Origin of the sequence: Kitasatospora sp. NPDC058190 (genome assembly GCF_042883685.1) — a bacterium.
In the GTDB taxonomy this organism is placed as follows: Bacteria; Actinomycetota; Actinomycetes; order Streptomycetales; family Streptomycetaceae; genus Kitasatospora.
The window spans coordinates 56,527-109,410 of record NZ_JBHVVI010000019.1 but is presented as its reverse complement, the minus strand read 5'-3'; the positions used below and the strand labels follow the sequence as shown (position 1 = coordinate 109,410).

Annotated in this window: 49 protein-coding genes (1 of these 49 only partly in view); 22 read left to right on the top strand and 27 right to left on the bottom strand. The window is 73.5% G+C overall.

Annotated elements, in window-relative coordinates; genetic code table 11:
* The first annotated feature begins 160 nt into the window (after positions 1-160).
* Positions 161-427, top strand: coding sequence for a hypothetical protein (locus ACFVWU_RS12230; RefSeq protein ID WP_387618615.1), 267 nt, complete (start codon positions 161-163; stop codon positions 425-427).
* A 234-nt stretch (positions 428-661) separates the two neighbouring features.
* Here ACFVWU_RS12230 and hemB read toward each other — a convergent pair whose 3' ends face one another.
* The 7 genes from hemB to ACFVWU_RS12195 all read right to left on the bottom strand — a co-directional run bounded on the left by hemB (position 662) and on the right by ACFVWU_RS12195 (position 8,009).
* Complete coding sequence (gene hemB / locus ACFVWU_RS12225) at positions 662-1,639, bottom strand: porphobilinogen synthase (protein ID WP_387618613.1); 978 nt, start codon at positions 1,637-1,639, stop codon at positions 662-664.
* Positions 1,640-1,712: 73 nt separating this feature from the next.
* Positions 1,713-3,359, bottom strand: a complete 1,647-nt coding sequence (locus tag ACFVWU_RS12220) for a uroporphyrinogen-III synthase (protein WP_380608421.1) — start codon at positions 3,357-3,359, stop codon at positions 1,713-1,715.
* Entirely contained in the window at positions 3,356-4,378 is a 1,023-nt protein-coding gene (hemC, locus tag ACFVWU_RS12215) for a hydroxymethylbilane synthase (RefSeq protein ID WP_387618610.1), read from the bottom strand. The genes ACFVWU_RS12220 and hemC overlap by 4 nt, the downstream gene beginning before the upstream one ends.
* 41 nt (positions 4,379-4,419) lie before the next feature.
* Positions 4,420-5,760: a glutamyl-tRNA reductase gene (locus tag ACFVWU_RS12210; protein WP_387618607.1), complete on the bottom strand. Its 1,341-nt coding sequence runs from the start codon at positions 5,758-5,760 to the stop codon at positions 4,420-4,422.
* A gap of 25 nt (positions 5,761-5,785) precedes the next feature.
* Complete coding sequence (locus tag ACFVWU_RS12205) at positions 5,786-6,688, bottom strand: redox-sensing transcriptional repressor Rex (protein WP_387618605.1); 903 nt, start codon at positions 6,686-6,688, stop codon at positions 5,786-5,788.
* Positions 6,689-6,789: 101 nt separating this feature from the next.
* Entirely contained in the window at positions 6,790-7,536 is a 747-nt protein-coding gene (locus ACFVWU_RS12200; RefSeq protein WP_387618602.1) for an exonuclease domain-containing protein, read from the bottom strand.
* Positions 7,537-7,733: 197 nt separating this feature from the next.
* Complete coding sequence (locus tag ACFVWU_RS12195) at positions 7,734-8,009, bottom strand: glutaredoxin family protein (RefSeq protein ID WP_387618599.1); 276 nt, start codon at positions 8,007-8,009, stop codon at positions 7,734-7,736.
* 127 nt (positions 8,010-8,136) lie between these two features.
* Here ACFVWU_RS12195 and ACFVWU_RS12190 point away from each other — a divergent pair, with 127 nt between their 5' ends.
* The 3 genes from ACFVWU_RS12190 to ACFVWU_RS12180 all read left to right on the top strand — a co-directional run bounded on the left by ACFVWU_RS12190 (position 8,137) and on the right by ACFVWU_RS12180 (position 12,113).
* Complete coding sequence (locus tag ACFVWU_RS12190; RefSeq protein ID WP_387618596.1) at positions 8,137-9,153, top strand: HAD family hydrolase; 1,017 nt, start codon at positions 8,137-8,139, stop codon at positions 9,151-9,153.
* Positions 9,154-9,719: 566 nt separating this feature from the next.
* Positions 9,720-10,523, top strand: a complete 804-nt coding sequence (locus tag ACFVWU_RS12185; RefSeq protein ID WP_387618629.1) for an ECF subfamily RNA polymerase sigma factor, BldN family — start codon at positions 9,720-9,722, stop codon at positions 10,521-10,523.
* 270 nt (positions 10,524-10,793) lie between these two features.
* On the top strand, positions 10,794-12,113 hold the full coding sequence (locus tag ACFVWU_RS12180) for a DUF5667 domain-containing protein (protein WP_387618592.1): 1,320 nt from the start codon (positions 10,794-10,796) through the stop codon (positions 12,111-12,113).
* 56 nt (positions 12,114-12,169) lie between these two features.
* Here ACFVWU_RS12180 and ACFVWU_RS12175 read toward each other — a convergent pair whose 3' ends face one another.
* From ACFVWU_RS12175 to proC, 7 genes are all read right to left on the bottom strand, one after another.
* A complete protein-coding gene (locus tag ACFVWU_RS12175) occupies positions 12,170-13,177 on the bottom strand; it encodes a lysophospholipid acyltransferase family protein (RefSeq protein WP_387618589.1) in 1,008 nt (335 codons plus the stop codon).
* Positions 13,178-13,184: 7 nt separating this feature from the next.
* Entirely contained in the window at positions 13,185-14,294 is a 1,110-nt protein-coding gene (locus ACFVWU_RS12170) for an NAD-dependent epimerase/dehydratase family protein (RefSeq protein WP_387618627.1), read from the bottom strand.
* Positions 14,295-14,444: 150 nt separating this feature from the next.
* A complete protein-coding gene (locus tag ACFVWU_RS12165) occupies positions 14,445-14,543 on the bottom strand; it encodes a 30S ribosomal protein bS22 (protein ID WP_003948845.1) in 99 nt (32 codons plus the stop codon).
* A gap of 191 nt (positions 14,544-14,734) precedes the next feature.
* Positions 14,735-14,944: a helix-turn-helix domain-containing protein gene (locus ACFVWU_RS12160; protein WP_148644250.1), complete on the bottom strand. Its 210-nt coding sequence runs from the start codon at positions 14,942-14,944 to the stop codon at positions 14,735-14,737.
* A 224-nt stretch (positions 14,945-15,168) separates the two neighbouring features.
* Positions 15,169-16,365, bottom strand: coding sequence for an acetoin utilization protein AcuC (locus tag ACFVWU_RS12155; RefSeq protein ID WP_387618586.1), 1,197 nt, complete (start codon positions 16,363-16,365; stop codon positions 15,169-15,171).
* 61 nt (positions 16,366-16,426) lie between these two features.
* On the bottom strand, positions 16,427-17,629 hold the full coding sequence (locus ACFVWU_RS12150; protein WP_387618583.1) for an MFS transporter: 1,203 nt from the start codon (positions 17,627-17,629) through the stop codon (positions 16,427-16,429).
* Positions 17,630-17,735: 106 nt separating this feature from the next.
* A complete protein-coding gene (gene proC / locus ACFVWU_RS12145; RefSeq protein ID WP_387618580.1) occupies positions 17,736-18,563 on the bottom strand; it encodes a pyrroline-5-carboxylate reductase in 828 nt (275 codons plus the stop codon).
* Between the two features lie 156 nt (positions 18,564-18,719).
* Between proC and ACFVWU_RS12140 the strand changes: the two genes are divergently transcribed.
* Together ACFVWU_RS12140 and ACFVWU_RS12135 are read left to right on the top strand one after the other, a co-directional pair.
* Positions 18,720-19,169, top strand: a complete 450-nt coding sequence (locus ACFVWU_RS12140) for a hypothetical protein (RefSeq protein ID WP_387618577.1) — start codon at positions 18,720-18,722, stop codon at positions 19,167-19,169.
* A 122-nt stretch (positions 19,170-19,291) separates the two neighbouring features.
* Positions 19,292-20,668: a hypothetical protein gene (locus tag ACFVWU_RS12135; RefSeq protein ID WP_387618575.1), complete on the top strand. Its 1,377-nt coding sequence runs from the start codon at positions 19,292-19,294 to the stop codon at positions 20,666-20,668.
* Between the two features lie 6 nt (positions 20,669-20,674).
* Here the strand turns inward: ACFVWU_RS12135 and ACFVWU_RS12130 are convergent, their stop codons facing one another.
* The 11 genes from ACFVWU_RS12130 to ACFVWU_RS12080 all read right to left on the bottom strand — a co-directional run bounded on the left by ACFVWU_RS12130 (position 20,675) and on the right by ACFVWU_RS12080 (position 32,835).
* Entirely contained in the window at positions 20,675-21,205 is a 531-nt protein-coding gene (locus tag ACFVWU_RS12130) for a hypothetical protein (RefSeq protein WP_387618572.1), read from the bottom strand.
* 82 nt (positions 21,206-21,287) lie between these two features.
* Complete coding sequence (ilvD, locus tag ACFVWU_RS12125; RefSeq protein WP_387618569.1) at positions 21,288-23,132, bottom strand: dihydroxy-acid dehydratase; 1,845 nt, start codon at positions 23,130-23,132, stop codon at positions 21,288-21,290.
* A 144-nt stretch (positions 23,133-23,276) separates the two neighbouring features.
* Entirely contained in the window at positions 23,277-24,065 is a 789-nt protein-coding gene (locus tag ACFVWU_RS12120; RefSeq protein WP_387618566.1) for a class I SAM-dependent methyltransferase, read from the bottom strand.
* A 44-nt stretch (positions 24,066-24,109) separates the two neighbouring features.
* A complete protein-coding gene (locus ACFVWU_RS12115; RefSeq protein WP_387618624.1) occupies positions 24,110-24,913 on the bottom strand; it encodes a sugar phosphate isomerase/epimerase family protein in 804 nt (267 codons plus the stop codon).
* Between the two features lie 612 nt (positions 24,914-25,525).
* The gene (locus ACFVWU_RS12110) at positions 25,526-26,488 is read right to left on the bottom strand and encodes a Ppx/GppA family phosphatase (RefSeq protein ID WP_387618564.1); all 963 of its coding nucleotides are present in this window, start codon (positions 26,486-26,488) and stop codon (positions 25,526-25,528) included.
* Positions 26,489-26,612: 124 nt separating this feature from the next.
* The gene (locus ACFVWU_RS12105) at positions 26,613-27,467 is read right to left on the bottom strand and encodes a glycerophosphodiester phosphodiesterase (protein ID WP_387618561.1); all 855 of its coding nucleotides are present in this window, start codon (positions 27,465-27,467) and stop codon (positions 26,613-26,615) included.
* 31 nt (positions 27,468-27,498) lie between these two features.
* A complete protein-coding gene (locus ACFVWU_RS12100) occupies positions 27,499-28,791 on the bottom strand; it encodes an SUKH-4 family immunity protein (protein WP_387618558.1) in 1,293 nt (430 codons plus the stop codon).
* A gap of 43 nt (positions 28,792-28,834) precedes the next feature.
* On the bottom strand, positions 28,835-29,245 hold the full coding sequence (locus tag ACFVWU_RS12095; RefSeq protein ID WP_387618555.1) for a type II toxin-antitoxin system VapC family toxin: 411 nt from the start codon (positions 29,243-29,245) through the stop codon (positions 28,835-28,837).
* Positions 29,242-29,472: an antitoxin gene (locus tag ACFVWU_RS12090; RefSeq protein WP_387618552.1), complete on the bottom strand. Its 231-nt coding sequence runs from the start codon at positions 29,470-29,472 to the stop codon at positions 29,242-29,244. The genes ACFVWU_RS12095 and ACFVWU_RS12090 overlap by 4 nt, the downstream gene beginning before the upstream one ends.
* 53 nt (positions 29,473-29,525) lie before the next feature.
* A complete protein-coding gene (locus ACFVWU_RS12085) occupies positions 29,526-32,351 on the bottom strand; it encodes a toxin glutamine deamidase domain-containing protein (RefSeq protein ID WP_387618549.1) in 2,826 nt (941 codons plus the stop codon).
* Between the two features lie 28 nt (positions 32,352-32,379).
* Positions 32,380-32,835 carry a hypothetical protein gene (locus tag ACFVWU_RS12080; protein WP_387618546.1) on the bottom strand — a complete coding sequence of 152 codons (456 nt, stop codon included), beginning with the start codon at positions 32,833-32,835 and terminating at the stop codon, positions 32,380-32,382.
* A gap of 259 nt (positions 32,836-33,094) precedes the next feature.
* Between ACFVWU_RS12080 and ACFVWU_RS12075 the strand changes: the two genes are divergently transcribed.
* Entirely contained in the window at positions 33,095-33,916 is an 822-nt protein-coding gene (locus ACFVWU_RS12075; protein ID WP_387618621.1) for a hypothetical protein, read from the top strand.
* 51 nt (positions 33,917-33,967) lie between these two features.
* Here the strand turns inward: ACFVWU_RS12075 and ACFVWU_RS12070 are convergent, their stop codons facing one another.
* The gene (locus ACFVWU_RS12070; protein WP_387618543.1) at positions 33,968-35,137 is read right to left on the bottom strand and encodes an NADH-quinone oxidoreductase subunit D; all 1,170 of its coding nucleotides are present in this window, start codon (positions 35,135-35,137) and stop codon (positions 33,968-33,970) included.
* Positions 35,134-36,150: an SAM-dependent methyltransferase gene (locus tag ACFVWU_RS12065; protein WP_387618541.1), complete on the bottom strand. Its 1,017-nt coding sequence runs from the start codon at positions 36,148-36,150 to the stop codon at positions 35,134-35,136. The genes ACFVWU_RS12070 and ACFVWU_RS12065 overlap by 4 nt, the downstream gene beginning before the upstream one ends.
* Before the next feature lie 129 nt (positions 36,151-36,279).
* Between ACFVWU_RS12065 and ACFVWU_RS12060 the strand changes: the two genes are divergently transcribed.
* From ACFVWU_RS12060 to ACFVWU_RS11990, 15 genes are all read left to right on the top strand, one after another.
* The gene (locus ACFVWU_RS12060) at positions 36,280-37,506 is read left to right on the top strand and encodes a sensor histidine kinase (protein WP_387618538.1); all 1,227 of its coding nucleotides are present in this window, start codon (positions 36,280-36,282) and stop codon (positions 37,504-37,506) included.
* Positions 37,507-37,531: 25 nt separating this feature from the next.
* Positions 37,532-38,221, top strand: coding sequence for a response regulator (locus tag ACFVWU_RS12055; RefSeq protein WP_387618536.1), 690 nt, complete (start codon positions 37,532-37,534; stop codon positions 38,219-38,221).
* 90 nt (positions 38,222-38,311) lie between these two features.
* The gene (locus ACFVWU_RS12050; RefSeq protein WP_387618533.1) at positions 38,312-39,256 is read left to right on the top strand and encodes a Rossmann-like and DUF2520 domain-containing protein; all 945 of its coding nucleotides are present in this window, start codon (positions 38,312-38,314) and stop codon (positions 39,254-39,256) included.
* Positions 39,257-39,387: 131 nt separating this feature from the next.
* On the top strand, positions 39,388-40,293 hold the full coding sequence (panC, locus tag ACFVWU_RS12045; protein WP_387618531.1) for a pantoate--beta-alanine ligase: 906 nt from the start codon (positions 39,388-39,390) through the stop codon (positions 40,291-40,293).
* 57 nt (positions 40,294-40,350) lie between these two features.
* Positions 40,351-40,797, top strand: a complete 447-nt coding sequence (gene panD / locus ACFVWU_RS12040) for an aspartate 1-decarboxylase (protein ID WP_387618528.1) — start codon at positions 40,351-40,353, stop codon at positions 40,795-40,797.
* Between the two features lie 15 nt (positions 40,798-40,812).
* Positions 40,813-42,486, top strand: a complete 1,674-nt coding sequence (locus ACFVWU_RS12035; RefSeq protein ID WP_387618526.1) for an L-aspartate oxidase — start codon at positions 40,813-40,815, stop codon at positions 42,484-42,486.
* Positions 42,487-42,490: 4 nt separating this feature from the next.
* On the top strand, positions 42,491-43,462 hold the full coding sequence (nadC, locus tag ACFVWU_RS12030; RefSeq protein WP_380608452.1) for a carboxylating nicotinate-nucleotide diphosphorylase: 972 nt from the start codon (positions 42,491-42,493) through the stop codon (positions 43,460-43,462).
* Positions 43,463-43,520: 58 nt separating this feature from the next.
* Complete coding sequence (locus ACFVWU_RS12025; RefSeq protein ID WP_387618523.1) at positions 43,521-44,309, top strand: type III pantothenate kinase; 789 nt, start codon at positions 43,521-43,523, stop codon at positions 44,307-44,309.
* A 188-nt stretch (positions 44,310-44,497) separates the two neighbouring features.
* Positions 44,498-45,238 (top strand): hypothetical protein, encoded by a 741-nt coding sequence (locus ACFVWU_RS12020; protein WP_387618521.1) that lies wholly within the window; start codon positions 44,498-44,500, stop codon positions 45,236-45,238.
* 92 nt (positions 45,239-45,330) lie between these two features.
* Complete coding sequence (gene lysX, locus ACFVWU_RS12015) at positions 45,331-46,887, top strand: bifunctional lysylphosphatidylglycerol synthetase/lysine--tRNA ligase LysX (protein WP_387618520.1); 1,557 nt, start codon at positions 45,331-45,333, stop codon at positions 46,885-46,887.
* 321 nt (positions 46,888-47,208) lie between these two features.
* Positions 47,209-47,673 (top strand): BlaI/MecI/CopY family transcriptional regulator, encoded by a 465-nt coding sequence (locus tag ACFVWU_RS12010; RefSeq protein WP_387618517.1) that lies wholly within the window; start codon positions 47,209-47,211, stop codon positions 47,671-47,673.
* A gap of 9 nt (positions 47,674-47,682) precedes the next feature.
* Positions 47,683-48,219, top strand: coding sequence for an amino-acid N-acetyltransferase (locus tag ACFVWU_RS12005; protein ID WP_387618514.1), 537 nt, complete (start codon positions 47,683-47,685; stop codon positions 48,217-48,219).
* 91 nt (positions 48,220-48,310) lie between these two features.
* Positions 48,311-48,661 (top strand): Lsr2 family protein, encoded by a 351-nt coding sequence (locus tag ACFVWU_RS12000; RefSeq protein WP_380608459.1) that lies wholly within the window; start codon positions 48,311-48,313, stop codon positions 48,659-48,661.
* 652 nt (positions 48,662-49,313) lie between these two features.
* A complete protein-coding gene (locus tag ACFVWU_RS11995) occupies positions 49,314-51,833 on the top strand; it encodes an ATP-dependent Clp protease ATP-binding subunit (RefSeq protein ID WP_387618510.1) in 2,520 nt (839 codons plus the stop codon).
* A gap of 342 nt (positions 51,834-52,175) precedes the next feature.
* Positions 52,176-52,884 carry the beginning of an immune inhibitor A domain-containing protein gene (locus ACFVWU_RS11990; RefSeq protein WP_387618508.1) on the top strand. The gene runs 1,646 nt beyond the window's last position, so 709 of the gene's 2,355 nt are visible here — the first part of the coding sequence; the start codon lies at positions 52,176-52,178; its stop codon lies off the right edge, out of view.

Genomic DNA, 52,884 nt, shown 5'->3' with positions numbered 1-52,884 from the left:
GGGACGTGTAACCCGACGGGGCCGTCGGCGGGGCGGGGTGAGCGCCCGTCCGGCCCGGTGCGTGGGGCGCCGGGCCGGACGGGCGGGATGTGATCACGAGTCAGAGCACGAGTCAGAGGCAGAGCGCCCGCGGGGGCGCTCCCACAGAGAGGGCAGATCCATGAAGAGCAAGCTGGCCAAGGCCGCCCTGACCGCCACCGCCGCGCTGGCGCTCGCCGGTGCCGCCACCCCGGCGTTCGCCCACGTCGGCCTCGAGGGCGGCGAGGGCATCGTCGCCTCCGCCGACCAGCCGTTCGTGGCCGGCGGCGGCTGGGGCATCGCCCACACCTCCGACGTCATCGCCGGCGGCAAGGGCGGCGGCGCGGCCACCGCCACCGACCTGGTCGGCGGCGTCGAGGGCTTCGCGCACATCAACGGCTGGAAGTAGTACGCCGGAAGGCCGGGCCGCGCCCCGGGGGAGCGGCCCGGCCTTCCGTGTGCTGTACAGCGCCCCGAGCCGAAGGGGCGCGCCGGTGCCGAAAGGGAGAAGCGACCAGCGAGGCACGAGCGCCGGAGCGCCGACCGTCGGCACCGGGCCAGAGCGCCCCGGAGGCGAGTGGGCGAATATCAGTGCGCCGACCGTCGGCACCGGGCCAGAGCGCCCCGGAGGCGAGCGGGCGAGTCACAGCATCGCGGCGGCCTCGACCGCCCAGTAGGTGAGGATCTGCTCGGCGCCGGCCCGGCGGATCGAGGTGAGCGTCTCCAGGATGGTGCGCTCCCGCTCGATCCAGCCGTTGGCGGCGGCGGCCTCGACCATCGAGTACTCGCCGGAGATCTGGTACGCGGCCACCGGCACCGGCGAGACGTCGGCGACCTGCCGCAGGACGTCCAGGTACAGCATGGCCGGCTTGACCATCACCAGGTCCGCACCCTCGGCGAGGTCCAGCTCCAGCTCGCGCAGGGCCTCGCGGGCGTTGGCCGGGTCCTGCTGGTAGGTCTTGCGGTCGCCCTTGAGCGAGGAGTTGACGGCCTCGCGGAACGGGCCGTACAGCGCGGAGGCGTACTTGGCGGTGTAGGCGAGGACGCTGACGTCCTGGTGGCCGGCCTCGTCCAACGCCCTTCGGATGACGGCGATCTGACCGTCCATCATGCCGGACGGGCCGACCATGTGGACACCGGCCTCGGCCTGGACCACGGCCATCTCGGCGTAGCGCGCCAGGGTCGCGTCGTTGTCCACGCTGCCGTCCTCGGCCAGCACGCCGCAGTGGCCGTGGTCGGTGAACTCGTCCAGGCAGAGGTCCGACATGACCACCAGCTGGTCGCCGACCTCCGCGACCACGTCGCGGATGGCCTGCTGCAGGATCCCGTCCGGATTGGTCCCCTCGGAACCGACGGCGTCCTTCACCTCGGGCAGGCCGAACAGCATGATGCCGCCCACGCCGGCCTCGGCGGCCTCCACCGCGGCCTTCCGCAGGGAGTCCCGGGTGTGCTGGACCACGCCGGGCATCGAGGTGATCGGCTTCGGCTCGGTGATGCCTTCGCTGACGAAGGCGGGCAGGATCAGCTCCGCCGGGTGCAGCCGGGTCTCGGCGACCAGGCGGCGCATCGCCGGGCTCTGGCGCAGCCGGCGGGGGCGAACGTACGGGAATTCAGCGGACACGGCTTCTCTCTCCGAACGGTTGTGCCGTGCCGGGGGCGGTGAACCGCCGCCCCCGGCACACTGATGGGGACCCTCAGCGGGCCTTGCGGCGCGAGCCCGGACGGCGCTCGCTGGGCCGGTAGACCGGCTCGCCCGCGGCCGTCGCGGTATCGCGACGCTTGGCCCCGAAGTCTGCCAGCGCCTGGGCCAGCGCCCCCGCCGACGGCGCCGGAGCCATCACGTCGACCCGCAGGCCGTGCTCCTCGGCGGTCTTGGCGGTGGCCGGGCCGATGCAGGCGATGACCGTGACGTTGTGCGGCTTGCCGGCGATGCCGACCAGGTTCCGGACGGTCGAGGACGAGGTGAACAGCACCGCGTCGAAGCCGCCGCCCTTGATCGCCTCACGGGTCTCGGCCGGCGGCGGCGAGGCGCGCACCGTCCGGTACGCCGTCACGTCGTCGACCTCCCAGCCGAGCTCGACCAGGCCGGCCACCAGGGTCTCGGTGGCGATGTCGGCGCGCGGCAGCAGCACCCGGTCGATCGGGTCGAAGACCGGGTCGTACGGCGGCCAGTCCTCCAGCAGCCCGGCCGCGGACTGCTCGCCGGAGGGCACCAGGTCCGGCTTCACGCCGAAGTCCACCAGGGCCTGCGCGGTGGTCTCGCCGACCGCCGCGACCTTGATGCCGGCGAACGCGCGGGCGTCCAGGCCGTACTCCTCGAACTTCTCCCGGACCGCGCGGACGGCGTTCACCGAGGTGAAGGCGATCCACTCGTAGCGGCCGGTGACCAGGCCCTTGATGGCCCGCTCCATCTGCTGCGGGGTGCGCGGCGGCTCGACCGCGATGGTCGGCACCTCCTGCGGCACCGCGCCGTACGAGCGCAGCTGCTCGGACAGGCCGTGGGCCTGCTCCTTGGTGCGCGGCACGAGGACGTTCCAGCCGAACAGCGGCTTGGTCTCGAACCACGAGTGCGAGGCCCGGTGGGCGACCTGCTCGCCCACCACGGCTATCACCGAGGTCGCCGGGTCCACCGGGGCGGAGACCGGCGAGGGCAGCACCCGGGCGGCCTTCAGGTCGGCCGCGATGGCGGACAGCGTGGAGGTGAAGGTGCGCTGGCGGGTGGTGGTGCCGGAGAGGGTGGCGCTCAGCGCCGAATCCGGCTTGCGGCCGTTGGAGACCAGCGCGTTGGCGGTGGCCGGCAGCTGGCCCAGGGTGGTGCGGACCACCAGGGTGGTCTCCGGCGCGCCCAGGTCGACCGGGCCGCCGGACAGCAGCTGGGCGCCGTCCACGAAGCGGACGTCGGCGCCGGCCGCGCCGCGCAGCGGGACGCCCGCGTAGGCCGGGACGCCGACCGACTGGGCGACGCCCGGGATCACCTCGAAGGGGATCCCGTCGCCCGCGCAGCTGAGCATCTCCTCGGCGGCGCAGCCGTCCAGGCCCGGGTCGCCGTCGACGGTACGGACCACGTGCTTGCCGGAGCGGACGGCCTCGGCGACCAGCTTGGCCAGGTCGAAGTCGGTGCCCTCGGCGGCCGGGGTGTGCACCTGCACACCGGCCGGACAGTGGGTGCGCACGGCCGCTGCGGTCAGCGGGTCGGCCACCAGGATGTCGGCCGAGGACAGCACCTCGACCGCGCGCAGGGTCAGCAGACCCGGGTCCCCGGGGCCCGCGCCCAGGAAGGTGCACCGTCCGGTCGGCTGGCCGGCCGGGAACAGGGCGTCGGTGGCGGCGGTGGGGCTCATCGGGCTCGCTCCCCCATCAGGGCGGCCGCGCCCCCGTCGAGCAGCCGGGCGGCCAGGGCGTGGCCGAGGGCCCGCGCCTGCTGCTCGGCGGTCTCGTCGAGGACGATCGGACCGTTGGCGGACATCTTCAGCAGGGCGGTGCCGTCGGGGTTGCCGACCACACCGTCCAGCCGCAGTTCGTTCTCCTGGCCCCAGGTGGCCAGCGCGGCCACCGGGGCCGAGCAGCCGGCCTCCAGGGTGGCCAGCAGGGCGCGCTCGGCGGCCACGGCGACCCTGGTGGGGGCGTGGTCCAGCAGGGCGAGCGCGGCGGCCAGCGAGCCACCGTCGGGAAGCACGGCGGCGGCGGTGCACTCGATCGCGAGCGCGCCCTGGCCGGGGGCCGGGATCATCAGCTCGGGGTCGAGGTGCTGGGAGATCTCGGCGCTGCGGCCGAGCCGGTTGAGGCCGGCCGTGGCCAGCACGACCGCGTCCAGCTCACCGCCGGTCACGTAGCCGATCCGGGTGTCCACGTTGCCGCGGATCGCGACGGTCTCCAGCTGGGCGCCGCGGGCGATCGCCCAGGCGTTCAGCTGGGCCATCCGGCGCGGCGAGCCGGTGCCGATCCGGGCCGGGCGGCCGGCGCCGGCGAGCTTCTCCACCAGCTCGTCCAGGTTCAGGCCCTCGGCCGCGACCAGGGCGTCCCGGACGTCCTCGCGCTCGGGGACGGCGGCCAGCACCAGGCCTTCGGGGGAGGCGGTGGGCAGGTCCTTGAGCGAGTGCACGGCGAAGTCGATCCGGCCCTCCAGCAGCGCGTCCCGCAGCGCGGAGACGAACACACCGGTGCCGCCGATCTGCGCGAGCGCCTCCCGGGAGGTGTCGCCGTAGGTGGTGATCTCGACCAGCTCGACGGGGCGCCCGGTGAGCCTGGTCACCTCGCGGGCGACCATGCCCGACTGGGCCATGGCGAGCGCGCTGCGCCGGGTGCCGAGCCGCAGGGCGGGGGCTCCCGGGGCCTGCTCGGTGAGCGGTTGACCATTCATGACGTGATCGTCCCGGTGGTACTCGTGGGATGGCTGACGGTTCATCTGGCGCCCCCGCCCGAGGGCTGGGGCCGGCCGCCGACGGGCGTGCCCGACACGGCGTGCACGGCCGCCGGGTCGAGGTCGAACAGCTCGCGAAGGGCGTCCGCGTAGGAGGCGCCGCCGGGCTCGGCGGCCAGCTGCTTCACCCGGACGGTCGGGGCGTGCAGCAGCTTGTCGACGACGCGACGGACGGTCTGGGTGATCTCGGCGCGGGAGCGCTCGTCCAGGTCGGGCAGCCGGGAGTCCAGCCGGCCCAGCTCGGCGGCGACCACGTCGGAGGCCATCGCCCGCAGCGCGACCACGGTCGGCGCGATCCGGGCGGCCCGCTGGGCGGCGCCGAAGGCGGTCACCTCGTCGGCGACGATCCGGGTGACCTGGTCGACGTCGCCGGCGCCGGGGCTGGCGGCGTGCGCGTGGGAGAGGCTCTCCAGGTCGACCAGCAGGGCGCCGTCCAGCTCGTGCACCGCGTGGTCGACGTCGCGCGGCATGGCGAGGTCGAGCAGGGCGAGCGGCTCCGGCGAGCTGCGGAGGGCGACGGCGGCGGCCACGTCCTCGGCCTTGATCACCACGCCGGCCGCTCCGGTGCAGGAGATCACCAGGTCGACGTCGGCCAGCGCCTGCGGCACCTTGGCGAGGTCGAGGGTGCGGGCCACGTCCGGGCCGAGGATCTCGACCAGGCGCTCGGCGCGGGCCGGGGTCCGGTTGGCGATCAGCAGGTCGGTGACGCCGGAGCGGACCAGGGTGGCGGCGGCCAGCGAGCTCATCGAGCCGGCGCCGACCACCAGCGCGCGCTTGCCGGCGATCTCGCCCGCGCCCGCCGCGACCTGCTCCAGGCCGAAGGTGACCAGCGACTGGCCGGCCTTGTCGATGCCGGTCTCGCTGTGCGCCCGCTTGCCGACCCGCAGGGCCTGCTGGAACAGCTCGTTCAGGCCGCGTCCGGCGGTGTGCTCGTCCTGGGCCTTGGCCAGCGCGTCGCGCAGCTGGCCGAGGATCTGGCCCTCGCCGACCACCATCGAGTCCAGGCCGCAGGCCACCGAGAACAGGTGGTGGACGGCGCGGTCCTCGTAGTGGACGTACAGGTGGGAGGTCAGCTCCTCCAGGTCCACCCCGCTGTGGTGGGCCAGCAGCAGCGACAGCTCGGCGACGCCGGCGTGGAACTTGTCCACGTCCGCGTACAGCTCGATCCGGTTGCAGGTGTTGAGCAGCGCGGCCTCGGCGACGGTCGAGGTGGCGGCCGCGTCGTGCAGCAGCCGGGTCGGGACCTCACCGGTCAGCGCGGCGCGCTCCAGCACGCCGACCGGTGCCGTCCGGTGGCTCAGTCCGACGACGAGAAGACTCATGCCCGCCCCCCACAGCTCTCGGTGTTCATGCGGGCATCACCGCAGACAGCTCGCCCTCGCCGCCCTTGGCGGACTTGCCCTTGGCCGACTGCTCGGCCTGGTCCTTGGCCGCCGGCTCGCCGGCGCGGCCCTTGCCGTTGCCGCCGCCGGCCGCGCGGCGCAGCTTGGCGGCCGCCGCCCGGACCGGACCGGGGGCGCGGTCCAGCACCGACTCGGTGCGGTCCGGCTCCTCGCCGGCCTTGCGCTGCTCGTGGAAGGCGAGGATCTGCAGCTCGATGGAGAGGTCCACCTTGCGCACGTCCACGCCGTCCGGGACGGTCAGCACGGTCGGGGCGAAGTTGAGGATGCTGGTGACGCCGGCCTCGACCAGCCGGTCGCAGACCTGCTGGGCGGCGCCGGGCGGGGTGGTGATCACGCCGATGGAGACGTGCTGGCTCTCGACGATCGACTCCAGCTCGTCCATGTGGCGCACCGGAAGTCCGGCCGCGGTGGAACCGACCACGTTGGGGTCGGCGTCCAACAGGGCGGCGACCCGGAATCCGCGGGAGGCGAAGCCGCCGTAGTTGGCGAGGGCGTGCCCGAGGTTCCCGATGCCGACGATGACGACCGGCCAGTCCTGGGTCAGGCCGAGCTCGCGGGAGATCTGGTAGACGAGGTACTCGACGTCGTAGCCGACGCCGCGGGTGCCGTAGGAGCCGAGGTAGGAGAAGTCCTTGCGCAGCTTGGCCGAGTTCACGCCGGCCGCGGCGGCCAGCTCCTCGGAGGAGACGGTCGGCACCGAGCGCTCGGAGAGCGCGGTGAGGGCCCGCAGGTAGAGGGGCAGGCGGGCGACGGTCGCCTCCGGGATGCCCCGGGCACGCGAGGGTCGGCGCGCGGCGCCCTGGTCGGGCGTCTGCGAACTGCTCTGTGGTGATCGGCCGATTGCCACGGTGCTCCTGTGGGTGAAGCTGGGCTTTGACAGCCAGGCTATGCGTTTGTGAACGTGTGCACAAAGATGGTGTCCGTTTTGTCCACGCACAGTGACACGCATCACGCCGTCGAGCTCATAGCACCGGCCTTGGTCAGGACCACTTCCGGGGCCTGGGAACCGGGCAGCCAGGGGCCGTACGACGTCTCCCGGCGCAGCAGCGGGACGGCCGTCCCGGACGGGCGGGAGCGCGCCCGGCCCAGCCGAGGCCAGGGCACCCGGGCGGCCTCGCGCAGCGGACCGGCCCAGTCGTCCGGCGGGCAGGACGGGGCGCCCAGGCAGTGCAGCAACAGCTCGGCGGTCACCCGGGCGTCGCCCAGCGCGGTGTGCGCCGGGTACCAGCCGAGGCCGGCCGCCTCCACGCAGGCCGCCAGGCCGTGGCCGCGGGCCTGCGGCAGGTGTTCACGGGCCAGCCGCATGGTGCACAGCAGCGGGACGGGCGGCAGCGGCACCCCGATCCGGGCGAACTCGCGGTCCAGGAAGGCGTGGTCGCAGCTGACGTGATGGCCGACCAGCACCCGGCCGGCCAGCAGCTCCAGCAGCCTCGGGGCGATCTCCCTGAAGCGCGGGGCGCCCTCGACGTCGGCCTGGCGTATCCGGTGCACATGGGTCGGGCCGACCGGGCCCAGCGGGTCCAGCAGGGTGGCGAACTCGCCCTCGGGGCGGAGCCGCTCGTCCAGCAGCACCACCGCGATCTCGACCACCCGGTGCCGCCACGGGCTGCGGCCGGTCGCCTCCACGTCCACCACGGCGAAGCCCCGGTCGCCCTGCGGGGCTTCGGGCATCCCAGAGGTCGGGCGGGGAAGCATGGCGGCACTCCTCGTGTGCTCAGCCCCCCATGGGCGCAAACGCGTTCGATCGTAAGCCGACCGCGGCGCCCCGCCCCAAGCCGAAACGGAGTGTCTTCGGCAACGATTCGGCGAACCACCCCCGCCGGTCGGCGGGGGCGGTGGTGTACGGACGGACGTGGCCCGTCCGGCAGGGATCCGCCGGACGGGCCCACACCTCAGGCGCCGAGGGCGGTGCGCAGGCGGCGTTCGTCGACCCGCCAGAAGTCGTGCTGGCGGCCGTCGATCAGGGTGACCGGGATCTGCTCCCAGTAGCGGCGGTACAGCTCCTCGTCCTGGGTGATGTCCTTCTCCTCGAAGGTCGCGCCCAGCTCCGCCGTCACCCGGACGATCACCTCCCGGGCCTCGTCGCACAGGTGGCAGCCGGGCTTGCCGACCAGGGTCACGGTACGGTCGGCCGGCCGGGGGCTCTTACGTCGCAGCAGTGGGCTCACCGGCCCATTGTCCGCCACCCGTCCGCCCGCCTCCGGAGCACCCGGGGCGGGGGTCGCGGCAGCTGTTCACCGGGTGGGCACGGCTCCGTCACGGCCACTCCCCGCCCGGCTGGCTATGCTCGGTGACATGGCCGTGCTCCGAAGGCTCACCCAGGCGAAGCGCTCCACCACCGCGCGGAGCGCCCCGGCGGCCGAGGCCGCGACCGAGGCCGGCGAGGCCGCCGCCGAGGCGGCCGAGGCCGCGCTGCGCACCGAGCCCCGGCCCGTTCCCGCCCGCGCCGACGCCCCGGCGGCCGGCGCCCCGGCGGCGGGCCGGCCCGGGAAGGCGCCCAAGGCCCCGGCCGAGAACCACACCCCCGACCGGGACGACCCCCGCGCCGCCGCCTTCTTCGACTGCGACAACACCATCCTGCGCGGCGCCGCGATCTTCTACCTCGGGGTCGGCCTCTACCGCCGTGGCTTCCTCACCCGCCGCGACATCGCCCGCTTCGCCTGGCAGCAGGCGCTGTTCCGGCTGCACGGCACGGAGGACCCGGACCACATCTCGGACGCCCGGAACACCGCCCTCGGGATCGTCGCCGGCAAGCCCACCGCCGATCTGGAGGCGATCTGCGAGGAGATCTTCGAGCAGGTCGTGGCCGACAAGATCTGGCCCGGCACCCGCGCCCTGGTCCAGATGCACCTGGACGCCGGCCAGCGGGTCTGGCTGGTCACCGCCGCCCCGCTGGAGGTGGCCCGGATCATCGCCCGGCGGCTCGGCATGACCGGCGCGCTCGGCACCGTCGCCGAGGCCCGGGACGGCTCCTACACCGGCCGACTGGTCGGCGACCTGCTGCACGGCCCGGCCAAGGCCGCCGCGGTGCGCGCGCTGGCCCGGCGCGAGCGGCTCGACCTCGACCGCTGCGCCGCGTACAGCGACTCGGCCAACGACATCCCGATGCTCTCGCTGGTCGGCCACCCGTACGTGGTGAACCCGGACGGCGCGCTGCGGCGGCACGCCCGGGCGCAGGGCTGGCGGGTGCGGGACTTCCGGACCGGGCGCAAGGCGGCCCGGGTGGGGCTGCCGGCGGCGGCCGCGGTCGGGGTACTGGGCGGCGCGACGGCGGCCGGGGTGGCGTTGCGGCGCCGTCGCCGGCGCGGCTGAACACCCCTCCGCGCGGCCGCGGACGCCCCTGCGCGAGCCTCCCCCGGGCGGGTGATCAGACGTCAACCAGGCCTCCGACCTGGCCCCTCGTACGAGCGAACTCCCTTTCCCCGCAGGGCCGTCCGGGCCCGCGGTGCGAACCTGCCCGCCGGTGACCGGTTCTGATCGTTCGCCAGGCCGGGAAAGTCAGGGGTTGCCGAGCCCCAAGGCTGGGAAACCGCCCGCAGAGCCACCGAATTGGTCACCCTGGGCACCTGAACGATCACGTTGAGCCGGATGAACGATGACATCTCCGGTCAGTGTCAGCCGATTATGCACAACAAATGGATCTCAAACGACCACTTCGACCACACGGTGTAGCTGTCATTGCACAAAGCGTTATTCTCTCCTGGATGCACGTCACCCACGCGTCCCGCTCGAACGGACGCCAGGGGGCGTGCTCTCCGCGCAGGCGGAGGTGATCCGTCCACAGTTCTGCCTCTGGGAGTCCCGTGTACCCACCCGTCCGGAACGACGCGCCTGCACCCTCCCGCCCGTCGTCCGCGCCCCTGCGCCCCCGCACCGGCCTGCGCGACCGGCCGACCGCCGAGCGGCAGATCTCCACCGGCCTGGACCTGCTGCGCAACCTGCTCCGCAGTCAGCTCGCCGTCTCGCCCCAACTCGTGCCCGCCGGCGCGCCGTTCGGCCACCAGCACGGCCCCGGGGTGGCGCTGCGCACCACCGCCGCCGGCTCGGCCGGCACCGGCTCGCGCAGCCGCACCGGCAGCACCGGCGTCGGCCGCAGCCGCACCCGCACGGCGCCCAGCCCCGGTTACGAGACCGAGCACAACCCGATCATGGAGCTGGTCGAGCGGGCCCAGGCCGGCGAGAGCGAGGCCTTCGGCCGCCTCTACGACCACTACGCGGACACCGTCTACCGCTACATCTACTACCGGGTCGGCAGCCGGGCCACCGCCGAGGACCTCACCAGCGAGACGTTCCTGCGCGCGCTGCGCCGGATCGGCACCTTCACCTGGCAGGGCCGGGACTTCGGCGCCTGGCTGGTCACCATCGCCCGCAACCTGGTCGCCGACCACTTCAAGTCCAGCCGGTTCCGGCTGGAGGTCACCACCGGCGAGATGCTCGACTCCAACGAGTGCGAGCGCAGCCCGGAGGAGTCGGTGCTGGAGTCGCTCTCCAACGCCGCCCTGCTGGACGCGGTGCGCCGGCTCAACCCGCAGCAGCAGGAGTGCGTGACGCTGCGCTTCCTGCAGGGCCTCTCGGTGGCCGAGACGGCGCGGATCATGGGCAAGAACGAGGGCGCGATCAAGACCCTCCAGTACCGCGCCGTCCGCACGCTGGCCCGGCTCCTCCCGCCCGACGCGCGGTGAGGCGGCGGTGACCGCTGGGGCCACAGCCCGGCGACCGCTCGACCTGTCGTCACCGCGGGTCCCCGATCGACACGTCCGGGTGAACGGTCGATCCGATGATCGGCGTTGCGTAACCGACCGCCCGCACCGCTCGTTGGCCAGCATGCAAGCCCCCACCAGGCGCACGGTCAAGCCGAACTGCGGCCTATCACCCGATGGAGTGGCTTTGGCCCGCCGAGGCAACCGTCCGGCTGGCCGGGGTGTCGACAACGACGAAGGGAGGTGTGGCCCGTGACGGCAAACGTGCTGGAGCACCGGCGGGCGAAGGCCTTCGCCGAGGCGCTGGAGGCCCACCAGGCGGAGCAACGCCGCGCGGCCAACGCCGAATCGGCCAACACCGCTGGCACCGAAGCCGGTTCGGTCGCGATGGCGGAACTGGTCGGCTTGGCCGACGCGCTGGGGGCGGTGGCCCGGCCGACGCTGGACCAGGAGGTCCGGACGGTCCAACGCGCCCAGCTGATGGCCGCGTTCGAGCAGGCCTTCGCGGGCGGACCGGGCGCCACGGTGCCCCGGCAGCACCGGCGCCGGGCGGCTCGGACGGCGCCGCGCGGCCGGTGGAGTCGCCGCTTCGCGATCGGCGGGCTCGTCGCCGGACTCGCCGTCGGCAGCCTGGCCGGTGCCGCCGCCGCGAGCTCCAACGCCCTTCCCGGGGACACGCTGTACGGCATGAAGCGCGGCCTCGAAGGACTGCGGCTCGACCTGGCCGGCTCCGACTCCGAGCGTGGCGAGCTGCTGCTCGACAACGCCGCCACCCGGCTCGGCGAGGCCAACGCCCTGGTCGGCCCCGGCGATCCGGCCGGCGCGCTCAGCCCGTCCACCGTCGACCGGGTCCGCCGGGCGCTGGACGACATGCACGCCGACGCCCTCAAGGGCCGCGAGCTGCTGCGTTCGGTCTACCGCAGCAACGGCTCGCTCGACCCGATGCGCGCGTTGGCCGGCTTCGCCCACGACGAGGACGGCCGCTGGAGCGAGCTGCAGGGTCGGTTGCCGGTCCAACTGACCGAGCAGGCGCACCTGGTGAACCAGCTCTTCGACGACATGAGCGAGGACGTCGCGCCCCTGCGCCTGGTCCAGCCACCCGCCAAGAGCGGTGGCCCGGCCGGCAACGGAGCGGGCGACGACTCGTCCTCCTCGACCGGCGGCTCCCCGGCGGGCTCCCCCGCCAACGGCGCCGGTGCCGCACCGGGCTCCGACCAGTCCCAGGGCGGCACCGACACGGGCAACGGCGCCAACCGCCCCGGCAGCACCGCGCACGCCCCGGGCAACCCCGGCGTCGGCTCCACCGCCGGCGGCGGTGCCAAGGGCGGCGGCCTGCCGGGCACCCTGCCCACCAGCGCCCCGGACGCGGTCAACGGGCTGGTCGGCGACCTCACCAGCGGGCTCACCGGCGGTGCCGGCAAGCCCTCGCCGAGCGCCGACGCGGCCCCGCCGCAGGCGCCGCAGCCGTCCGGCACGCCCAGCGTCGCGCCCGGCGCGACGCCGCAGGGCGTGGACGTGCCCCCGCTGGTCCCGGGCCTGCTGCCCGGCCTACGGATCCTCGGCGGCAGCTGACCGGAACACCGCGAAGGGCCCCGGCGTCGCGCCGGGGCCCTTCGCGGTGCGGACCGTCAGAAGAACACCGAGCGCCGCTGCACCAGCAGCTGGTACAGGCTGTGCTGGATGGTCTCGCGCACCTCGTCGGCCAGGTCGAAGACCAGCATCGGGTCGTCCGCCGCCTCCGCCGGGTAGCCGTCGGTGGCGATCGGCTCGCCGAAGCGGATCGTCCACTTGGTCGGCAGCGGCAGCATCCCGAGCGGCCCCAGCCACGGGAAGGTCGGCGTGATCGGGACGTACGGCAGGCCCAGCAGCCGGGCCAGCGTCTTCACGTTGCCGATCATCGGGTAGGTCTCCTCCGCCCCGACGATCGAGCACGGCACGATCGGCACCTTCGCCCGCAGCGCCGAGGAGACGAAGCCGCCGCGGCCGAAGCGCTGGAGCTTGTAGCGCTCGGCGAACGGCTTGCCGATGCCCTTGAAGCCCTCCGGCCAGACCCCGACGACCTCGCCGCGCTCCAGCAGCGCCTGGGCGTCCTCGTTGCAGGCCAGGGTGTGGCCGGCCTTGCGGGCCAGCTCGTTGATGCCCGGCAGGACGAAGACCAGGTCGGCGGCGAGCATCCGCAGGTGCCGGCGGTGCGGGTGGTGGTCGTGGATGACCACCTGGGTCATCAAGGCGTCCAGCGGGATCGTCCCGGAGTGGTTGGCGACGATCAGCGCGCCGCCCTCGGCCGGGATGTTCTCGATCCCCTGGACGTCGATCCGGAAGTACTTCTCGGCCAGCGGGCGCAGCAGCGAGAGCAGCACCTCCTCGGTGAGCTCCCGGTCGAAGCCGAACTCGTCCACCTCGTAGTCGCCGGTGATCCGGCGGCGCAGGAAGGCCAGTCCCTCGGTGGCCCGGCCCTCCCAGCCCTTGCCGAACAGCCGGGTGGCCACCGGGCCGAGCTGCCCGGACAGCGCCCCGCCGACGGCCCCGGCGAGCCGGTCGGCCAGCCCGGGGCCCTCGGGGGACGTCCAACTGGGGGCGGTCTCGATCGGGATGACCTTGGCCTCGCCCGGCGCGTTGTCGGCGGCGGCACTCATCGCGGCTTCAGCTCCTCGGACGGCGGGGACGGTTCGGTACGACGTTCGGCGCGGCGGGGGCCGGCTCCTCCGGGCCGAGCAGGGCGGTCAGCCGGTCGGCGACGGCGGCCAGCCGCTCGGGCGGCAGCAGGCCGGGGCCCCGGGCGGCGGCGAAGTCGGCGAAGGCCTCCGGCGTGCTGAACGCCGGGCGGTAGCCGAAGGTCTCCCGCAGCCGCGTGGTGTCCACCACCCGGCCGTGGGTGAGCAGCCGCAGCTGCTCGGGCGAGACGTCCACCAGCCGGGTCTGCCGGGCCAGCACGGCCATCCAGCTGACCGCGGGCAGCAGCAGCGGCAGGGTGGGGCGGCCGAGCCGGCGGGCGCACTGGGAGAGCAGCAGGACGCCCTCCCCGGCCACGTTGAAGGTCCCGGTGTTGACGGTGCCCGGCGCGGGCTCGTCGGCGGCCCGGCAGAGCACCGCGACCGCGTCGTCCTCGTGCACGAACTGCAGCCGGGGGTCGTAGCCGAGCACGGTCGGCAGCACCGGCAGCGCGAAGTACTCGCTGAGCGGGGTGTCGGCGTGCGGGCCGACGATGTTGGCGAAGCGCAGCACCGTCACCGCGACGTCCGGGCGGCGGCGGGCGAAGCCGCGCACGTAGCCCTCGACCTCGGCCGCGTCCTTGGCGAAGCCGCCACCGGGCGGGTCCTTCGGCTGGAGCCGCTCGGTGAACACCGCCGGGTCGCGGGGCGCGGAGCCGTAGACGCCGGTGGTGGACTTCACCACCAGCCGGCGCACCCCCGGGGCCTTCTGGCAGGCGCCGAGCAGCTGCATGGTGCCGATGACGTTGGACTCCTTCACCGCGGAGCGGTTGGTGGAGCCCAGACCGGTGGCGCTGACGCTGAGGTGCACCACGGTGTCCACCCGGTGCTCGGCGATCACCCGGGAGACCGCGGGGCGGCGCAGGTCGAGCTGGTGGAAGGTGTACGGGGCGGCCGGGCCGTCCGGCTCCTCGACCGGCAGCCCGGGCGGCAGCACGTCCACGCCGACGACCCGGTCCACGCCGGGGCGGCGGCGGACCTCGGCGGCGAAGCGGGCACCGAGATGGCGTGCCACACCGGTGACGAGCACGACCACACCCACGGTGCTGCACCCCATTTCCCTGACCCGAGCGGCCTGCGTGCACCGTACCGCGCCGCCGCGCCGGGCCGTGAAACGACACCGCCCGCCCTGGCCACGAGGGCCGGGGCGGGCGGTGGAAGCGCTGGGCGCGCTGGGCGCGGCCGGGGGCGCTTACTTCTTGTTGCGACGCTGAACGCGAGTCCGCTTCAGAAGCTTGCGGTGCTTCTTCTTGGCCATACGCTTGCGACGCTTCTTGATGACAGAGCCCACGGAACAACCCTCGCTCACTGAGACTCTCGTCCGTGAGAGACGGAGTCCATACGACTGACGTGAGGGCCTAGCCTACCGTCCGCCCGGCCCGGGCAGTAATCGCGCTCCCCGGAAGCGGGAAACCCGCGGGAAATCCCGGGCGAACGGGGGCGGGCCCACGGTTGCGGACCCGCCCCCGCCCGACCCTTCGGCTACGCGCTCTCAAGCCGCACGTAGGACTCCTTGAGGTACTCGTGCACCGCCTGCTGGGGCACCCGGAAGGACCGTCCGACCCGGATGGCCGGCAGCTCTCCGCTGTGCACCAACCGGTACACGGTCATCTTGGACACCCGCATGACTGCGGCAACCTCCGCCACGGTCAGGAAGACGACTTCCTGCAGGGGGCGTTCGCCGGAACTCATGACCATCACCCGACCCTTACCCGTGTGCAAGGCACCGGCTTCCCCTCCGGTGACTCCACCGGCACACGTGTATCCCCAGAGTAGTTATGGGTGGTACCAGTGGGAAGGGGGGAAGTGCAGTCCTCGTACGGTGAGAGATAGGACTGTTGCAGTACGTAGCCGCTCGGCGGTTCGCACCAACGGGGGTACGCACGGCCCGGCCGGCGTGCGACCGGGCGGCGGATTCAGGCCAGCAGGCCGTGGTGGGGGAACACCGCGCGGCGGCTGGCGAGGATGGCCTGATCGAGCCGGTCGGCCGGATCGTAACCCGCTTCGAAGTCGCGCCAGGACGGGCGGGCGCCGTCGGTCATCCGCAGCGGGGCCGGGCGGCGAGTGCGGCGGTAGACCTCGGCGCGCCAGGGCTCGGGGGTCTCGGTGGCCGGGTCGACGGGCCGGCCGGCGGCGGTGGCGACCAGGTGGGTCCAGGTGCGCGGGACGACGTCCACCACGGCGTAGCCGCCCCCGCCGGTGGCCACCCAGCGGCCGCCGGTCAGCTGGTGGGCGAGGTCGTGCAGTTCCTCGGCGATCAGCCGCTGGGCGTCCACGGTGACGGCGAGGTGGGCGAGCGGGTCCTCCAGGTGGGTGTCCGCGCCGTGCTGGGTGACCAGGATCTGCGGCCGGAAAGCGCTGAGCAGCTCCGGCACCAGGGCGTGGAAGGCGCGCAGCCAGCCGGAGTCGCCGGTGCCGGCCGGCAGCGGCAGGTTGGCGGCGGTGCCGGGGGCGTCCGGGCCGCCGGTCTCGGTGGGCCAGCCGGTCTGCGGGAAGAGGGTGGCGGGATGCTCGTGCAGCGAGATCGTCAGCACCCGGGGGTCGTTCCAGAAGGCCTGCTGGACACCGTCGCCGTGGTGGACGTCCACGTCGACGTAGGCGACCCGCTCGGCGCCGAGTTCCAGCAGCCGGGCGATGGCGAGGGCCGGGTCGTTGTAGATGCAGAAGCCGGAGGCCTTGTCGGGCATCGCGTGGTGCAGCCCGCCGGCGAAGTTGACGGCGTGCGGGGTCTCGCCGCGCCAGACCGCCTCGGCGGCGGCCACGGACTGGCCGGCGATCAGCGCGGAGGCCGAATGGACCCCCGGGAAGGCCCAGTTGTCGTCGGTGCCGAGCCCGTGCCGGGGGTCCGGCTGCTCGGGGTGCGCGGCGGCGCGCTTGACCGCCTCGACGTACTCCCCGGTGTGCACCAGCCGCAGGGTGGAGTCCCCGGCGGCCGGTGCGGACCGGACGGTCACGCCGGGCCCGGTGCTCAGCCCGAGGGCCTCGACGAGGCGCATGGTGAGCGCCAGCCGGGTCGGGTCCATCGGGTGGCCGGGGCCGAAGTCGTAGGCGGTGACGGCCTCGTCCCAGAAGAGGTGCAGGCCGCAGGGGGTGTCACGCTCGGCTTCGGGCATGGCCTCCACCGTAGCGGGTGGGGGTGGCCGGGCGACCGCCAGGGCTCGCCCGGCCACGCCCTCAGGCGGCTGCGGGGGCGGGCACCGTCGCGGGCGCCGGGGCGAAGCGCTCGGCCAGCGGCAGGACGGCGAGCACCAGCAGCATCGGGGCGAGCAGTGCCCAGCGGTACGAGCTCGCGTCCGCGATCGCCCCGACCAGTGGCGAACCGATCAGGAAGCCCACGTAGTTGAAGAGGTTGAGCCGGGCCACGGCGGCGTCCGAGTCGGCCGGGAAGAGCCGCCCGCCGGCCGCGAACACCTGCGGGATGATCGCGCAGATGCCGAGGCCGAGCACGGTGAAGGCGGCGATGCCCGCCCAGGCGGTCGGCGCGACGGCGGCCAGACCGAAGCCGAGCGCGGCCACCGCGGCGCCCGCACGCACCACCGGGACGGCGCCGAAGCGTTGCACCGCGCGGTCGCCCAGGGCTCGGCCGACCAGCATCGCCACCATGTAGCCGAGGTAGGAGAGCTTGGCGAGGTCCTCGCGGCTGCCCAGGCCGTCGGTGAGGTACTTGACGCTGTAGTTGGAGACCGAGGCGTCCGCGATGTAGGCGAAGGCCATCGCCAGGCACAGCGGCAGCAGCGGCCGCCAGGGGACGGACCGGGCGGCGGCCTCGGCGGCCTCCCGGACGGCGTCGCCGAGTTCGGCCGGGCCGGCGAACCGGGTGCCGGTCAGCACCGCGAGCGGGGCGATCACCGCGGCGGCCGTGCCGAACAGCACCGGCAGCCCGAGGTCCTCGTGCGAGCCGAGCCCCGCGATCGCCGCGCCCAGGATGCCGCCGAGGCTGAAGGCGGCATGGAAGCCGATCATGATCGAGCGGCCGTAGCGGTGCTGCAGGCCCACCCCGAGCATGTTCATACTGGCGTCCAGCGCGCCCACCAGCAGCCCGAACGCGCCCAGCGCGAGGGCGAGTTGCCACAGCGAGTCGCCGAGCCCGACGCCTGCGAGGCTCAGGCAGACGGCCGGCTGGACCACCCGCAGCACGGCCCGGGCGCCGGTGCGCTTCACCAACTGCTCGGACAGGATCGAGCCCACCCCGGCCAGGATCGGCACCGCGGCCAGGAAGACCGGCAGCAGCCCGTCGCTCAGCCCGTACCGGTGCTGGATCTCCGGGATGCAGGTGACCAGCAGCGCGAAGGTGGTGCCCTGGAGCAGGAAGCTGACGGCGAGCGCGGCCCGCCCGACGCGCAGGCCGGGCGGGACCGGGGACGGCTCAGCACTCATGCGGACCTCCAGACGACCTCGCTACCGACCGGTAGGACGATGTTGGCGAGAGCGTAGGCGGTGCGCCGCCGTTGCGGGAGGGGTCGCGCAGGGACTTCTGTGACGACTACTTGCCGCCGGAGGCCAGCTCCCGGGAGCGGTCCCGGGCCGCCTCCAGGGCGCCCAGCAACGCGGCCCGCACGCCGTGGTTCTCCAGCTCGCGGATGGCCGCGATGGTGGTGCCGGCCGGGGACGTGACCGCCTCGCGCAGCTTCACCGGGTGCTCTCCCGAGTCGCGCAGCATCACCGAGGCGCCGATCGCGGACTGCACGATCAGGTCGTGCGCCACCTGCCGGGGCAGGCCGAGCAGGATGCCCGCGTCCGTCATCGCCTCGACCAGGAAGTAGAAGTAGGCCGGTCCGGAGCCGGACAGCGCGGTCGCCGCGTCCTGCTGGGACTCGGGCAGCCGCAGCGCCTTGCCGACCGAGCTGAAGATCTCCTCGGCGCGCACCAGGTGCTCCTCGGTCGCGTGCGAGCCGCCGGAGATGACGCTCATCCCCTCGTCCACCAGCACCGGCGTGTTGGGCATCACCCGGACCACCGGGGTGCCGGCCGCCAGCCGCTCCTCGAACCAGGCGGTCGGCACCCCGGCCGCGGCCGAGATCACCAGCCGGTCCGGGCTGACGTGCGGGGCCAGCTCCTCCAGCAGGGTGCCCATGTCCTGCGGCTTGACCGCGAGGATCAGGGTGTCGGCCAGCTTGGCGGCCTCGGCGTTGGAGACGGCCGTCACGCCGTAGCGGGCGGCGAGTTCGGCGGCGCGCTCGGGGCGGCGGGCGGTCACCAGGACGTCCGCCGGGTCCTCGCCGGCCCGCAGCAGACCGGAGAGCAGGGCCTCGCCGATCTTGCCGGTGCCCAGGAAGGCGATCTTCTGTCCGTGCGCTGCGCTGCTGCCCATGGTCCGCTCCTTGCCTCGGTACTGCGGCCATCCTCGCACCGCGCGGCACCGGGCGGCGGGACCGTCCGATCCGTGGTCCCCCGGGCCAATCCTCTAGGGAGAAACTCGGGGGTTTCCCCTATGGCTTCCGGCCGTCCGCGGGCGCACCGTGGACCTATGGCACACGACGAGATGTCCCGACGTGAGAACCGGCAACTCGCCGTCGCCTCGGCGACGATGGGCCCGTGGCGGACGGCCGCGGGAGTCGGTGCGGTGGTGGGGGCGACCGCCCTGGGGATCGACGCGATCACCGGGCACTGGTCGCTGAGCATGCTGGCCGGACCGGCCGGCTGGGGCCTGTTCTTCTTCTTCCTCGTCGGCACGCTGGGCGGCCAGTTGCGGCGCGACACCGGCGACCGGCGGCTGCGGCGGTGGGCCAACGAGCACCCGTGGCAGTCGGCACTCCCGGCGGCCGGCGGACTGCTGTTGCTGAACACGCTGGCGCAGCTGTTCCTCGGCGACGCGGGCCTGTTCGCCGCGTTCTTCGAGTCGCTCATCCCGGCCGGCATCCTGCTGACGATCGCCGGCGTGGTGGGGTCGGTGAAGCAGGCCCGCGGCAAGGGCTGAACCCCTGGTCGCACCTCTCCGACCTGGGCAAATGGGGTAAACGTCCGCACTCTGCGCACGAGTTCACCACACGGAGTGCCCCCGATCGACGAATCGTCACACCCCGTCGTCATACTGGCGCGATGCCGATAGCCGAAGATCCGGAACCGCGCCCCTCCGAGGGCCGCGAGCCGGGCGGGTCCGACCCGTCCGGGGCGGGCGGGAAGGACCCGTTCGCAGACCTCGTCCTGGACGAGGACTTCATCAAGTCCGCCAGCGTGAAGGAGCAGTCCGGGCGCACCCGGATGCTGACCGCCCGTTGGAAGCACACCCCGCCGGTCGACCCGGGCGGCCGCCGCTCCGTCAACGACGGCCCGGAGAAGGCCAAGCGACGCTTCGGACGCAAGCCCAAGCTGCAGGTGGTCGACCCCTGGGGCAACCCGCGCCCGCCACGCCGTCGCCGGCTGGAGTGGCGCGCGCCACTGTTCGTCGTACTGACCGTCGCGGTGCTGCTCGCCGCGCTGAACATCGACGGGCTGCGCACCTGGTACGCGGACCACATCGGCGGGAACGGCTCCTCGGCCGCGCACACCCCGGTGCCGACCGTGGCCCCGGAGACGGCCAAGCCGACCACCGCGGCGCCGAAGGTCGACGAGAAGCAGCCGACCGTGGACCACCCGTGGGCCGGCTCCCCCGCCGAGGGCTGGCCGAACGGCGCCGAGGCCTTCGTGCTCCCCGAGGCCAAGGACACCGGCGTCTTCTCCGCCGACCAGGTCGCCGCCCAGCTGCAGCTGGTCAAGGACTACCTGACCGCCGCCAACCTGGACCCGAAGGTGATCGCGGGCGGCCGGCCGGACACCGCGCTCGCGATGCTGGACCGCGACGAGCGGGACCGCGCGACCGCCGCGCTGGCGAACCCGTCCAAGGACACCGACGCGACCAGCTGGTTCAGCCGCTTCGACCCGCGCGAGGCGATCCCGGTCGGTGACGTGGTCAAGGTGCAGGGCCGGATCAGCTTCGAGGGCGACGGGGACAAGGGCGTCCTGGTCCACACCGACTTCAGCTTCGTGTACCCGCTGCGCCCCGGTCCGGAGGCCGGGAAGCGGGCCGGATCGTCCGCCCCGTCGGCGGGCGCGCCGCAGCCGACGAAGCCGGCCGCGCCCCAGGGCGGCGGCACGGCCAAGCCGGTGGGGCTGGTGGTGCCGGTGGACAACGTGGCCGGGGACACCTGGACCACCCGCACGGTCGTGCGCCGGGTGGAGAACTTCCGCTTCTACGACCCGGGCCGCTACCAGGTCAACCCAAAGAAGCTGGTGATCGCCGACGGCACCACCTCGGACTCCGCCAACTCGGCCTGCGACGTCTACGACGGCTACTACCACCCGCAGTTCGACCAGTTCGCGCCCGCGCTGCCGGACAGCCCGGACGCCCGGCCGACCGGCCCGGAGACCGACCCGTACGACCGCAGCAAGGACCTGTCCACCGAGCCCGGCGGGTGCGGCTCGGTCAGCCGCTACTGACCACGGTCAGCGCTTGCGCTTGCCCCGGCCCGGCGCCTTGGTGCCGGGCCGGCCGCTGCGGTTCGGCTGACGCTTCCCGTGCTGCTCGACGGCCCGCTGGTAGGCGGCCCGCCTGACCCCCTCGCCGGGGGCCTCGACCAGGCTGCGGGCGAAGTAGGCGGCCAGCGAGCCGGCCCCGCCGATCAGCCAGACCGCGCCGAGCGACGTGTCCTCGGCCATCCAGCCGGTCAGCTGGTCCTTGCCCTCGGTGAGCACCTTCCAGGTGCGCCGGACGGCCATCATCGAGCAGACCGCGATGGCGGCGGTCAGCAGCCCGTTGAGGAAGCCGCCGCTGTCGGAGATCGCGACGCCCTCGACGCCGAAGCGCAGCACCAGCACCGCGGCGGCGGTCGCGACCAGGGCGCCGACCGAGACGCCGACCCGGCGCGGCCAGTAGCCGTTGTCCCGGTTCAGCCAGCTGGTGCCGAAGAAGCGGATCGGCTCCGGCTCGGGGGCGCCGGCGGGCTTGGGGGGGGGGGTGGGGGGCTGCTCGCTCACGCCCCCGATTATCACCCGACGCCCACGGACGACGGAGGAGCCGTCCCCACCGCGGGACGGCTCCTCCGTTCGCTCGCCGGGATCAGCCGAGCTTGCCGACGTCCCGGACGGCGCCCTTGTCCGCCGAGGTGGCCATCGCCGCGTAGGCGCGCAGCGCCTGGCTGACCTGGCGGTCGCGGTTCTTCGGCCGGTAGCCGCCCGCGGCCTCCAGGGCGCGGCGGCGCTCGGCGAGGACCTCCTCCGGCACCTCCAGGGAGATCGTCCGGCCCGGGATGTCGATGGCGATGGTGTCGCCGTCCTCGACCAGCGCGATGGTGCCGCCGGAGGCCGCCTCCGGGGAGGCGTGGCCGATGGACAGACCCGAGGTGCCGCCGGAGAAGCGGCCGTCGGTGACCAGCGCGCAGGCCTTGCCCAGACCGCGGCCCTTGAGGAAGGAGGTCGGGTAGAGCATCTCCTGCATGCCCGGACCGCCCTTGGGGCCCTCGTAGCGGATGACGACGACGTCGCCCTCCTTGACCCGCTTGGCGAGGATCGCCTCGACCGCGTCCTCCTGGGACTCGACCACGACGGCCGGGCCGCTGAAGGTCCAGATCGACTCGTCCACGCCGGCCGTCTTCACGATGCAGCCGTCCTCGGCGAGGTTGCCGTACAGCACCGCGAGGCCGCCCTCGACCGAGTAGGCGTGCTCGGCGCTGCGGATGCAGCCCCTGGCGGCGTCGGTGTCCAGCGACTCCCAGCGCTCGGACTGGGAGAAGGCCTCGGCGGAGCGGACGCAGCCGGGCGCGGCGTGCCACAGCTCGACGGCCTCGGCGGAGGGCGAACCGCCGCGCACGTCCCAGGTCTTGAGCCACTCGGCGAGCGAGTCGGCGTGCACGGTGTGGACGTCCTCGTTGAGCAGCCCGGCCCGGTACAGCTCGCCGAGGATGGCCGGGATGCCGCCGGCCCGGTGCACGTCCTCCATGTAGTACGAGCCGTTGGGCGCGACCTTGGACAGGCAGGGCACCTTGCGGGAGATCGCGTCGATGGCCCGCATGTCGAAGTCCAGCTCGGCCTCCTGGGCGGCGGCGAGCAGGTGCAGGATGGTGTTGGTCGAGCCGCCCATGGCGATGTCCAGGGCCATGGCGTTCTCGAAGGCGGCGCGGGTGGCGATCGCGCGCGGCAGCACCGAGGCGTCGTCCTGGCCGTAGTAGCGGTCGGCGATCCCGACGACCGTCCGGCCCGCCTTCTCGTACAGCGCCCGGCGGGCGGTGTGGGTGGCGAGCACCGAGCCGTTGCCGGGCAGCGAGAGGCCGATCGCCTCGGTGAGGCAGTTCATCGAGTTGGCGGTGAACATGCCGGAGCACGAGCCGCAGGTCGGGCAGGCGTTCTCCTCGATGATCGCGATGTCCTCGTCGGAGACGTTCTCGTTGACCGCCTGGGAGATCGCGTCGACCAGGTCCAGCTTGCGCACGGTGCCGTCGACCAGGGTGGCCTTGCCGGCCTCCATCGGGCCGCCGGAGACGAACACGGTCGGGATGTTGAGGCGCAGCGCGGCCATCAGCATGCCCGGGGTGATCTTGTCGCAGTTGGAGATGCAGATCAGCGCGTCGGCGCAGTGGGCGTTGACCATGTACTCGACCGAGTCGGCGATCAGGTCGCGCGAGGGCAGCGAGTAGAGCATGCCGCCGTGGCCCATCGCGATGCCGTCGTCCACGGCGATGGTGTTGAACTCGCGCGGGATGCCGCCCGCCTGCTTGATCGCCTCGGAGACGATCCGGCCCACCGGCTGCAGGTGGGTGTGGCCGGGGACGAACTCGGTGAAGGAGTTGGCGACCGCGATGATCGGCTTGCCGAAGTCCTCGCGGGCTACGCCGGCCGCCCGGAGAAGCGCCCGGGCGCCTGCCATGTTGCGACCGTGGGTGACCGTACGGGACCTCAGCTCGGGCACTGTGCTCCACTCCTTCGGGGCTCTCGACGGCTCCCCGCGGGAGAGGGAGGTGCGGGGGCCGCTGGTGGTTTCCGAGCCTACGCCCGCCGTCCGGCCGCCGGACATCCCGTCCGGGATGCGGGCAGGCGCGGTCACCCCCTGAGGTCAGCCGGGCTTGACGGCCACGGTGAGGTCCAGGATGAACGGTTCGACCACGACGCCGTCCGGGAAGTCGGCGCGCAGGGCCTCCCGTTCGACGGCCAGGATCGGAGCGCGCTCCTCGGGGGTGAGCGAGGCCAGGAAGGAGCGGGAGGTGAGGTCGGTGAGCACGTGCTCGACGGTGACCCGCCGCTCCCAGCGCAGCCGCGCGTGCCCGACCGCCAGCCCGGCCGGGGCGAAGTGGCGGGTGTGCTCGGTGATCCGGCCGTAGCCGTGGTAGCGGCCGGGCAGCGCGGCGGTCAGCCGCTCGACCCGGGCCCGGACCCAGGGCACGGTCTCGTCGGGCACGTTCCACCAGGCGGCGAGCGCGCCGCCGGGCCGCAGCACCCGGATCGCCTCCGGGACGGAGCGCTCCGGGCGGGTCCAGTGGAAGGCCTGGGCGTAGCAGATCAGGTCGGCGGAGTCGTCGTGGAAGGGCAGGTCGTCGCCGTTGCCGCGGACCAGCGGGAGCTGCGGCGAGGCGGCCCGGAACTGGGCGGCCATCCCGGCGTACGGCTCGACGGCGATCACGTCCGCGCCGCGGGCGGCCAGCAGCCGGGTCGCGATGCCGGTGCCGGCGCCGACGTCCAGGACCCGGGCCCCCTTGAGGCTGCGGCCCCAGAGCCGCTCCAGCTCGTCGAACAGCTCGTCCGGGTAACTCGGGCGGGCCCGGTCGTACTCGGCGGCCACCGAGCCGAAGCTCTGGGCCAGTTCACGGAAGTTGCCGAGCTCGCTGAAAAGCCGATCGTTCGTCACCGCTCTCCCTCGGTACGGAAGTTCGCGCCCCCGTGGGCCCGGGCTCAGCGTACGCGCGAGGGGGTGGCCAGGTGCAAGCGGGTGAAGGCGAGGGCCTCGGCGAGATCGGCCTCGCGTTCGGCGGGGGACGCGGCGCGCCGGGTGTTGACCTCCAGCACCACGTGGCCGTCGAAGCCGGTGCGGGCCAGGTGCTCCAGCAGCTCGGCGCAGGGCTGCTTGCCCCGGCCGGGGATCAGGTGCTCGTCCTTCCCGGAGCCGCTGCCGTCGGCCAGGTGGACGTGGGCGAGGCGCTCGCCCATCCGCTCGACCATGGCGAAGGCGTCGATCCGCGAGGTCGCGACGTGCGAGAGGTCGATGGTGAAGTGCCGGTACTCCTCGTCGGTGACGTCCCAGCCGGGGGCGTACGCGAGCACCTCGCGGTCGCGGTAGCGCCACGGGTACATGTTCTCGACGGCGAAGCGGACGTCGGTCTCGCCCGCCATCCGGTTGATGCCCTCGACGAACTCGCGGGCGTACTGGCGCTGCCAGCGGAACGGCGGGTGGACGACCACGGCGCTCGCGCCGAGCTTCTCGGCCGCCGCCCGGGCCCGGACCAGCTTGGTCCACGGGTCGGTGGTCCACACCCGCTGGGTGATCAGCAGGCAGGGCGCGTGCACGGCCAGGATCGGCAGCTGGTGGGCGTCGGAGAGCCGGCGCAGGGCCTCGATGTCCTGGCTGACCGGGTCGTTCCAGACCATCACCTCGACCCCGTCGTAGCCGAGCTTGGCGGCCAGCTCGAAGGCCACGGTGGTGCTGGCCGGGTACACCGAGGCGGTGGACAGGACCACCTTGGTGTCGGGGATGTGCAGGGCGGGGTGCTGGGGCAGCACCAGCCGGTCGGTGGTGCGCAGCAGCGGCGGGCGGGCGGCGTCGCGCTTGGCGGCCTTGACCGAGCGCACCGACTGGACGGCGGCCTTGGCGGCGCCGGCGGCCCGGGCGGTGCGGGTCTCCCGCGGTTCCTTCGGTTCCTTCGGTTCCTTCGCGGTGGCGGCCGGCTGCCGCGCGGTCTGCCTCACCGTGGTCTTCGCGTCCGCGGTCCTCTGGGCCTCGGCCCTGGCCTCCGCGGTCTTCCGGGCCGTGGCCCGCTTCTCCGCGGCCTTCTTGGCGGTCGCGGTGGCGGCCTTCTTCGCGGTGCGCTGGGCCGCCTGGGCCGCCTGGACCGCCTTGGCGGCCTGGCCGGCGGTGGCGCCCTTGACAGCCTTGCCGACACCCGGCTTGCCGAGCCGGCGGCGCGGAGCGTCCGGCCGCGGCTGCCCGTCCCCGGGCGCGCGGCCCTCCCGCGTCCCGTCCTCGCCCGCTGGTTGCACCACGGGAGACAGCGTAAGCGGAGCACGCGCCGAACGGGACCGGATGCCCGGCGCAGTGACCGGCGGCACGTTCGCCCGGCGGGCGCGCTCCGGGTCGGGCACGGGGTGGCCGCGTTACGGCGTGAGCGCGGGGCGGCGGCGGTCGGCGGGGCTGTCCATGGCGTCCAGCTGGCGCAGGATGATGCCCTCGCGCAGCGCCCACGGGCAGACGTCCAGCTCCTCCAGGCCGAACAGGTCCATCGCGGCGTCCGCGACCAGCGCCCCGGCCAGCAGCTGCTTGGCCCGGCCCTCGGAGACGCCGGGGATCTGCGCGCGCTCGGCGACGGTCATCGTGGACAGCCGCGGCAGCCAGGCGGACAGCCCGCTGCGGGTGAGCCGGCGGTCGGTGTACGGGCCCGCGTCGGCGGCCGCGGCGCCGGTCATCCGGGCCAGCTGCTTGAAGGTCTTGGAGGTGGCGACGGCGTGCTTCGGCGGCCCGAGCCGGGAGATCTCGCCGACCACGTTGGCGATCTCGGCCCGGATGTGCCTCCTCAGCTCGCGCAGCCGGTCCGGGTCGGCGACGTCCCCGGGCAGCCAGCCGGCCGTCAGCCGGCCGGCGCCCAGCGGCAGGGAGCAGGCGACGTCCGGCTGCTCGTCCAGGCCGCAGGCGATCTCCAGCGAGCCGCCGCCGATGTCCAGGTTGAGCAGCCGGCCCGAGGACCAGCCGAACCAGCGGCGGACGGCCAGGAAGGTGAGCCGGGCCTCGTCCTGTCCGGACAGCACCCGCAGCTCGACCCCGGTCTCGGCGGCGATCCGGCGCAGCACCTGCTCGCCGTTGGCGGCCTCGCGGACGGCGGAGGTGGCGAAGGGCAGGATGTCGACCACGCCCTTGTCCTCGGCGACCCGCAGCGAGGAGGCGATGTGACCGATCAACCGCTCGACCCCGGCCTCGCTTATCGCGCCGGACTCGTCCAGCAGCTCGGCCAGGCGCAGCTCGGCCTTGTGGGAGTACGCGGGCAGCGGGGCTGCACCCGGATGGGCGTCCACCACGAGGAAGTGGACCGTGTTGGAACCTACGTCGAGCACACCGAGTCGCATAACTCTCCACGCTACGCGATCCGACCCCGCCGGAGATCGGTTGTGACGGTATTCGCGCTGGTCCCGGTCGTTCCCGACCGTTCCGGGTGCGATCGCTGTCCGTGCGGCTCTCTGCCCGTGCGGCTCAGTGCCCGCGAGGTCCGGCCCGATGCCCGGTACGGCAGTTGGTGTCCACCCAGCGGCGGGCCGGGCCCGGGGTGTCGGTGATCAGGCCGTCGGCGTCCCGAGCGGCCATCAACTGCCAGGACTCCTCGTCGTCCAGCGTCCACACGTACACCTCGCGCCCGGCCTTGCGCTCGGCGGCGATCCGGGCGGCGCCGGCGAGGCCCGAGTCCAGGGCGATGCCGTCCAGCTTGAGGTCGCCCGGGTCGTCGGCGATCCCGCCGCCCTGGATCAGCACCACCGGCAGGGCCGGTGCGACGGCGTGGGCCCGGCGCAGGTGGTCGGCGGAGAAGGAGTAGAGGACGACGTGCGCGTCGCTGCCGGCGGCGAGCCGGGCGATCCGGGCGACGGCCTCGGGGCGCTGCCACTTGATCTCCATCAGCAGCGTGGTGCGGCTGCCGGAGAGGCGCTCGAGCAGTTCCTCCAGGGTCGGGACGGGCTGGGCCGGGCCGGGGCCGACGGTCACCCGCAGGGCGGCGACCTGGGCGGCGGTCAGGTCCGCGACGGCGCCCTTGCCGTTGGTCGTGCGGTCCACGGAGGGGTCGTGCATCAGGACCGGGACGCCGTCCTTGGTGGTCTGGACGTCGGTCTCCAACCAGTCGGCGCCCTGGTCGAGGGCGGCCTCGAAGGAGGCCATGGTGTTCTCCGGCGCGTTGCGCGGCGCTCCCCGGTGCCCGATCACCACCGGGGACCCGCACACCGGCGCCGCCACGGCCGACCGGGCCCGCAGCGCGGGGCCCCCGGCGGCGCACCCGGTGGCCAGGACCGCGAGGGCGGCCAGGACGGCCGTCCGGGCGGTGCGGGGCGAGGCGGTCACGGCTCGGTGCTCCGGCTGCTGCTTCGGTCGATCAGAGCAGGCCGTCCCACAGCTGCTCCACCACGACGGCCCACCAGTTCTCCGGATCGTCGTAGACCGTGCCGTCCAGTTCCGCCAGCGCCCGTTGCAAGGCGTCCACCGCCGCGCCCGCGGCGGCCGGGTCGAGCCCGCGCAGAGCCTGCCACCAGCCGGCGAACACCTCCAGGCAGCGGACGAAGGACCGCAGATCGGCGTTGCAGTGCCGGGCGGTCCCGTAGTCGGGGTCGACCGCCCGGACGGTGCCCCGCTCGGCGTCGAGGGTGATGACCGCCCAGCCGTCCGAGCCCAGCACCAGCTGCCCCGCGAACGCGAGGCGCTCGCGCTCGGCCGCCCGGGTGCCGCCGCCGAGCGCCGCCAGATGCGCGATCAGCGGCGGGAGCACGCTGCCCGGGCGGGAGCCGTCCGCGATCGCCTCCAGCCCCGGGTGGTGCAGCGCGAAGAAGCCCTCGACGGCCACCGGCACCCCCACCGCCAGCAGCAGCGCGGCCGCCTCCCCGGGCAGCTCGGCCCGCCCCACGTCCGCCGGGTCGAAACGCCGCACGCCCGACGGGCCGAACCGTTCGGCGAGCCGTCGCGTCAACTCCCGGTCCGGCTCCGGCGGCAGCGGCTGGACGGCACGCGGGAACGGCACCCGGTTGCGGGCCGGCCCCTCCGGCGATGCGGGCAACTCCCGTACCGCGGCGGCCCGGTGGTCGGAGCGCGGGCCGTACGGGAGGTCGAAGTCCAACCGCAGGTGCGGGAGTTCGGCCGCCAGCGCGTACGCCCAGTAGCCGCCGGGCAGCGCGCTCAGCCGCAGATCGGTCCGCACCGCCAGCACGTCCTGCGCCGCCACCCCCTGCTCCCGCAGCCACCACCAGCCGCGCAACGCCGGATGCGGCAGGCCGGCGGCGGACCGCAGCGCCAGCGAACGGGTCTCGCCGGCGGCGTCCCGGTACGTCAGCTCGGCCCGGGCACCCCGGCCGGTCGCCGGCGGCAGGGTCGGGTCGTACCCGCCCGCCCCCACGAAGTCCCGGTAGAGCCCCACCACTTCGTCCACCGGAACCGACGGCCACACCGTGAACCGCCCGCTCTCCCGGTCCACCACGGCACACGCGGCCCCCACCTCCTCCGGCGCCCGCCGCTCCCCCGTCCGCGGGTCCACCTCCACCCGCACCGGCTCCGCCCACACCACCCACCCGAGCTCGAACTCGTGCGCACACACCCGCCGCACCGCCCCGGCCCCCTGCGGCAGATCCCCGTTGATCCACCGATGCCCCGCCTCCACCGCCTGCGCCCGCGAGATCACCCAGCCACCCCCGTCATCGAGTCGAAACCCCACCATCATCCAGTCAGTTCGAGCCGAAGACCTCGATGCGGCACTTCGCGGCACCGCTCCGTTCGATCCTCGCGTCACTGGTGATCAGCGTCGCGGCGAGAGCCTCGGCCAGGGCGACGTACTGGGCGTCGTGGGCGCTCAGGTTCCCGTGGAGCACCTGGACGCGATCCCACAGAAGAAGCGTCTCGTGCCGGACGAGCGGGAGCTGCCGGTAGGCGTCGATGGCCTTGGCGACTTCGCGCTCCGTGAGCTTGCCCGCCCTTCGCATGCCGAGCAGGGCGGACTGGATCTCGTAGTCGATCAGCGTGGGCACGGCGACGGCATCAGCAGCGCTCACCCGGGTACGGACGGCGAAGCCGAGCGGATCGCGACTGGCGAGGAAGTGCACGAGGGCGGAGCAGTCGATGACGACCGTCCCACTCACCGCCCAGACCGTCCCTCGTCGATCGCGGCCAGCACGTCTTCCGTGCTGATGCTGGCGCTGGTCTCCCGGTTCAGGCGCGCCACCATCTCCGCCAGCGTGGGCTTGGATGTCTCGCGCGCGATGAGATCGAGGAAGTAGGCCTGGAGGGACTTACCGGCCTGGGCGGCACGAACCTTCAAGGTCTGGATCTGGTCATCCGGGACGTCCCGGATCGTCAGGGCAGTCATGTCTGCATTGTAGCGCCAATGCATGCAAAGTGCAGATATCGGTGCGGGGGTACTCAGGCGGCGGCCAGGTCGAGGGGGCGGCCTTCGGGGCTGAGGGCGATGGCCCAGAGGCCCTGGGTGGCGGGGTGGAGGGGGGTGGGGCTGTGGCGGGCGAGCTGGTGGTCGAGGTAGGTGACGGTGTCCCGGTGGTTGACGGCGTTCCAGGCGTGGGGGCGGCCGTAGGCGTCGAGGGTGAGGAGGACGGCCTGGGCGCCGTGGCCGGCGCGGCGGAGTTCGTCGGCGAGGCGGGTGAAGGCCCGGCCGCCGTCGCCGAGGTCGCGGAAGGGTGCGCCGAGTTCGCGTTCGGCGCGGTCGCGGCCGCCGCGTTCGCCGGCGTCGCCCTCGGTGGGGATGCGCGGGGCGGCGCAGGTGGGGCGGCCGGTGTAGGTGTCGACGGCGGAGAGGGCGATCTCCAGGCTGTTGTTGGCCCGGCCGGGTTCGCGGTGGCCGCCGGCGTTGACGGCCTCGGTCCAGGCGCCGACGGCCGGGTCGGGATGCCGGGCGGGCAGGTCGTCCTCGTCGCGGGGGATCCGGCGTTCGAGTTCGGCCTGGTGCTGGGGGTCGACCGGCCCGAGCCCGCCGGGCAGGCCGTACGGGCGGCTGTCCGCGATGGTGCGCGGCCGGAGCTCGGGGTCGTCGGCGAGCGGGCCGCGCCGGGCGCGCAGGGCGAGTTGGAGCGCCATCGCGTGGGCGGTGGCGACGGGGACGGCGCCCCAGGCCAGGGTCGGGTCGGCGGGGGCCGCGGCGGTGTCCCGGCGGCGGCCGTCGGCCTGGTGCGGTTCGGGCCGGCCGATGACCGGGGTGGTGCCGACGATCGGCGGCTCGGCCGGGGGCGGCGGCGCGGTGACCGGACCGGGCGCGGTGACCGGGGACGGCGCGGCCCCCACCGGAGTGCGGGGCGCGCCCGGCCGGGGCTCGACGATGCCGGGGGTGCCGGCCGCGGGCGCCCCCGCCACCGGGGCGCCGGCCACGGGCGCCGCGCCGACGACGCCTCCGGGCGCCCCCGTCCCGACGCCGCTGCCGAAGGGGGCCGCCATGTGCACGGGGGATCCCCCGCCGCCCACCGCGAGCGGCCCGGGCCCGACCGGCCCGACCGCGCCGGCCGGCGGGTAGCCGCCCGCGTACGCCGGCGTCCCGAACTGCCCGGCCACCCCGACCACCCCGACGTGCCGGGCGGGCGCGGGCGAGTCCGGCGTCGGGCCGTACCCGGGGCCCCCACCGGACGGCGGGACGGTCGGCGCGGCGGTGGGCGCGGCGGTGGGCGCGGGCGGCGCGCTCACCGAGTCCGTCCGTACGGTCACCGGCGCGCCGCCACCGCCACCCCCACCGCCGCTGTGTGCGGGAGCCTGGAGCGGGTAGTCCCCGTCCGACCAGCCCGCCGCGACCGACCCGCCGCCCTGGTACGAGGGCGCGGACCGCACCACCGGACCGTCGTCCCGCGCGGGCGGCGCCCAGTCGGAGGAGGAAGAGGCGGGAGCGGAGGAGACGGCAGCCGCCGCGGCCCGGTGCGACCCGCCGTACGAGGGGCCCGGGGCCGGGGCGGCGGCGGCCACCGGGTCAGCGGCCTCGGACGGAGCCACGGAGGACACCGCGGACACGGAGGACGCCACCGACGGCGCCACCGTCGAATCCACCACCGGCACCACGGCCGACACCGTCACCGGTCCCGAGGCCTTCGGGTCGGCCTTCGGATCGAGCTTCGGATCAGCCGTGGGGTCGGTCGTCGGGTCCCCCGCCACGGCCCGCGGATCCGTCAGGTCCGCCAGCGCCAGCCCGTGCAGTGGCCTGCCCGCCTCGTCGGTGAGCACCGGCTTGCCGTGCTCGTCCCGCTGGACGGCCAGGTCGGCCACCCCGACCACCGGTTTGCCGTCCGGCCCGGTGACCACGAGCAGCCCGGCGGCGTCGGTGACCGGGGTGCCGTCGGAGCGCAGCACGACGGGCTTGCCGTCCGCGCCGAGGACCGGCTGCCCCTGGGCGTCGAGCTTGACGCTGAGCCCGGGCACGCCGACCACGGGCTTGCCGTCCTTGCCGGGGAGCAGGACCAGCCCGGTGCCGTCCGCCCCGAGGACGCCGGGCTCGCCGAGTGCGGCGGGCAGTCCGGCGGCGCGCGGGTCGAAGCCGCCCTTGGTGCGGTAGGAGGCGGAGGTGATCCCGGTCCCCGCGGTGGTGCCGAGCCGCAGCAGGGCGACGGCGGCGGGCTCCTTGAGCGCGGTGGACAGGGCGTCCTGCATGCTGCGGCCGAGTTCGGCGAGCAGCCCGGCGATCTTCAGCCCGGCCGCCTCGACCGCGACGTCCTCGACGCCCGCGGCGACCTGGGTGGTGGCGGCGGTCCGCACGCCGTCCGCGACGCCGGTGACGGCCTTCCGCAGGCCGCCGAACACCCCGGTCCGCTCGGTACCGGCGTCGGTCTTCGCCGCGGTGGCGACCGTGGCCGCGGTCTGCTGGACCGCGGCGGCCTGCTGCTGGGCCTGCTTGAGTTCGGCGGCCAGGTTCTGCAGGGTGGCGATGATCTCGGCCTTGCAGCCGTCCACGGCCCGCGCGGCGGTGTCGAAGGCGGTGCCGACCAGCCCGACCGCGGTGTGGGCGTCGTCCAGGTGGCCCTTGCCGCCGCCGCTGAAGGTCCGCCAGTACGCGGCGAAGGACTCGACGGCGTGGCCGGAGTTGTCGGAGGTCACCCGCTGGACGGACTCCCCGCAGCGGCGGGTGAGCCGGTCGGCCTCGGAGCCGAACTCCCGCCAGAGCGCGGCCGCTTTGCGCAGCGCCTCCTCGTCGGCCTGCGGCCAGGGCCGGCCGGTCCTGGCCAGCAGCGGGACCAGGTCCTCGGGCAGTTTCCGGGACACGCGCATCTCCCCCTTCGAGCCGGGCGGCTCAGACCGACATGTCCTCGGGGACGACCGGCGCCGCCCCCGGGGTTGCCGACCCGGCAACCGAGTACACCGCGGGTGACACCCCCGACCCGGACGGGTACGCCCCGGGGTCGGCCTTCGCCCCGAAGCCGTCCGCCGTCGAGGTGTCCGTGTCGGCGGTCCGCTCGGCCATCGCGTGCAGTCCGGCCCCGACCCGGCCCACCCCGCCGGCCAATCCCTTGAGCCCGCCGAGGAGTTCACCGTGCGCCGGGCCGTACACGGCGGCGAAGGCGCCGCCCGGCTTGTCCGTGCCCCAGGGTGTGCCGAGCGCGGCGAGGCCCTTCTCCAGGGCGCCGACGGCCTTGCCCAGCTCGCGCCCGATCCGCTCGAACTCCCGCCCCTCGCCGCGCAGTTCCCACGGCTTGATGACGAACCCGGCGCTGCCGCCGTCGGACGTCCCGGTGCTGCCGCCTGCCATCCCCGTACCTCCCCGTAGCGGACCGGCCGCCATCCTAGGCACGCTCCCGTCCGCCCCGTGCCGACCGCCGGACCTCTTCACCCCGCCTTCACGCCGCCCGGGGCCGGCCCGGAGTTCGACCCGACGGCGGGCCCGGGGCGCGGCCACCCGCCCGTACGCCCCCGCGAAGCTCTACCCTTGCCGGGTGGCACCAGCAGAAACGTCCAAGAAGAAGGCCAAGGCCAAGCCCTCGGCCTCCCCCGCCCCCGTCGACCTCGCGATGCCGACCCTGCGCCGCGAGATCCCGCGCGACGAGGTCCCGCTCGACTTCCCGCGCGCCTGGGTCGAGTTCGCCGACCCCGCCGACGAGGAGCAGGTCTTCCGCTGCGACCTCACCTGGCTGACCTCCCGCTGGTCCTGCGTCTTCGGCCAGGGCTGCCACGGCATCCGCGAGGGCCGCGGCGAGTCGGACGGCTGCTGCACGCTGGGCGCGCACTACTCGGACGAGGACGACGAGAAGCGCGTCCTGGGGCACGCGGCGCGGCTGACCCCCGAGCTGTGGGAGAACTTCGCCGAGGGCACCGACGCCAAGGGCCGGATCAGGTCCGACGGCGGCATCACCATGCTGGACGAGGACGGCGACCGGCAGACCCGTCGGGTGGGCGGCGCCTGCATCTTCGTGAACAGCCCCGACTTCGCGGGCGGCGCCGGCTGCGCCCTGCACGCGCTGGCCCTCAAGGAGGGCCGCGAGCCGCTGGAGACCAAGCCGGACGTCTGCTGGCAGCTGCCGATCCGCCGCACCTACGACTGGATCGACCGCCCCGACGACACCCGCTACCTCCAGGTCTCGATCGGCGAGTACGACCGCCGCGGCTGGGGCCCGGGCGGCCACGACCTGCACTGGTGGTGCACCGGGGCCCCGGCGGCGCACCAGGGCGCGGAGCCGGTGTACGTCAGCTACCGCCCCGAGCTCACCGAGCTGATGGGCCCGGCCGGCTACGAGGTGCTGGCCCGGCTGTGCGAGGAGCGGATCGCCACCAAGGGCGACCGCAAGGTGGCCCCGCACCCGGCCGACCCGGGCAAGAAGGCCAGGAAGGGCTGACCTGCTCGCCGGCTCCGCCCCACCTGTCGACGGCCCTACCTGTCGACGGTCCTACTTGTCGATGTCGCCGACCACGAAGAACATCGACCCGAGGATCGCCACCATGTCCGCCACCAGCGTCCCGGGCAGCAGCTCGGTCAGCGCCTGGATGTTGTTGAAGGACGCCGAGCGCAGCTTGAGCCGCCACGGGGTCTTGTCGCCGCGCGAGACCAGGTAGTAGCCGTTGATCCCGAGCGGGTTCTCGGTCCACGCGTAGGTGCTGCCCTCGGGTGCCTTGAGCACCTTGGGCAGCCGCTGGTTGACCGGGCCGGGCGGCAGGGTGGCGAGCTTGTCGAGGCAGGCGTCGGCGAGGTCCAGCGCGTTGAGGGTCTGCTCCAGCAGGCACTCGAAGCGGGCCAGGCAGTCGCCCTCCTCGCGGGTGACCACGGTGAGCACCTGCCGCAGCTCCTCGGAGCCGTACGCGAGGTAGGGCTCGTCGCGGCGCAGGTCGAAGTCGAGGCCGCTGGCCCGGGCGATCGGGCCGCTGACCCCGTACGCCTCGGCCTGCGCCCGGGTGAGGACGCCGACGCCGGCGGTGCGGGCGCGGAAGATCTCGTTGCCGAGGACGAGGTCCTCGAAGACCGGCATCTGGGAGCGGACGGTGGCGACGGCCGTGCGGACCCGGCCGAGCCAGCCGGCCGGGAGGTCCTCCTTGAGGCCGCCGACCCGGTTGAACATGTAGTGCATCCGGCCGCCGGAGGCCTCCTCCAGCACGTGCTGGAGGTCCTCGCGGCCGTGGAAGGAGTGGAAGATCGGGGTGATCCCGCCCAGCTCCAGCGGGTAGGACCCGAGGAACATCAGGTGGTTGAGCACCCGGTTGAGCTCGGCCAGCAGGGTGCGGACCCACACCGCCCGCTCGGGGACCTCCATGCCGAGCATCCGCTCGACGCCGAGGACGACACCGAGTTCGTTGGAGAAGGCGGAGAGCCAGTCGTGCCGGTTGGCCAGCATGATGATCTGCCGGTAGTCACGGGCCTCGAACAGCTTCTCCGCGCCCCGGTGCATGTAGCCGATCACCGGCTCGGCGGTGACGATGCGCTCGCCGTCGAGCAGCAGGCGCAGCCGCAGCACGCCGTGCGTGGCGGGGTGCTGCGGGCCGATGTTGAGCACCATGTCGGTGGTGCCCGCCTCGCCGGTGAAGTTCTCGGCTCCCGCCCCGATGCCGACCGTGGTCTCCCTCATGAACCCAGAGTCTGCCATCCCGGCACCGACTCCAAGCTCGCTGGTACCGACATGTGGACGGCCTGCAGGACCCACCCGAAACCGCCCAGCCCGCCCGGGTCGGTCAGCTCGGCCCCCTCCCCGGCACCGCTCAGCGCCCGCAGGTAGCCCGCCGGGTCGGTGGAGGCCAGCGCGAGCGACGGGCGTTCGCCGCTCACCCCGAGCGCGCGCAGGGCCTCGCGCTGGGTCGTCCACAGGCTGTGGAAACCGGGCACCGCGATCGAGTCCAGCGCGACGTGCGCGGTGACGTCGCAGGAGCCGTCCGGCACCGGGGCGACCTCCCGGCCGTCCCGGAAACCGGCGTACGTCCCGAACGGCGGCCGCCGACCGGCGGTGTGCCCGTAGTCCACGGCGACGGCCAGTCCGCGCTCCAGCCCGGCCACGGCCCGCGCCCAGGCGGCGTCCCGGGGGCCGCCGAACTCCACCACCCCGCCGGGCTCGGTGACCGGCCACCAGCGCTCGGCCCAGGCCGCGTCCGCCGCCGAGACCGGCTCGCCGAGGCGCTCCTCGCCGGTGGCGGTGTCCACCTCCCGGTAGCGCAGCACGCCGTCCCCGTCCACCTCCCCCGCGTCCAGCGGCACGTTGTCCAGCCACTCGTTGGCGAACAGCAGCCCGGTCAGGCCGCTCGGCAGCGCGTCCGTCCACAGGGCTGTGGACGGCAGCCCTGCCGGGCGCTCCGCGAGCTCCACGCCGTACGGGCGCAGCCGCGCCAGCACCTCGCCGGGCAGCTCGGCCAGCACGCCGGTCAGCAGTTCCCCCCGCCCGGCCCCGACGTCGACCAGGGCCAGCTCCTCCGGACGGTCGAGGGCCTCGTCAACCTCCAGCAGCAGCCGGGCCACCGCACGGGCGAACCTCGGCGAGGCGTGCACCGAGGTGCGGAAGTGCCCGGCCGGGCCCTCCGGCCTGCGGTAGAAGCCGCCGTCCGGGTCGTACAGGGCCTGTTCCATGGCGGGCGCCCACCGCATCCAAGTCATGGGGCGGGACGCTACCGGGCGTCCGGGAGCCCCTCCCAACCGGAGCCGGGGCTTCTCCGACCTACGGAGTAGGACGGATCGCCCTACCGGCGGACCTGGACACCTCGCGCGACTGCCTAGGCTTGAGACGTGCATCGACTCAACGCCTGGCTCCGCCGTCACCCCATGGTGGTCGACGCCGCCTGGGCGTCGATCGTGCTCTTCCTCGGCCTGCTGCCGAACTCCGACTACGCCGACAGCGGCTGGCGCCTCGACTCCGAGATCCTGGTCGCGGTGCTGCTGCCGCTGCTGATGGTCTTCCGTCGGCGCTTCCCCGACGTCACCGTCTCCGCCGCCACCGGCGTCGCCCTCGCCCAGGTGACCGCCGACATCGAACCGGGCGGCTCCGCCATCGCCTACCTGGTCTTCGCCTACACCGGCGCCGCCTTCGGCCAGAAGTGGACCTCCCGGCTGGCCCTGGCCGCCGGACTGTCCGCCGGGCCGCTGGTGTTCTGGCAGATGAACCCGCTGAAGACGACGGTGCAGGCCGGCGAGGCGCACACCCGCCCGTACAACCTCGCCGAAGCAGTGCTGATCATGGTGCTGATGAGCACCCCGTTCATCCTCTGCTGGGCCTGGGGCCGGCTGACCAGGGTGCGCCGCGCCTACCTGACCGAGCTGGAGGACCGCGCGGCCCGGCTGGAGCGCGAGCGGGACGCCCAGGCCAAGGTGGCGGTCGCCGCCGAGCGCGCCCGGATCGCCCGCGAACTGCACGACGTGGTGGCGCACAACGTCTCGGTGATGATCGTCCAGGCCGACGGCGCCGCGTACGTCCTCGACAACTCCCCCCAGCAGGCGAAGGAGGCGCTCGGCACGATCGCCTCCACCGGACGGCAGGCGCTGGTCGAGATGCGCCGCCTGCTGGGCGTGCTGCGCACCGCCGACACCGCCGAGGAGTACGTCCCCCAGCCGGGCGTCGAGGAGCTGCCGGAGCTGCTGGAGCAGGTCCGTACGGCCGGGCTGCAGGTGGACTACGCGACCTCCGGGCACCCGCGCGAACTGCCGCGCGGCGTCGAGCTGACGGTCTACCGGATCGTCCAGGAGGCGCTGACCAACGTCCGCAAGCACGGCGGCCCCGACGTGCACGCCCGGGTCGCGGTCGACTTCGGCGAACGCGAGCTGGCCGTCCTGGTGGAGGACGACGGGCGCGGCAGCACCGACGAACAGCTGGCCGCCGGCGGAGCGGACGGTCTGGGCCACGGCCTGATCGGCATGCGCGAGCGGGTCGGCATGGTCAGCGGCAGCCTCGACGTGGGCCCCCGCCCCGGCGGCGGCTTCCGGATCCGCGCCGTCCTCCCGCTCAAGGCCGCACACTGACCTCCCGCCCTCTTTAGGAGCCACCTTGACCATCCGCGTGATGCTCGTCGACGACCAGGAACTGCTGCGCACCGGCTTCCGGATGATCCTCCAGTCCCAGGGCGACATCGAGATCGCCGCCGAGGCCGGCGACGGCGCGCAGGCCCTGGAACTGCTGCGGCACACGTCGGTGGACGTGATCCTGATGGACGTGCGGATGCCGCGCCTGGACGGGGTGCAGGCGACCCGCCGGATCTGCCTGGCCGAGGACGGCGGCCCGCTGCCGAACGCCCCGCACGTGCTCATCCTCACCACCTTCGACCTGGACGAGTACGCCTTCGCCGCGCTCAAGGCCGGGGCCAGCGGTTTCCTGCTCAAGGACGTCCCGCCGACCGAGCTGGTGGCCGCGATCCGCGCGGTGCACGGCGGTGACGCGGTGGTCGCCCCGACCACCACCCGCCGGATGATCGACCGCTTCGCCGAGGTGCTGCCGACCCCGCAGAGCGCGCCCGGCTCGGACGTCCTCGGCCCGCTGACCGAGCGCGAGCGGGAGGTGTTCCTGCTGGTCGCCCAGGGCCTGTCGAACGGCGAGATCGCGGCCCGGCTGGTGCTCTCCGAGGCCACCGTGAAGACCCACGTCGGCCGGATCCTGGCCAAGCTCGGGCTGCGCGACCGGGTCCAGGGCGTGGTGCTGGCCTACGAGGCCGGACTGATCCGGGCCGGGGCGGCGGACTAGGGACGCCTGCTGGGGCCGCCCGTACACTGGGGCGGTACGTCCGGTACCCGCAGGTGGACTGGAACGGTCATTCAGGACAAGGGTGGGCGCGTGACTTCGTCCGAATTCGCCGACTTCGGCGACCCGAGCGACCCCGGCAACCGACCGGCCCGCCTGGCCGTCGGCGTGGTCGGCACCGGCCGGGTGGGCCCCGCGCTGGGCGCCGCGCTGCAGCTCGCCGGGCACACCGTGGTCGCCGCCTCCGGGGTCTCCGCCGCCTCCCGCCGCCGCGCGGACGCGCTGCTGCCGGGCGTGCGGATCGTCACCCCGCCGCAGGTCATGGCCGCCGCCGACCTGGTCCTGCTGACCGTCCCGGACGACGCGCTGGCCGACCTGGTGGCCGGCCTCGCCGCCACCGGCGCCGTCCGCCCCGGCCAGCTGCTGGTGCACACCTCCGGCGCGCACGGCGTCGGCATCCTGGAGCCCGCCACCCGGGCCGGGGCGCTGCCGCTGGCCCTGCACCCGGCGATGACCTTCACCGGCACCTCCGTCGACCTGGCCCGGCTGGCCGGCTGCCCGTTCGGCGTGACCGCCCCCGAGGAGCTGCGGCCGGTCGCCGAGGCGCTGGTGGTGGAGATGGGCGGGGAGCCCGAGTGGGTGCCCGAGGAGGTCCGCCCGCTCTACCACACCGCCCTCGCGCACGGCGCGAACCACCTGGTCACCCTGGTCGCCCAGGCGATGGAGCTGCTGCGCACGGCCGGCGTCGCCGAGCCCGGCCGGATGCTCGGCCCGCTGCTCGGCGCGGCCCTGGACAACAGCCTGCGCTCCGGCGACGCGGCCCTCACCGGCCCGGTCGCCCGGGGCGACGCGGGCACCGTGCGGCGCCATCTGGCGCAGCTCAGTACGGTGTCCCCGGACATCCCGGCGGCCTACCGGGCGATGGCCCGCGCCACCGCCCAGCGGGCGGTGGCCAACGGGACTCTCTCGACCGACACCGCGGCCGCGCTTCTCGACGTTCTCAACGAGGAGAAGCCAGGTGACTCCTCCCCGGCCTGAGCCGGGGCTCCTCACCCGGCCGCCGACGCGGCCTCATGACGGACAAGCCCCGCCCGGTGCGTCGCCGCACGGGACGGGGCACAACAAGACGGCGGCACAGCGCGCAGCCGAATGATCGAAGGAGCGCAGGAATGGCGGGCAAGGCCCAGCGGAGCAAGCCCCAGCGGACGCCGAAGGTCCACCGGGCCGTCGTCACCCGCACCGTGGACGACTTCGAGGCCGCGTTCTGGCCGGACGAGCAGCCGGTGGACAACGCCGTCGTGATGACCATGGGCGCCCTGCACGAGGGCCACGCCGCGCTGATCCGGGCCGCCCGCAAGCAGGTCGGCCGGGAGGGCCGGGTCGCGGTGACGGTCTTCGTCAACCCGCTGCAGTTCGGCCCGTCCGAGGACCTGGAGCGCTACCCGCGCACCCTCGACGACGACGTGAGGCTGGCCGAGGACAACGGCGCCGACGTGGTCTTCGCGCCTTCCGTCGAGGAGGTCTACCCGAACGGCGAGCCGCAGGTGCGCCTGGCGGCCGGCCCGATGGGCGAGCGCTTCGAGGGCGCCACCCGGCCCGGCCACTTCGACGGCGTGCTGACCGTGGTCGCCAAGCTGCTGCACATCACCGACCCGGACTTCGCCTTCTTCGGCGAGAAGGACGCCCAGCAGCTCGCGGTCATCCAGCGGATGGTCGCCGACCTGGACTTCGACGTCGAGATCGTCGGCGTGCCGACCGTCCGGGAGGAGGACGGCCTGGCGCTGTCCTCGCGCAACCGCTACCTCTCCGCGGAGGAGCGCACCCGCGCCCTCGCCCTGTCCAAGGCCCTGTTCGCCGGCCGTGACGTCGCCGCGCAGGGCCCGAAGGCCGTGCGCGAGGCCGCCTCGGCCGTCCTGGACGGCGCCGAAGGTGTCACCCTTGACTACCTCGCCCTGATCGACCCGCACGACTTCACCGAGGCGGCGGACGACTTCCAGGGCGAGGCGGTGCTGGCCGTCGCCGCGAAGGTGGGCTCCACCCGCCTGATCGACAACGTCCGCATCATCGTCCGCTAATCAGATAAACCGGTACGCAATCCCCCTCAGGCATGCACTCACTGGAGGCGTGACCCCATGCTCCGCACCATGCTCAAGTCCAAGATCCACCGGGCCACCGTGACCCAGGCCGACCTGCACTACGTCGGCTCCGTCACGGTGGACGAGGACCTGCTCGACGCCGCCGACCTGCTCCCCGGCGAGCTGGTCCACATCGTCGACATCAACAACGGCGCCCGCCTGGAGACGTACACCATCGCCGGCCCGCGCGGCACCGGCGTGATCGGCATCAACGGCGCCGCCGCCCGCCTGGTCCACCCCGGCGACCTGGTCATACTCATCGCCTACGGGCAGATGGACACGGCCGAGGCCAAGGGCTACGAGCCGAAGATCGTCTTCGTGGACGAGCAGAACCGGATCACCGGCCTGGGCGGCGACCCCGCCGAGGCCCAGGAGGGCACCGGACTGCTCCGCGGTGACCAGGCGTACGGTGGCGACGGCGCGGCCGCCGCGGCCACGCGCTGAAGGAGCCGCTGAGCCATGTCCGTTACGCATCGCCTCACCGCCCCGGCCCCCGGCTGGACCGCCACCGCCGACGTGGTCGTGGTCGGCTCCGGGGTCGCCGGTCTCACCGTCGCCCTCAACGTCCGCAAGGCCGGCCTGCGGGCCATGGTGGTCACCAAGGCGATGCTGGACGAGGGTTCGACCCGCTGGGCCCAGGGCGGCATCGCCGCCGCCCTGGGCGAGGGGGACACCCCCGAGCAGCACCTGGACGACACCCTGGTGGCCGGCGCCGGGCTCTGCGACGAGGAGGCCGTCCGCACCCTCGTCACCGAGGGCCCGGACGCCGTCCGCCGGCTGATCGCCACCGGCGCCCTGTTCGACCGCGGCGAGGACGGCGAGATCCTGCTGACCCGCGAGGGCGGCCACCACCGCCGCCGGATCGCGCACGCGGGCGGGGACGCGACCGGCGCCGAGATATCGCGCGCCCTGGTCTCCGCCGTCCGTGACGACCCCGGCATCGAGCTGATCGAGCACGCGCTCGTCCTCGATCTGCTGACCGACGCCGAGGGCCACGCGGCCGGGCTGACCCTGCACGTGATGGGCGAGGGCCAGCGCGACGGCGTCGGCGCCGTCCGGGCCCGCGCGGTGGTGCTCGCCACCGGCGGCATGGGCCAGGTCTTCTCCGCCACCACCAACCCGGCGGTCTCCACCGGCGACGGCGTGGCGCTCGCGCTGCGGGCCGGCGCCGCCGTCACCGACCTGGAGTTCGTCCAGTTCCACCCGACCGTGCTCTGGCTCGGCCCGGACGCCGAGGGCCAGCAGCCGCTGGTCTCCGAGGCCGTCCGCGGCGAGGGCGCCCACCTGGTGGACGCGGACGGCGTCCGCTTCATGGTCGGGCAGCACGAGCTGGCCGAACTGGCCCCGCGCGACATCGTCGCCAAGGCGATCACCCGGCGCATGCAGGAGCAGGGCGCCGAGCACATGTTCCTCGACGGGCGGCACTTCGGCGCCGAGATGTGGGAGCGCCGCTTCCCGACCATCCTGGCGTCCTGCCGCGCGCACGGCATCGACCCGGTCACCGCGCCGATCCCGGTCGCCCCGGCCGCGCACTACGCCTCCGGCGGTGTCCGCACCGACCGGCTCGGCCGCACCAGCGTCCCGGGCCTGTACGCCTGCGGCGAGGTCGCCTGCACCGGGGTGCACGGCGCCAACCGGCTGGCCTCCAACTCGCTGCTGGAGGGCCTGGTCTTCGCCGAGCGGATCGCCGCGGACCTGGCCGAGCGGCACCGCGCCGGCGAGCTGCCCGAGCGCACGGTGGACGTCGCCGCCGCACGGGCCGCGCGGCCGGTGCCGCTGCCGCCCTCCGAGGCGCGGGCCGAGATCCAGCGGCTGATGTCGCGCGGCGCGGGCGTGCTGCGCTCGGCCGCCTCGATGGCCGACACCGCGGCCGGGCTGGCCCTGCTCGCCGAGCAGGCCCACGCGCACATGGCCGAGGAGAAGCCGGCCGACCCCCGGGTGGAGACCTGGGAGGCCGCCAACCTGCTGCTGGTCGCCACCGCCCTGGTCGCGGCCGCCGGGCAGCGCGAGGAGACCCGCGGCTGCCACTGGCGCGAGGACTTCCCCGAGCGCGACGACGCCCACTGGCGGCGCCACCTGATCACCACCCTGACCGCCTCCGGCGACCCCGTCAGCACCCCTGAGGAGCAGTAGAACCATGACCCACTCCCACGAGGAACTCCCCCTGGCCGACCAGGCCGGCGGCTGCGGCGACGGCTGCGCCTGCGGGGACGGCGAGGGCTACGAGACCGGCCTGGACCCGCAGCTGGCCGAGCTGCTGGAGCAGGCCGGGCTGGACCCGATCGAGGTCGAGGACATCGCCACCCTGGCGCTGGCCGAGGACCTGGCCGGCGGCGAGGACGTCACCTCGGTGGCCACCGTGCCCGCCGACGCGGTCGCGACCGCCGACTTCACCGCCCGCCAGGCCGGTGTGGTGGCCGGCCTGCGGGTCGCCGAGGCGGTCGTCTCGCTGATCTGCGAGGAGGAGTTCGAGGTCGAGCGGCACGTCCAGGACGGCGACCGGGTCGAGGCCGGCCAGGTGCTGCTGTCGGTCCGCTCCCGTACCCGCGACCTGCTGACCGCCGAGCGCAGCGCGCTCAACCTGCTCTGCCACCTGTCCGGCATCGCCACCGCGACCCGGGCCTGGGCGGACGCCCTGGAGGGCACCGGCGCGGTGGTCCGGGACACCCGCAAGACCACCCCGGGCCTGCGCGCGCTGGAGAAGTTCGCGGTGCGCTGCGGCGGCGGCGCCAACCACCGGATGGCGCTCTCGGACGCCGCCCTGGTGAAGGACAACCACGTGGTCGCCGCCGGCGGCGTGGCCGAGGCCTTCCGGGCCGTCCGGGCCGCGTACCCGGAGCTGCCGGTCGAGGTCGAGGTGGACGCCCTGGAGCAGATCCCGCCGGTGCTGGAGGCCGGTGCGGACCTGATCCTGCTGGACAACTTCACCGTCGAGCAGCTGAAGGAGGCCGTCACGCTGGTGGCCGGCCGGGCGAAGCTGGAAGCCTCCGGCGGACTGACCCTGGCCAGCGCGCGCGAGGTCGCCCAGACTGGTGTCGACTACCTGGCCGTGGGCGCGCTGACCCACTCCTCGCCGATCCTGGACATCGGCCTGGACCTGCGCGCCTGACCGTCAGGTCGAGAGCAGCCCCTGCCCCGACCCCGTCCCGACTCGCAGAAAGCGCCCCATGCTCCTCACCATCGACGTCGGCAACACCCAGACCACGCTCGGCCTGTTCGACGGCGAGGACGTGGTGGAACACTGGCGGATCTCCACCGATCCGCGCCGCACGGCCGATGAACTGGCGGTGCTGCTGCAGGGGTTGATGGGCAACCACGCCGCGGCCCGGGAGGCCGCGGTGGAGGGTCTGGCGATCTGCTCCTCCGTTCCCGCCGTGCTCCACGAGCTCCGCGAGGTGACCCGCCGTTACTACGGCGACGTCCCCGCGGTGATCGTGGAGCCCGGCGTGAAGACCGGGGTGCACGTCCTGATGGACAACCCCAAGGAGGTCGGCGCGGACCGGATCGTCAACGCGCTGGCCGCCAACCACCTGTACGGCGGTCCGTGCATCGTGGTCGACTTCGGCACCGCGACCACCTTCGACGCCGTCAACGCCCGCGGCGACTACGTCGGCGGGGCGATCGCCCCCGGCATCGAGATCTCGGTCGAGGCGCTCGGCGTCCGGGGCGCCCAACTGCGCAAGATCGAGCTGGCCCGCCCGCGCAACGTGATCGGCAAGAACACCGTCGAGGGCATGCAGTCCGGCATCCTCTACGGCTTCGCCGGGCAGGTCGACGGACTGGTCGAGCGTATGGCCCGCGAGCTGGCCAAGGACCCGGACGACGTCCAGGTGATCGCCACCGGCGGCCTCGCCCCCCTGGTCCTCGGCGAGGCCACCACCATCGACGTGCACGAGCCCTGGCTGACCCTGATCGGCCTGCGCCTGGTGTGGGAGCGCAACCGGCCCACCGGCTGAGCGGCGCTCAGCGGCCGGGCGCCGGGGAGCCCGGCAGGGGACGTGCGGTGCCACTGGGCGTGGAGCCGTCGACCCCGGGCCGCCTTCTCCTGACCGTTGACGGCGAAAGGCTCCTTCACCGGGCCGAACGTGGAGTGTTCGGCGCGACGTTACCGACAAATCGGATATTCCTCACGTAGTGTCAACCCATGCCTACGCCACACGGATCGCGCGGCGGCATGGCCTTCAGCGCCGACGAAGTCCGCGTGCTGCGCCGAGCCCTCGCCCAAGCCCTGCACCCTGCCGTCCCCATCCACCGCCAGGGGCCCGACCGGACGGTGTTCACCGGTCCGGGCGCCGAACTGTGGGCGGAGGACGTCCAGGACGCCCTGCGCCTGACCGAGGCGATCGACGAGGCCGTCCAGGAGGGCGGCCGACTGCGCGCCTTCCTGCTCGCCGACCTCGGCCGCTACCGCTCCGCCCTGCCCGGCAGCGCCCCCGGCTACCTGGAGCGCCTGGAGGAGGCCGTGACCGACGGCTACCTGCCCGGCCCCGAGGACCTCACCGCGCTGCGCGGGCTGACCCGCCAGCCCTGCGGCCAGGGCGAGCGGGCCCGCCGCTCCCGGCTGGCCGGGCGCTGCCACGCGCTGGCCGAGGCCGCGGTCCGCGAACGGCTCGCCCTCACCACCGGGCAGCCGCGCCACCTGGTGGCCGTACCGAACCCCGCCGCACCCCCGAGCAGTCACCCCACCCCTGTAGGAGGACGGACCACGATGAGCAGCACCGACTCCGGCCCGGAGCAGCCCGCCGCCGCGAAGACCCCGCCCCGCCCGCACCGGATGCCCACCCCGGCCGAGCTCTTCGGCCGCCGGCCCAAGCCGCCGGCCCATCCCGCCCCGCCGACCGAGGAGACCCCGGAGGAGATCGAACTCCGCACCGGCACCGGCTGAGCCCCCGCACCCCGAGGGGAGACCGTCGCCACGGTCTCCCCTCACGCTTATCCGGTCGCGGAGCACGGTGTGCGGCTGGCTACCCTTGTGGGGTGAGCGATCAGAGCCTTTTTCCCGCGACCGACGACCTTCCCGAGCAGATGCGCGTCCGGCGCGAGAAGCTGGACCGGCTCCGGGCGGCCGGTGTCGACCCGTACCCGGTCGGATTCCCCCGCACCACCACCATCGCGGACCTCCGCGCCAAGCACCCGGACCTCGAACCCGACACCGCGACCGGCGAGCGCGCCGGCATCACCGGCCGGGTGATCCTCTCCCGCACCGGCGGCAAGCTCTGCTTCGCCACCCTGCGTGACGGCACCGGCGACCTCCAGGTGATGTTCTCCCTGGACAAGCTGGGCGCCGAGCGGCTGGCGGCCTGGAAGGGCGACATCGACCTCGGCGACCAGGTCGGCGTCGAGGGCGAGGTGATCACCTCCAAGCGCGGCGAGCTGTCGGTGATGGTGGACCGCTGGGAGCTCACCGCCAAGTGCCTGCGCCCGCTGCCGGACAAGCACAAGGGTCTGACCGACCCGGAGGCCCGGGTCCGCCAGCGCTACGTCGACCTGATCGTGAACCCCGAGGCCCGCGAGATCCTGCACCTGCGCAGCAAGGTCGTCCGCTCGATCCGCCGCACCTACGAGGACCGCGGCTTCATCGAGGTCGAGACCCCGATGCTGCAGCCGGTGCACGGCGGCGCCAACGCCCGTCCGTTCAAGACGCACATCAACGCGTACGACATCGACCTCTACATGCGCATCGCGCCCGAGCTGTACCTCAAGCGGCTGGTGGTCGGCGGCGCCGAGAAGGTCTTCGAGATCAACCGCAACTTCCGCAACGAGGGCGCGGACGCCACCCACAACCCGGAGTTCACCTCGCTGGAGTCGTACGAGGCGTACGGCGACTACAACACCCAGGCCGAGCTGATCCGCGAGACGATCGTCAACGCCGCCCGGGACGCCCTGGGCACCACGATGATCAAGGGCGTGGACGCGCACGGCGTGGAGCACGAGATCGACCTGGCCGAGCCGTGGGAGGAGGTCAGCGTCTACCCGGGCATCTCCGCCCACCTGGGCGTCGAGGTCACCCCGGAGACCGGCGTCGAGGAGCTGCGCAAGCTCGCCACCGACCACGGCATCCCGTTCGAGAAGAACTGGGGCCACGGCCAGATCGTGCTGGAGATGGTCGAGCGCCTGCTGGAGGAGAACGCCGTCCGGCCGACCTTCATCAAGGACTACCCGACCGAGGTCTCCCCGCTGACCCGCCAGCACCGCTCGATCGCGGGCGTGGCCGAGAAGTGGGACCTGGTCATCTTCGGCACCGAGATCGGCACCGCCTACTCCGAGCTGATCGACCCGGTCGAGCAGCGCGCCCGCTTCACCGCGCAGTCCCTGCTGGCGGCCGGCGGCGACGTCGAGGCGATGCAGCTGGACGAGGACTTCCTGCGCGCCCTGGAGTACGCGATGCCCCCCACCGGTGGCCTCGGCCTCGGCGTGGACCGCCTGATCATGCTGCTGACCGGCAAGAACATCCGGGAGACCGTGCTCTTCCCGCTGGTGAAGCCGGAGCCCAAGGCTTCCGCCGCGACGGCGGAGAAGACCGAGGAGGAGTGACCTGATGGACTACGTCAGCGCGATCGTGCCGCCGCTGGTCATGGCGATCGGCTTCGGCTTCCTGGTGCGGGCCATCATCCGCAGCCAGGGCGGGGCCCAGAAGGCCAAGGAAGACATCGACTGAGCTCCCGGGGCGCCCGGCCCCTGCCGGGCCCTCGGGGGACGTCCCGGGGCCTTCCCCGCGAGCGAACCCGCGACTGACGCCGTCAGCCGCCCGAGAACGACCCACGCGCCGTCATTCCCGATTCCCGGGGGTGGCGGCGCGCCGGTTTGGCGCACTTCACAAGATTTGTCCCATTCACTCCCTATCCTGGCGGCACTATGGTCCGGCAACTCGGCGAACTTGAGAACGCCATCATGACCCGGGTGTGGCGGTGGAACCGACCGGTGACGGTTCGCGAGGTTCTCCTGGATCTGCAGTCGGAACGCGAAATCGCGTACACCACGGTGATGACCGTCCTGGACAAGCTGCACAGAAAGGGCTGGCTGCGCCGCGAGAGGGCCGGCCGGGCCTATCGATATGAGCCGGTCTCCTCGCGCGAGGCGTACACCGCGGCTCTGATGAACGACGCGTGGGCCACCAGCGACAATCCCGCGGCGGCCCTGGTGCACTTCTTCGGCCTGATGTCGCCCGAGCAGCGCGAGGCACTCCGGGACGCCTTGCGGGTGGCGGCGTTGTTCCCATCCGATCCAGCAGCGGATCCGCCCACCGGGGATTCCGCGCAGGACGCACCGGATAGCGCCGGACCGGATACCGGGGAGACCGCGCCGGGGACGACGCGATAACGTCCCGCCATGGAGGTCACCATCCGCCGCGCGCGGACCACGGACGTACGGGCCGTACGCGGGCTCATCGACGCCTACTCGCGCGACGGCATTCTGCTGGACAAGCCCACTGTCACACTGTTCGAATCCGTCCAGGAGTTCTGGGTCGCGGAACGCGACGACAACGGCGCGGTGGTGGCCTGCGGCGCCCTGCACGTGATGTGGGAGGACCTCGCCGAGGTGCGTACGCTCGCGGTCGATCCGTCCTGCCGGGGCTTCGGGATCGGGCACCTGCTGCTGGAGAAGCTGGTGCAGACGGCCCGCTGGCTCGGCGTCCGTCGGATTTTCTGCTTGACGTTCGAGGTTCCGTTCTTCGCGAAACACGGTTTCGTCGAGATCGGGGAGCTCCAGGAAACCGATGATGGTACGACAGACCCGGCGGCGATCGCTACGGATGTCTATGAAGAACTCCTCCGCTCGTACGATGAAGGTGTCGCGGAGTTCCTCGACCTGGAGCGGGTGAAGCCCAACACGTTGGGCAACTCGCGCATGCTGCTGCACCTCTGAGCGGCTCCGTGCCGGTCAAGGGTTTGTGTTTTCCGGAGAAAGGCGCTTTCCTTTCCTTAGGCAATGGGTCGTTTAGCGGAAAGGGAAGCCCGTGGCACAGAGGGTGCAGGTCATTCTTGAAGACGATCTCGAGGGCGGTTCGGCGGACGAGACGGTGACGTTCGCGCTGGACGGCGTTGCCTACGAGATCGACCTGAAGAGCGCCAACGCGGACAAGCTGCGCGGTCTGCTGGCGCCGTACGTGGAGAAGGGCCGCAAGCAGAGCGGCCGCCTCGCCGGCGCCCGGCGTCCGGGCCGCGGCACCGCGGCTCGTCCGTCCGGCAGCGCTCCCGACACCGCGAAGATCCGCGCGTGGGCCAAGGAGCAGGGCATGGAGGTCAACGACCGCGGCCGGGTGCCGAGCACGGTCCGCGAGGCCTACGACAAGGCCAACGCGGCCTGACTCCGGCGCCGCCGGCCCACCGGAGCGGGTGCGGGGCCCCGGCGGCCGCGCACGGCGCCGACGACACACGCGCGGGGCGCGGAGGAGGCTCCTCCGCGCCCCGCGGCGCACGTCCGCACGGCCGCCGCGCTGTCGGCACCGGGGGCGTCCGGGGCTCCGGGCTCGGGCGGCGGAACAATCACAAGCTGTGCAACGCTGTAGAGGCGAAGCGGTAACACGGACTCCACCGGGACGGCGTACCGGACCTGCCGACCGCCGTTGAACCACCGTCACCACGGCCGGACTTCTCGCCAGGCGAACACCGCCACCGCGGAAACTGCGCGAGAACCGCCCCGATACCGGGTATGAATGCAGGTGGCCGGGTTCTTCGACCCGTCCAGGGGCAGTAAGTGCGACCGGCCGTAGATGGTCCGGCTCCGCCCCGGCGGCTCTTGTTCGCCGATGGCGTAGCGGTTTCCGGTGCATCCGGCCCACCTGTGGGAACACCGATTCCCAGCATCAGGTTGGGATTGGTGTCGGCTGGTCGCGCTGCATCTCGCTCCTCTACCGGGGAGTGAATCCGTGGGCCGCGCCGCTGAGCGGGACTAGCATGCGGAAGGACAGGGCGGGGACGGACCCCGAACTGCCCGACCGCTCTGAGGAGCGATAAACGATGTTCGAGAGGTTCACCGACCGCGCGCGGCGGGTTGTCGTCCTGGCTCAGGAAGAAGCCCGGATGCTCAACCACAACTACATCGGCACCGAGCACATCCTCCTGGGTCTGATCCACGAGGGCGAGGGCGTCGCCGCCAAGGCCCTGGAGAGCCTCGGGATTTCTCTTGAGGCCGTACGCCAGCAGGTCGAGGAGATCATCGGCCAGGGCCAGCAGGCCCCGTCCGGTCACATTCCCTTCACCCCCCGGGCGAAGAAGGTCCTGGAGCTGTCGCTCCGGGAGGCCCTGCAGCTCGGCCACAACTACATCGGCACCGAGCACATCCTGCTCGGCCTGATCCGCGAGGGCGAGGGCGTCGCCGCCCAGGTCCTGGTGAAGCTGGGCGCCGACCTGAACCGGGTGCGCCAGCAGGTCATCCAACTGCTCTCCGGTTACCAGACCAGCGGCGGCAAGGAGTCGGCCACGGCCGGCGGGCCCGCCGAGGGCACCCCGTCGACCTCGCTGGTCCTGGACCAGTTCGGCCGCAACCTCACCCAGGCCGCCCGCGAGGCCAAGCTCGACCCGGTCATCGGGCGCGAGAAGGAGATCGAGCGGGTCATGCAGGTGCTGTCCCGCCGCACCAAGAACAACCCGGTCCTGATCGGTGAGCCCGGCGTCGGCAAGACCGCCGTGGTCGAGGGCCTGGCGCAGGCGATCGTCAAGGGCGAGGTCCCGGAGACGCTCAAGGACAAGCAGCTCTACACGCTGGACCTGGGCGCCCTCGTGGCCGGCTCGCGCTACCGCGGTGACTTCGAGGAGCGCCTGAAGAAGGTGCTCAAGGAGATCCGCACCCGCGGCGACATCATCCTGTTCATCGACGAGCTGCACACCCTGGTCGGCGCGGGCGCCGCCGAGGGCGCCATCGACGCCGCCAGCATCCTCAAGCCGATGCTGGCCCGTGGCGAGCTGCAGACCATCGGTGCCACCACCCTGGACGAGTACCGCAAGCACCTGGAGAAGGACGCCGCGCTGGAGCGCCGCTTCCAGCCGATCCAGGTCGCGGAGCCCTCCCTGCCGCACACCATCGAGATCCTCAAGGGTCTGCGCGACCGCTACGAGGCCCACCACCGGGTCTCCATCACGGACGCCGCCCTGGTCGCCGCCGCCACCCTGGCCGACCGGTACATCTCGGACCGCTTCCTGCCGGACAAGGCGATCGACCTGATCGACGAGGCCGGCTCCCGGATGCGCATCCGCCGGATGACCGCGCCGCCGGACCTGCGCGAGTTCGACGAGAAGATCGCCGACGTGCGCCGCGAGAAGGAGAGCGCGATCGACGCGCAGGACTTCGAGAAGGCCGCGTCCCTGCGCGACGACGAGAAGCAGCTCCTGCAGGCCAAGGCCAAGCGCGAGAAGGAGTGGAAGGCCGGCGACATGGACGTCGTCGCGGAGGTCAACGAGGAGCTCATCGCCGAGGTCCTGGCCACCGCCACCGGCATCCCGGTCTTCAAGCTGACCGAGGAGGAGACGTCCCGCCTGCTGCGCATGGAGGACGAGCTGCACAAGCGCGTCATCGGCCAGAAGGACGCCATCAAGGCGCTCTCCCAGGCCATCCGGCGCACCCGTGCGGGCCTCAAGGACCCGAAGCGCCCCGGCGGTTCGTTCATCTTCGCCGGCCCGTCCGGCGTCGGTAAGACCGAGCTGTCCAAGACGCTCGCCGAGTTCCTCTTCGGCGACGAGGACGCGCTGATCGCGCTCGACATGTCCGAGTTCTCCGAGAAGCACACCGTCTCCCGGCTGTTCGGCTCCCCGCCCGGATACGTGGGCTACGAGGAGGGCGGCCAGCTGACCGAGAAGGTCCGCCGCAAGCCGTTCTCGGTCGTCCTCTTCGACGAGGTCGAGAAGGCCCACCCGGACATCTTCAACTCGCTGCTGCAGATCCTGGAGGACGGTCGACTGACCGACTCCCAGGGCCGCGTGGTCGACTTCAAGAACACCGTCATCATCATGACGACCAACCTCGGCACCCGGGACATCTCCAAGGGCTTCAACCTGGGCTTCGCGGCCACGGGTGACACCCAGACCGGGTACGAGCGGATGAAGGCGAAGGTCGGCGAGGAGCTCAAGCAGCACTTCCGCCCCGAGTTCCTGAACCGCGTCGACGACATCGTGGTGTTCCACCAGCTGTCCGAGGACGACATCATCCAGATCGTCGACCTGATGATCGCCAAGGTGGACGAGCGGCTCAAGGACAAGGACATGGGCCTGGAGCTCAGCGTCGAGGCCAAGAAGCTGCTGGCCAAGCGCGGCTACGACCCGATCCTGGGTGCCCGTCCGCTGCGCCGCACCATCCAGCGCGAGATCGAGGACCACCTCTCCGAGAAGATCCTCTTCGGCGAGCTGCGGGCCGGCCACATCGTCGTCGTCGACGTCGACGGCGAGGGCAAGGACGCCAAGTTCACCTTCCGCGGCGAGGAGAAGTCGGCCGTCGCGGACACCCCGGCCGCGGTTGCCTCGTCCGGTCCGGACCTGACGAAGTAAGGCAACATTTAACAGACAACTTCACAGCACCGAGCCCCCGGCGTTCGCGCCGGGGGCTCGGTGCGTTCGGGGGCGGAGGACGCCGTCGTCGCTGCGGGCCGGGACGGGTGGCTCCGCGGCCGGTTGGTGCGGACACGTCCCACTTCTCAGCAAGGTTTAACCCGCACACGGTTGACACCCCGTCGGCTGACAGGAAGCCGGCGAGCATAGCGCCGTGCCCATGTCAGGGTCAAGACCTATCTTTTCTGCCCTCACTTCGGTCAAATGACGTCCACCTGTCTTTCATATTGGTTTACCGGGCCTTGGCCAAGAGTCGGCTCGGTCGGGGAGGGCGTCACAACGTTGAAGACCACCAGGAGAACCGCTGCGGTCACGACTGCCGCAGCGGTCATAGTCACGCTCGGCGCGGGCCTGTTCCCGGGCACCGCCGTCGCCGCCGGCTCGGCGCCGGTGCCGAAGGACCCGGCTGACGCCGTCCAGTCCGTCAACACCGAGCACAACATCCCGGGTCCGCTGACCGCGAAGGTGGAGGCCGAGCAGAAGGCCGCCACCGAGCAGCTGCTCGACGGCACCGCCCAGGTCGAGCAGCACAACGGCAGCACCAGCGTGAAGCTCGGCAAGGACAAGTACGTCGAGCTCGCCCGCGAGCGCACGGACAAGATCTTCACCATCCTGGTCGACTTCGGCGACCAGGTGGACAACACCACCAAGACGCCCGACGGCAAGATCAAGTACGGCGGCGAGCCCGGCCCGAAGCACAACGAGATCGCGCAGCCGGACCGCGCCACCAACAACTCGACCGCCTGGCAGGCCGACTACAACCAGCAGCACTACCAGGACCTGTACTTCTCCAAGGACAAGCCCTCGCTGAAGACCTTCTACGAGAAGCAGTCCTCGGGCCGCTACTCGGTCGACGGCGTGGTCTCGGACTGGGTCCGGGTGCCGTGGAACGAGGCCCGGTACGGCTCGGACTACTGCGGTTCCAACGTCTGCTCCAGCGCCCAGGACCTGATCCGCGACGCCGTCGACATCTGGTACAAGGACCAGCTGG

Excerpts from the sequence above, each read along its gene's own strand:
- ACFVWU_RS12070 (WP_387618543.1), bottom strand. The coding sequence starts at position 35,137 with ATGAGGGAGACCACGGTCGGCATCGGGGCGGGAGCCGAGAACTTCACC.
- nadC (WP_380608452.1), top strand. The coding sequence starts at position 42,491 with ATGACCCACTCCCACGAGGAACTCCCCCTGGCCGACCAGGCCGGCGGC.
- ACFVWU_RS11995 (WP_387618510.1), top strand. The coding sequence starts at position 49,314 with ATGTTCGAGAGGTTCACCGACCGCGCGCGGCGGGTTGTCGTCCTGGCT.
- ACFVWU_RS12175 (WP_387618589.1), bottom strand. The coding sequence starts at position 13,177 with ATGAGTGCCGCCGCCGACAACGCGCCGGGCGAGGCCAAGGTCATCCCG.
- ACFVWU_RS12025 (WP_387618523.1), top strand. The coding sequence starts at position 43,521 with ATGCTCCTCACCATCGACGTCGGCAACACCCAGACCACGCTCGGCCTG.
- proC (WP_387618580.1), bottom strand. The coding sequence starts at position 18,563 with ATGGGCAGCAGCGCAGCGCACGGACAGAAGATCGCCTTCCTGGGCACC.
- ACFVWU_RS12090 (WP_387618552.1), bottom strand. The coding sequence starts at position 29,472 with ATGACTGCCCTGACGATCCGGGACGTCCCGGATGACCAGATCCAGACC.
- ACFVWU_RS12135 (WP_387618575.1), top strand. The coding sequence starts at position 19,292 with ATGCCGATAGCCGAAGATCCGGAACCGCGCCCCTCCGAGGGCCGCGAG.
- ACFVWU_RS12035 (WP_387618526.1), top strand. The coding sequence starts at position 40,813 with ATGTCCGTTACGCATCGCCTCACCGCCCCGGCCCCCGGCTGGACCGCC.
- panC (WP_387618531.1), top strand. The coding sequence starts at position 39,388 with ATGGCGGGCAAGGCCCAGCGGAGCAAGCCCCAGCGGACGCCGAAGGTC.
- ACFVWU_RS12200 (WP_387618602.1), bottom strand. The coding sequence starts at position 7,536 with ATGCTTCCCCGCCCGACCTCTGGGATGCCCGAAGCCCCGCAGGGCGAC.
- ACFVWU_RS12140 (WP_387618577.1), top strand. The coding sequence starts at position 18,720 with ATGGCACACGACGAGATGTCCCGACGTGAGAACCGGCAACTCGCCGTC.
- ACFVWU_RS12230 (WP_387618615.1), top strand. The coding sequence starts at position 161 with ATGAAGAGCAAGCTGGCCAAGGCCGCCCTGACCGCCACCGCCGCGCTG.
- ACFVWU_RS12075 (WP_387618621.1), top strand. The coding sequence starts at position 33,095 with ATGCCGACCCTGCGCCGCGAGATCCCGCGCGACGAGGTCCCGCTCGAC.
- ACFVWU_RS12010 (WP_387618517.1), top strand. The coding sequence starts at position 47,209 with ATGGTCCGGCAACTCGGCGAACTTGAGAACGCCATCATGACCCGGGTG.
- hemC (WP_387618610.1), bottom strand. The coding sequence starts at position 4,378 with ATGAATGGTCAACCGCTCACCGAGCAGGCCCCGGGAGCCCCCGCCCTG.
- ACFVWU_RS12190 (WP_387618596.1), top strand. The coding sequence starts at position 8,137 with ATGGCCGTGCTCCGAAGGCTCACCCAGGCGAAGCGCTCCACCACCGCG.
- ACFVWU_RS12150 (WP_387618583.1), bottom strand. The coding sequence starts at position 17,629 with ATGAGTGCTGAGCCGTCCCCGGTCCCGCCCGGCCTGCGCGTCGGGCGG.
- ACFVWU_RS12155 (WP_387618586.1), bottom strand. The coding sequence starts at position 16,365 with ATGCCCGAAGCCGAGCGTGACACCCCCTGCGGCCTGCACCTCTTCTGG.
- ACFVWU_RS12020 (WP_387618521.1), top strand. The coding sequence starts at position 44,498 with ATGCCTACGCCACACGGATCGCGCGGCGGCATGGCCTTCAGCGCCGAC.
- ACFVWU_RS12065 (WP_387618541.1), bottom strand. The coding sequence starts at position 36,150 with ATGACTTGGATGCGGTGGGCGCCCGCCATGGAACAGGCCCTGTACGAC.
- ACFVWU_RS12160 (WP_148644250.1), bottom strand. The coding sequence starts at position 14,944 with ATGAGTTCCGGCGAACGCCCCCTGCAGGAAGTCGTCTTCCTGACCGTG.
- panD (WP_387618528.1), top strand. The coding sequence starts at position 40,351 with ATGCTCCGCACCATGCTCAAGTCCAAGATCCACCGGGCCACCGTGACC.
- ACFVWU_RS12110 (WP_387618564.1), bottom strand. The coding sequence starts at position 26,488 with ATGCGACTCGGTGTGCTCGACGTAGGTTCCAACACGGTCCACTTCCTC.
- ACFVWU_RS12080 (WP_387618546.1), bottom strand. The coding sequence starts at position 32,835 with ATGGCAGGCGGCAGCACCGGGACGTCCGACGGCGGCAGCGCCGGGTTC.
- ACFVWU_RS12220 (WP_380608421.1), bottom strand. The coding sequence starts at position 3,359 with ATGAGCCCCACCGCCGCCACCGACGCCCTGTTCCCGGCCGGCCAGCCG.
- ACFVWU_RS12210 (WP_387618607.1), bottom strand. The coding sequence starts at position 5,760 with ATGAGTCTTCTCGTCGTCGGACTGAGCCACCGGACGGCACCGGTCGGC.
- ACFVWU_RS12005 (WP_387618514.1), top strand. The coding sequence starts at position 47,683 with ATGGAGGTCACCATCCGCCGCGCGCGGACCACGGACGTACGGGCCGTA.